The organism is Bacillus cereus group sp. MYBK220-1 (assembly GCF_051916445.1).
Lineage (GTDB): Bacteria > Bacillota > Bacilli > Bacillales > Bacillaceae_G > Bacillus_A > Bacillus_A cereus.
This window is the reverse complement of record NZ_JBQAGQ010000003.1, coordinates 690,640-748,310: the sequence shown is the minus strand read 5'-3', so window position 1 is coordinate 748,310 and position 57,671 is coordinate 690,640. Positions and strand designations below refer to the sequence as shown.

Sequence of the window (57,671 nt, the reverse complement as noted above, 5' to 3'; positions counted from 1 at the left end):
TATTCATTGTTTGTTAATCACAATTACATCTTACCATACCCCCCTAAGGTAATCAATGGTTTTATATCATGATTTTTCAATTATTTTCTAAAAGTTTATTTTACACACACTTTTTCACATCAATACGCCGAGATCTTATTATGAAGGTAAACAAAAAAACAAGCCAGTGACATACTAGCTTGTTTTTACGCTTTTGAAAAACGTTCAAATACAGTCATTAATTCTTCAATTGCTTCGTCACCATTGCCATCTTTAATAGCACCTGAAACACAATGACTTGTATGGTTTTTTAATACACCCATTCCTACTTTTTTCATCGCTGCATTAATCGCTGAAATTTGCACTAAAATATCCACGCAATAACGATCATTTTCAATCATATTTTGAATACCGCGGACCTGTCCTTCAATTCTCTTTAATCTATTTATAATCTGTTCTTTTTCTTTTTCTGATCTATGTGTTACTGCTTCATGCTCTTTATGATCCATATTATCACCTTCTTAAAGTTTCTCTTCATTCAATAAAACAATTGTTTTTTATGAGTATACCAATTATAGCATTAAATATCTACGCATGATACCCCATAAGAGTATATTTACACTTTATGATTATTCTTAACAACTCATTAGCTTCTTAATCTCAATTTTCAGTATACCCTTTCCTTTTTGTCACAAAATCATTATATCTCTCATCAAAATTCAATAAAGTGAAACAAGAATAAGCGGGGATTAACCGCCCCCGCTTATTCTTCGTCTATAATTTTTTAATTTTAATTTTCAGATATTTAACCCTAGAATTTTTCTTTCCATATATAATTATTGCTGATCACATACTTTTGTATCATTCACTACTGAAGTTCCTTCAACGGTTACCGTATGAAAACAATCATTCACTCGAACTGTCACAACATTATCTTGCCGATTAATGATATGATATTCATTAAAATTTTTATTCAGAGCACTGCGAATTTGTTCTCCTTCATAAATTGGGATGCCATGCGATAAAACCCAAATAAGTCCAGCGATAGCAAGAATTGTTTTCATACGATCTACCTCCTTGGGAATATAGTGAACTTTTAATCCATGCTTTTTCAACTCTACGAATCATGATTGAAATAAACCAAGCCTTTTTGGAAATAAGTTCATTTCGTCTATTTTATGTTTATGCTAATTGTGACCGATTTGTGACAACTTTTTGTCTCTTTAGACGAAAAGTTGAAACAAAACTTTCGAAAAGGACAATTCTACATATTAAAAAAGGTTATGGAATGTTTTATCCATAACCTTTTTTCCTATACGTAACTAATAAACCTCAATCCTTTACTTAAAGACGTCGGCACAACAGATGCATGATTCTCCCCTTCAGCTTCATAAAACTTAAATTTAAGTTTATCGTGGTTTACTTGGAGAAGGCGCTCTGATAATTCATTTGCACCTACAACCATATGCTCTCGTTCTAGTGACCCAACTGTAAGGAACACTCCTGTTTCAAACTTAGCATTGTTTAATTCATGTATAAGGTTCTCTTCTTTTTCAAGTACGGATTTATTATTCCACCATATAGATGGACTACTAATAAAATAATTTTGAAAAGCATTTAAGTTTGTAAATAGTATATAAAGAGCAAATAGTCCACCTAAAGAATGTCCAAATAACGTTTGCTTACTTTTATCAATCTCAAAATTCTTTTCAATTTGTGGTTTCAGTTCTTCTTCAATAAAAGTATAGAAATTATGTGCTCCTCCTGTTTTAGGCCACGGTTTACCGTCTGGTTTTAAAGGGGCATCTTTTGAAATTACGCTAGGCGTAAAATCATAGCACCTTTCTTCCCCTGAAAATGCGCCTTCAATTGGATAACCCACTGCTACTATAATAGCTGGTGAAACACCGGTTTTTTCCGCTCTTACTGATTGTATTTTAACTGCTTCATGAAATGTTTGAAAAAAGGCATTGCCATCTAATACGTAAATGACAGGATATCCTGAATCCGGTGCTGGTTGCCTCGGCTTTGAAATATGAATTTGATATTCCTTACCTTCTAATTTTGAATACATTTTCCACTGCTCTGTATTAGATGTTATAATCTGCTGTTTTTCAACTGTAGTATTCACCCTATTCCCCCTCTTTTTTAACTTGTTACATATATTTCGATTTTTTCTTCTTCAGATACAACGCTATCATATCCGAAACAAACAGGAGCCCCGTTATACGGATCAATCATGACACGTGCATCAATATGAAATACTTCTTTTAACACTTCATTTGTAATGATTTCTTCCGGGCTACCAGTTGTAACAATTTCTCCTTCCTTCATTGCAATAATTTCATCTGAAAACCTTGATGCATGGTTAATATCATGTAATACCATAACAACCGTACAATTATGTTCTTTATTTAACTTCTCCACAATTTGTAATACATCTAATTGATGAGACATATCAAGGTATGTAGTTGGCTCATCTAATAGCAACACTTCTGTCTCTTGTGCTAATGCCATCGCTAGCCATACCTTTTGTCTTTGACCACCTGATAAATTTGCAATTTGTCTCGTTCGAAATTCAGAAGTTTTCGTTATATCTAATGCCCAATCAATCATTTCTTTATCTTTTGTCGTTAACTTATTTACGTTATTTCGATGTGGATAGCGTCCATAAGAAATTAATTCTTCCACTTTAAGCTCACCTGGTGCAATTGGAGTTTGCGGGAGTAAAGCTAACTGCTTCGCAATTTCTTTCGTTGGAATTGTATGTAAATCCTGTCCTTGCAAATATACTTTACCGCTTTTTTGTTTTAAAATTCTTCCCATTGTTTTTAACAATGTCGATTTACCGCAACCGTTTGGACCTATAATTGTCGTTACTTTTCCTTCTTGTATTTCCACATTTAAATCGCGAAACACTGTAAGCTTTTCATAACTTGTTTCTAAATTTTTTGCACTTAAAATACTCACTTTTATTCCTCCTCTTACGCTTTCGCCTTATAAAGTAAATATAAGAAATACGGTACACCGACAATAGAAATAACGATTCCAACTGGTAGCTCTACAGGTGTAAAAACTGTTTTCGCAATAAAGTCTGAAGCAATTACAAGAAACATTCCGATTACGCCGCACGTAGGAATTATATACTTATGTTGAATACCGACAAGCCTTTTCGCTATATGCGGTGCCATTAAGCCAATAAAACCGATACTCCCTGAAACAGCAACACATGCGCTCACAAGCCCGATACTACTTAATAGTAAAATCGATTTCTCTCTTTCTACTGAAACACCTAAACTTGTAATACTCGTTTCTTCCAATTGAAATAAATCTAATAAATAAACTTTCTTTTGTATAAGCGGAATTAAGATAATAAGCCATGGTAACATAGCCACAATATACTTCCAGTTTGCACTATATATGCTTCCAGACACCCACACTGCGGCCATTTCAAAATCAGTTGACTTCATTTTGAGTGATAAGTACATAGAAAAGGCTCCAAATCCTGATCCAATTGCAATCCCTGTTAATAAAAGTCGCTGCGAATCTAATTTACCGTTTTTCCAAGAAAACAGATAAATGATGATAGCTGCACCTAATCCGCCTACTAAACCAAACATTGGCATCATCATAATAGAAACCCAGTCTGTGCTTTTTAATTGCCCTTGAAAGAAAAACATAAAAATGACAATCGCTGTTCCTGCTCCGGCATTTACGCCTAAAATACCTGGGTCCGCCAACCCATTTCTCGTAATCCCTTGAATAACGGCACCCGCAACACCAAGGCCTAATCCTACTAATCCAGCAATTACGATGCGCGGAAGGCGAAACTCAAAAATAACTAAATCATGTTCTGGTACTGGATCAATTCTAAAAAGTGTTTTAAATACATCTGTAATCGTAATGTCGAACGTACCATTTGTTAAACTAATATAAATAGCACATAGTATTAAAAATATAATAATCCCCATCGTCATTCCGAAACGTTGACTTGAACTTTTAAGCATGTCTCTCTCCTCCTCTAGTACGGATTAAATAAAGGAAGAAAGGAATTCCAATTAAAGAGGTAACGACTCCAATAGGTGTTTCAAATGGATAGTTTATAAATCTACTCAAAACGTCACATAACGCTAAGAAAACGCCACCAATAACACCTGCACATGGCAAAATCCACTTATAATCTACCCCAATTATAAAGCGCGTAATGTGCGGAATAATTAAACCTACAAAACCAACTTTCCCCACTAAAGCAACTGCTGTTCCTGTTAAGAAAATTACCGATAAAATTGCCATCGCTTTAACTAGTTTTGTACGTTGCCCTAAATTAATAGAAACCTCTTCGCCTAATGAAAGAATGGTAATTGATTTTGATATTAACAATGCTAAAATTATTCCAATTATCCCAAACGGTATCGTGATTTTAATGATATTAGGATCTACTTGATCTAACTTTGCATTAAACCAAAAACTAACATTTTGAGAAATTTGGAAATACGAAGCCATTGCAGCCGATACACTACTTAAAAATGTTCCAATAACTGTTCCTATAATCGCTAACCTAACTGGTGATAAGCCATTTTGAAGGAGCGAACCAAAACCAAATACGATACCGGCTCCTAGTGCAGAACCAATCATTGAACATACAACCATACCAATTGATGACATTCCCGGAAGAAAAATCATGCTAAGTGTAATAACAAAGGCAGCGCCATCCGTCACACCCATAATAGAAGGGGATGCAAGATAGTTTCTTGTCATCCCCTGCATAAGTGCTCCTGATATGGCTAGAAATGCTCCGACTAAAAGAGCTGCAACTACCCTTGGTAAACGTGAAGTAATAATAATATTATGATTTACATCGCTTGAATCAAAATGAAATAATGCGTTCCACACTGTTTCAGCGTCAATACTTTTTGCCCCATACAAAATCGAAAGTATAATTGTAAATAAGATGAGTATGGGTGCTATACATAATATAGTTACTGGTACTGCATTTGTTTTCTGCATATCATTCAACGCACCTTACTTATTGTATTATTTAGATAAATTTTTCACGGCTTCTTTTAAGAATGCTGTTTTACTCCAAGCTGTACCACCTTGTGCCATTGGATCTACAACATTTACAAATACTTTCTTTTCCTTCGCAGCATTCATACTTTGCCAAATTGGATTACTTTCAATTTCTTCTAACATTTTCGGGTTTTTATTTTCACTTGCCTCATATTGTAAGAAAATATAATCTGGGTTAAGTTCAGCAAGTTTTTCAAATGAAATTTTCTCTTGTGCTTTTACAGTTTTCAATTGTTCTGGAGCAGTTAGTCCAAGATCTTTATAAATTACAGGGTTGAAGTATACTCCTTCTGGATATAGGAATAATTCATTTGCTCTTAGTCTTATGACAAGTACTTTTTTATCTTTTAACTTATCTCCTAGTTTTGCTTTTGCTTTTTCAGCGTCCGAATTGTAATCCTTAATAATTTTTTCTGCTTTATCTTTTTTACCAGTTAATTCTCCCATTAACTTTAAGTTATCTTCCCAATTTGTTGAAACGTGTGATACCGGGAATGTAGGAGCTACTTTCGTAAACTTTTCAGCTGTTTCTGCTGGGAATTTCGTACTCGATGTAATAACATCTGGTTTTAATTGTAGTAATGTTTCGAAATTGGGTTGCATTTTCTCACCAACAGATTTAGCACCTTCTAACTCTTTTTCAAGATATTTTGGTAATTTACCACCTACAGTAATGGCACCAACTGGTTTAATTCCAAGTACTGCCGCATCTTCCATTGACTCTAAACTAGCTGTCGCAATTTTATCTACTTTTGCTGGCACTGTATACTCTTTACCTAAATATGTGATTTTTCGTTTTTCATCTTTTTTCGTTTCCGTAGCTTTTGTCTGTTGTTTTTGCTCGCCTGAAGTTTTATCCGCACTATTACATGCCGCTAAACCTACACTTAAAACTGTAACCATCCCTAAAGTAAATAATTTCTTGTTCATCTTTATATGTCTCCTCTCGAATTTTCAAACTATATTCTCAATAAAATTTAACTATATGAACCTTGTCCCATATATATATTTCATTAGATTAACAATTTTATCCAGAACTCATTCCCGTTCACTTCCCCTAGACTATAATTCTTTTACGCCTTCATCACTTGATAATCATTTTCACTGATAATGATTATCGTTACTAAGTATATATTTAATATGAAATTATTTCAAGAATGATTTGAAAAATTTTAACAAACTGAATTAAAAAAAGAAGTATCTCCCTAATATTAGGGAGATACTTCTTTTTTTTAGAAATTTATATTTAATTCAACTGGACAATGGTCTGACCCCATTACTTCACTATTAATTTTCGCTTCTGTTATTTGGTCTTTCATTCGTTCCGAAACAACAAAATAATCTAAACGCCATCCAATATTTTCACCTTTGTAATCTTGCTCTTACATTTATGAATACATACATACGCACTTTATTCAGGTTATACTAATTTCAGAGGTGATGTTCTATGCACAATGAAGGAGTTACATTAACAAATGAGTATTGGCAAGCAATTATTCATAATGATTCTTCCTATGATAGCAAATTCTTTTATGCTGTGAAATCAACTGGAATCTTTTGCAGACCATCATGCAAATCAAGAATACCGAATAGAAACAATGTACGAATTTTTCATCATGCAGAGCAAGCATTAAGTGAAAACTTTCGCCCGTGCAAACGTTGTAAGCCAAATGGAATCACTTTACCTAATGAAGAGTGGGTAAAACAAATTAAAGACTATATCGAAAAGCATTATGACAAATCTTTAACTCTCGACATGCTTGCGGAAATGTGTCACGGTAGCCCTTTTCATTTACAACGTACTTTCAAAAGAATAATAGGGCTAACTCCTATAGAATATATACAACAATTCAGGATTCTTAAAGCAACCGAATACCTTTTACACACAAATCAATCTATTAAAGAAATTAGTACTGCTGTCGGGATAGAAAACCCAGAATATTTCGCAACTTTATTTAAAAAGAAAACCGGATTTACTCCTACTGAATATCGAAAAAAGAACGAAATGAAAGAGGGATACGATAATGAATTCCTACAAAAATAATTATATATATTGGACGCTACTTACACATAAAAATTGGCAATTTCATATTGCTGCAACTGAAAATGGACTATGTTTCATTGGATCACAAGACGAAAACTTTGAAGAATTAAATATATGGGCTAGAAAAAAACTGCCCCAACATATATTGATCCATAGTCCAGATTACTTGCAAATATATACGAAAGAAGTTATCGAGTATTTAGAAAACAAGCGAGAAACTTTTACATTCCCTATCGATGCTTATGGAACTAATTTTCAATTATCTGTTTGGAATACGGTACGTGAAATTCCTTATGGGAAGACATATTCTTATACAGAAATTGCTGAAAGAATTCAAAAACCTAAAGCTGTGCGCGCCGTTGCTTCTGCTATTGCTGCTAATCCTCTTCTTATCACCATTCCTTGTCACCGCGTTATTGGGATGAATGGGAAACTAACCGGATTTAGGGGTGGATTAGAAATGAAGAAAAAATTGCTTACATTAGAAAAGTTGCAGGTGGAATTCATATGACAGCAGAATATAATAGCGTATTATCTATAGCAGTTCCAAAAGAATTTTGTTTCCAAGAAAATTTACGTTATCTATCACGTTCTAACAATGAATGTATGTTCCATATTGAAGATAACAAAATTTATAAAGTTATCCCTGTTCAAGATGTAAATCCTTTAGTTGAAATTAGTGTGAATACAGATGGCAATATTCAAATACATTGTTTAGAAGAATCATATACATCTGAAAAATCGATACGTGAAGCTGTAGCTAACTATGTAAAAGAATGGTTTGATTTAACTACTGATTTAGCTCCCTTTTATACATTAGCTAAACATGATTTACTCCTTCAAGGACCAATTGAACAATATTACGGCCTTCGTACTTTAGGTATTCCAGACTTATTTGAGGCACTTTCCTGGGGAATTATCGGTCAACAAATTAACTTAACATATGCTTATACGCTAAAAAGAAGATTAGTTGAGCAATTTGGAAGTTATGTAGAATGGGACGGTAGAAAGCATTGGATATTCCCATCACCTGAAACAATTGCAAATCTACATGTAGAAGATCTCCAACAATTAAAAATGACGACTAGAAAATGTGAATATTTAATCGGTATTGCGAAGCTTATTACAGAGAGAAAACTATTAAAAGAGGATTTACTGCAAACACAAGATGTAAAGGTTGCTGAGAAACAATTAACCGCTATCCATGGTATAGGACCATGGACTGCCAACTATGTTTTAATGCGTTGTTTAAGATTTCCTTCAGCTTTTCCAATTGATGATGTTGGTCTGCATAATGCAATTAAATTTATAACAGGTTCCGAAAATAAACCGACTAAAAATGAAATAAAAGATTTCGCGGCAAACTGGGCTAATTGGGAGTCTTATGCGACTTTTTATTTGTGGCGAGTACTATATTAAAAGAACCAAGTAGCACATTCGTACTACTTGGTTCTTTTTTAAGCTTGCTCCTCAAAACGTCTTGCAATTTCCACAATAACTTGAACAGCTTTTTCCATAGTATCTACCGAAACATACTCAAATTTACCGTGATAGTTTTCACCACCAGTGAAAATATTCGGCGTCGGTAATCCCATATATGATAATTGTGATCCATCTGTGCCTCCGCGAATCGGATGAATATTTGGTTCAATGTCTAAACTTTTCATTGCTTCATATGCAATATCAACAATTTCTCTTACCGGTTCAATTTTTTCAAGCATGTTATAGTATTGATCATTCATTTCTAAAACGACTGCATCTTCGCCATATTTTTCTTGCATAGTCTTCACAATATTTTTAACGTTATTTTTACGTGCCTCAAAATTTTCACGATCAAAGTCTCGAATAATATAATACGCTTTACTTTGCTCAACATCACCATTTAAAGAAAGTAAATGATAGAATCCCTCATAGCCTTCTGTATATTCTGGCGCCTCTTCTACTGGTAAATACCCGTTAAACTCCATAGCCAGTTTAGTAGCATTGCGCATTTTATTTTTCGCTGTTCCAGGATGTGTATTCGTTCCGTTAAACGTTAACTTAGCACCTGCAGCATTAAAACTTTCATACTCTAAACCACCTAATGGACCTCCATCCATCGTATAAGCGAATGATGCACCAAACGCTTCTACATCAAAATGCGCTGGCCCACGACCAATTTCTTCATCCGGTGTAAATGCTACTCTTATTTTCCCGTGCTTAATTTGCGGATTATGTATTAAATGGTTCATTGCAACCATAATTTCTGTAAGACCAGCTTTATCATCTGCTCCTAGAAGTGTTGTACCATCAGTTGTAATAATGGTATGTCCTTTATATGATGGTAATTCCGGGAACTGCTCTGGTGTTAACACAACATTTAGCTCTTCATTTAACGTAATTGCATTACCATCAAAATTTTCATGAATTTGTGGTTTGACGTTTTTCCCTGTAAAGTCTGTTGCCGTATCTAAATGGGCTAAAAATCCGATTACAGGAACATCCTTGTCCGTATTAGCTGGAAGTGTTGCCATTACATAGCCATTATCATCCATCGTTACTTCTGTTAAACCAATTTCTTTTAGCTCTTCCACTAATAACTTACCAAACTCAATTTGTCCTGGTGTTGTTGGTACTGTATGACTTTCTTCATTTGATTGCGTATCAATTTTTACATATCTCGTAAATCTTTCAATAAGTTCTTGTTTCAAGTTCATTCACTCCCTTTTATGTTCCTCCCTCCATTATAATCCTTAAAACGAAATATTTTAACTTTTTTGACTGTGAAGATGTATATTTCATTTACATTGTTAACACTTTTAAACGAATGATAAAAAGACATAATATTTGTACATTAAAACTGTAACAGGTAACATACATAATTATAAAATATGGGAGGTTGTAAAGATGAGGCTAACTCTCTTTCGCTATTTTCTTTTTTTCTTAGGATTAATTTTCTTTGGCCTTGGAAACGCTCTTGCAGTCAAAGTTAAATTTCTCGGCTTGCACCCTTGGGAAGTTTTAAATATGGCTCTCTACCAAAAGTTTGGATGGACCATCGGTACGTGGAGTGTCATATGTGGGTTATGTCTCGTTCTAATATCTTTACTAGTAGATCGAAAATATATAAATGTGGGGACATTTTTGAATGCACTACTTATCGGTCCCATTATGGACTTTTTCTTACAATCAAACATGCTTCCAGACGCTAGTAATTATTTATGGATAAACTTACTCATTTTATTTTCTGGTATTGCCATTACAGGTATCGGGGGAGGTATGTACGTTGCGGCTGGGATTGGCGCTGGACCCCGTGATGGATTCATGCTTACTATTTCAGACAAAACAGGACTTTCTATTAGCCGTGCTAGAATCATAGTAGAATGTATTGTACTAGTTATTGGATTTATGCTAGGAGGTCCTGTTTTCATCGTAACTTTTCTGTACACCTTTATTCAAAGTCCAATCTTTCAGCAATCATTTAAGATGTTTCAAACACTTTTACATACTTTACATGGCAAAAAGAAAATTAGCGAACATATTTAAAGTACAGCTTAATACAAATAAATCCACCCTATTTACGACTCTCATCGCAAATAGGGTGTTGCTGTTTTTATCTCGCAATTTAAGAATATATACTACTCATTTACAATAAAAGTATATACATCATCATAAATACAGCCATTTACTTTAATCACATACTTCCCAGGTTTATTAAAACTAATTGTGTATTTATTTAACTGAATTGCTTCTTTATCTCCAGAAAGAATATCAATGCTTCTGCCACTTAATACATACAATTCATTTAGATTCATCGTTACATCAATTGTATTGAAATTTTCTACTTTCACTTGCTGTGCTTCCGCAACACTTACACTTGGTTCTAAAAACAGTAGTCCACTTAATCCAATCGTACCTGCTAAAGCAACTCCCGCAAACTTTTTAATCTGTTTCATTACAATGACCTCCTTATAGATTTTACGTAAAGGCAATGTCCTCCCTTACACCACAAAGCCTATATGTAATGAAATGAAAAGTAAACGGGGACTGTAAGACAAAATTCTACATCTTTTTCTCCTATTGAATATAAATCCAACGTTTGGAATTTTGACACATTTAAAATTGTTTCCCTAAACCAATTTCTCCATAATTTATTCAAAGACTGAATAATTACTTATTTATTTAACATTCTAACAATAGTTGATAAAGATGCTTTCTATTCAAAAAAAGACTTTGCTATAAAAGTAACTTTTACAACAAAATCCATGCAACTAATTTTATTCAGCTTTCCATAATCTCTCTACATTCATTAATTGTTCTTCTTTAAATTCCATCTTATATATATCCGGTTTTGACGTATTCATTAAAAATTCAAAACCATATTGTTTATCAAAATAGTTCATCATTAATGTCATGACAAGCCCATGTGTACCAATTACAATTTTGCATCCTCGAAAATCCATTAAGATTTCTTTTAATACTTTCACTACTCTTCTCTGGCAATCTGCATATGACTCTCCTTCCGTTCGTGCAAAGTACGGATTAGAGAACATCTTCTGTACAAGTGGATACACCTCTTTGTCTGATATAACCTGATCCTCACTTGAAAACATACACTCTTTAAGATTTTCATATACTACTATTTCTTTTTCATGGAAATTAGCTGACTCCTCTATCGTTAGCATAGCCCGATTATAAGGACTGGAAATAAAAGTATCAATCCTCTCCGCTTTTAATATGTCAGTTACTCTACGGGCATCCATATGTCCCCTCTCAGTTAATCCACGCATTCTTTCATTTCCTTCTAGTTTTGGTGATTCACCATGTCTAACCATATAAATATATGTGCTCATAATTTCTCCTTAAAATTTTTTATAAAGTGAAACTTTAATCAGCCCTCACTAATCGGGCTGCCCGGCAAATAGCGAGATAAGTTAATAAATCACGTTCATTTATCCCATTTCAATACTTAGGGGTAATACTAAAATACTTTATAAACTGTGCTGATTTGTTCGTCTAATCCATTCTCCTACTAAACTCTCAAATAATTCAGGCTGCTCAATTTGCAAATTATGCCCTGCCATATCTAACACTGCTAATGTTGCCCTTGGATATTCTTCAATAATTTCTATAATATTTTGATAACCTACTGATATATCTTGTCTTCCAGTCAGTAAAAGAACGGGATTTTCATATTTTTCATGCTGAAAATCCATAGTAAGAGAGTAATTCTTTTGCAACCTTTCAATAAATTCATAATTAGCAACATCTAACCCAGGCTTAATTTCTTCTTTAAATCGCTTATATGTATATTCATTTGCTATTACAGCTAACTCACAAAATTCCTCTCTTTCTGTGGAAGTGAGCGTATTTAAAAATTCCTCATCTTGTACAATTACCTGTTTATATGGAAGAATCCTTTTTTCTGGCTCCGCTACAACAACAGGACATACTAATAGTAATCCGCTAACTCTCTCAAACATCTTTGCAAGTATACCTTTGGCTAAATAGCCTCCATATGATTCTCCTACCAATAAAAATTTTTCAGTAGAAATGATTTCCTCAATAAATGTGATAAGCACTTCTACTATACGATCTGAACTATTTATCCAATTTGGAGCATTCGATTTTCCCATTCCAGGTAAATCAATATATATTCGCTTATAACCTTCATATTTCTGAAATACTGATTCCATACATTTCATCATTAACCTATGGTCAGGGGCGCAGCCATGTATGATAATGACCGGTTTACCCTCTCCCACAATTTCATAGTATATTTCTGCATCTTTAATTCGATATATCATAAAAAAGCCTCCCTATTTAGTGGCAATACTATTCCACTCTGTAAGAATACACGTTCTTATTTTATATCTTTTCTCAACATTTTCACAAATATTAATTTTCAGATTAAAAATAAAAAGCTCACCAAAAAAAGATACTCATCATTTTATATGCAATTTTGCATCTCCACTTACAAATCACTAAAAAAACTTTACAATTCAAAGGATGACTAAACATACAATTTCTATTTAAAGTCTTGATACAGTCTGTACTATCAACCGCAATATTTTTCCAACCTTAAGAATACTTACACTCTTTAACACTTTCCTTATAAACATGATTTTTATAAGGAAATCTGATACAATTCTTAAATAATATTATTATGTATAGATATAACGAACATAGTGCATAATTAAAGAAGGTGATTTCATTGAAATTAAATAAAAATTTACAATTATGTATATTAATCGGAACATTAATATGCTATTCAATCTATTTTATGTTTTTCTATCTATTCCCTACTCATTTTTCAAATTCAGATGTACGCTTCGCTTCACTTGTCGTTGAAGCCATTACATTTGTATCACTGATTTACTCTATATATTCTAAAAAAGTCAGTTCAAATCCGTTTTGGATATGTATTACAATAGCAATTGGTAGTTTTTTATTAGGGAAAATAGTATATACATATCAAGATAGCTTCTTCGAAATTCCAATACATCGTTTTACGGTTTCTGATGTATTTTACATGTTTTTTCTATTTTTCTGTCTTATCGCTTTCTGCTATAAAATCTTAAAGGAATGCAATAAATGGGAAAAAGCGTTCTTTATTTGTGATATATGCATAGTGCTTACTTCCATATTTACATTAGAATGGTATTTATTTAATCAACCAAATTTAAATATATTCGCTCTTTCACTAGGAGATGTTTTCCTTTCATTTTTATACCCAATTGCAGATTTATTATTTCTACTGCTAGGTGTTAGTCTCATTTTCCGTCCAATAATTTTTAATTCCAAACGGAAAATTTATATCTTTATTTTTGTATTAATAAGTTCTGCAACTTTTAACTATATTTATTTTTACTTAAATAACCACTTATCAACTGAAACGATAATATTATTACGTCTTTTATATAGAATACCTATATTACTTATTGCAATAGCTGGCTCTATTTCAGAAGATCATAATAGCCATAAAAATTATTTCCTTGTAAACCCTATAATAGGAAAAAAAGCTTTAGTTGTATTTCCCTATCTTGCTGTTGCAATACTAATCGGGTTTACATTAAAAGAACAAACATCATCTTCAACTCTCATTACAGGAAATTGTATTACTTTTATTTTCGTACTCATTCGTCATTCTATCGTACATATGCAAAACAATTCCTTAACAAAACGTTTGCAGGCATTTAATGCCCAACTAGAAGAAAAAGTTACTTTACGGACGTCTGATTTAGTTCATAAATCAGAGGCTCTTTCTCAAAAACAGCAAAAGTTTAAATCATTATATGAATATCATCCTGACCCTATCTTCACCATTGATTTAAATGGAATATTCTTAAATGTAAATAAGGCTGGGAGTGTACTACTTGGGGCACCAACGGATGAGTTACTAGGTGAAACTTGTTTTTCGATCATTTTAGATGAAGATAAGCATAAGCTAGCATTGGCATTAGAAAAAGTGAAACAACAAGAATCGGCATTCTTACAACTTAGTTCTCAATATAAAGATGGCTTTACTTATTTTTTATACGTTACAATCATTCCTATTATAATAGACGGACAAATTTCAGGAAGCTATATTATGGTGAAAGATATTACTGCACTAAAAAAACAGCAAGAAGAAATAAAATATTTAGCATTCCATGACACTGTAACGAAAATTGGTAACCGTGCCTTTTTCCATAAGAAATTAAAGAGAGTTATAAAAAATGCTGAAATAACAGAAAGCGAGTTTGCATTATTATATTTAGATTTAGATCGCTTTAAAGCAATTAACGATACACTTGGACATTCATCAGGAGATTACATATTAGAAGAAGTAGCAAAGCGATTCCAATCATGTCTTCCATCACATACTCATCTTTCAAGAATCGGTGGCGATGAATTTACAATCATAATTGAAAACTATACTGACGAAGATTACTTATTCCAATTATGTAACCAATTATTTAAATGCATGAAAAAGTCATTTATCATACATGAGCATAAATTAACTTTATCACTGAGTATCGGCATCGCTATTTATCCACATTCCGGAATCGATACCGCTACACTTCTGAAAAACGCTAATGTTGCAATGTATGATGCAAAAGCAAAAGAACTTAACTCTGTATCTATTTATGACGATGTAATCGCTAAAAAAATTGAAAGACGATTGCGATTAGAAAAAGATTTACCAAACGCACTACAAAATGAAGAATTGTTCCTTTTGTATCAACCTCAAGTTGATAGTGAATCTAATAAAATTATCGGTGCAGAAGCTTTAATTAGGTGGAATCATCCTGAATTAGGTATTATTTCTCCATACGAGTTTATTCCGATTGCAGAAGAAACACTACAAATTATTTCAATAGGTAAATGGACATTAGAGCAGGCTTGTAAACAAATGAAACGTTGGCACGCACTCGGATATTCACATTTAAAAATAGGTGTAAATTTATCTGCTAAGGAATTTGAACAAGAGGATTTTGTAAAATCTATTTCTTCTACTTTAACAAATACAGGTTTACCAGCAAGCTCTCTTGATCTTGAATTAACAGAGCGAATTGCAATGATGGATGAGCGAGAAACATTGATAAAACTGCGTACACTAAAAAGTTTAGGGATTCACATTTCTATCGACGATTTTGGTACAGGTTATTCTTCGCTAGCCTACTTACCTTTGTATCCAATTGATACGTTAAAAATCCCGAGAGAATTTATTACAATGTCTGAAACATGTGATGATGGAATGGAAATTATTAAAACGATCATCACATTAGCAAATACATTAGGAATGTCTGTCATTGCTGAAGGTGTAGAAACGAAAGAGCACGTAAATTTCCTTCAAAAAAATAAATGTCAGTTTATTCAAGGTTATTATTACAGTAAACCTATTCATATTCATGCATTTACTGAGCTATTAGAAAACGGCATTCACCCATAGTACATAACTAATTAGAACAAATATAGCAAAAAGGAAAGAAGATACCTTCTTTCCTTTTGTTTTTCTATTTACATTTCTATTACTTCACCACTTCATTTATTATATCTATTATTTGATGAATTCCCTCATCATTTGTTTTCTTATATCCATTCATGTTTTGAATATATTTCTCCTTATTTGTATACAACTTATTTACTGCATGTATAAATGTATTCGTACTTACTCTGTCTTGGAGTATAACTTCCGCATATCCTTGCCGTGAAAAATATTCAGCATTTAAAACTTGATCTCCCCTACTGGAACTGTTAGTTAACGGGATAAGCAACATCGGTTTCTTCAAAAATAACAATTCAGAAATAGCAGTAGAACCCGCTCTAGAAACTACAACACTTGCCATATTTAGTATATGCGGCAACTCGTCGCCTATATATTCAAATTGCATATATCCCTCCATGCCAATAGATGGGTCTACCTTCCCTTTACCACATATATGAATAATATTAAAGTTTAATAGTATTGTATCTAAACATTCCCTTACCATATCATTTATCCACTTAGCACCTTGACTCCCACCCATAATTAATAATACTGGTTTATCTTGCTGAAATTCACAATATCTTCTTCCTCGTAATACGTTACCCTTCTCAATTTCTTCCCTTACAATTGGTCCTACATAAACCTTCTTCTCATTACTTACATTTTCTCCTGTCTGAGGAAATGTTGTGCATAGCTTTGTAGCAAAAGGTAATGCTATTTTATTGGCAAGCCCTAATGTGCTATCTGGTTCACGTATAATTATAGGCACACGATTTAACCATGCTCCTATAGCTACAGGAACTGAAACAAATCCTCCTGCTGAAAAGATAACGTCAGGCTTTGTTTTCTTAATTAAATTATAACTTTGTAAACAACCGCGTATAATTTTAAAAGGATCTTTAAAATTCTCCCAATCCCAATATCTCCTAAGCTTTCCCGTTGAAACACTATTGTATTTAACATTTTGCACTAATGATTTTTCAATTCCATTTTTGGATCCAATATACTCGACTCTCCAGCCTTTCTCTATAAATTTAGGAATTAATACAATATTAATCATAACGTGTCCGGCTGTACCGCCCCCAGTAAAAAGAATCGTTTTGCTCATAACTTATACCCACCTTTATTATTAAAAATCTAGCTTTCTCTTTACCTTTTAAATGTAAATAAACTTATTATTTTTTATATAAATCTTTAACTCCACCTCTATATCTTGTAAAAGATCGTTAATGAGTTCATAAAAATCATTTCCATACTCACTACACTCGTATTGAGCAAAGATTTGAATCACATATCTAGTTTCCGTCTCTAATGCTGACTTTATTCGATTAACCCTTTTTTCTTCTACATACGCTTGATATTTATGTATTGCCTCATAAATAAGCAATACATGCGCTTCTTCATCTCTCCAGTCCAGCGTATCAACAATTGAAAGAAATAGCGTATTTTGATTATCTATTACTTCATAACCATTCATATATTTCTTACACCCTTTTTTGTTTTTCATTGCATGCAGATGTCACTACACTTCGCATACTCAAGTACATCTTTTAATGATTGATGAAATTCAATTTCTGGGATCCAACCTAAATTTTTTATTTCCTCTGTTGCTAAACTCTCATTTGAGTCGCTCCCACTTTTCTCTGTTTCCTCTATAAAAAAATTTAGCTGTGTTAATTCTTTATATTGTTCTAGTACATCTAATAAAGATCGTTTTACTCCTGATCCGATATTATATTGTTTTCCATTTATTCCATCTCGTAATAACACATGATACGCTTTGACCGCATCACGTACATCTAGAAAATCTCTACTATCTTTCAAACTGTTTACTTCGATAATAGCCTTACTTCTACCTGATTCTATATCTATTATTTTCTTTGCGAGAATCGAACAAATACCATTCGATACCCCTGGACCAATTAAGTTTGAGGGCTTTGCAATGATAATATTTGAATCCATTAATCCTCCCCAAGCCTCTGCAATAATGACTTGCATCGTTTTACTTAAACTATATGGATTTGAAATTTTCATTTCGTTCATACTATCTGCTTGCAAAGCAGATCCTATAACTAATGTTCTACAATGCGAGGCTTCTTGCTTAATTGCTTCTAATAAATATAACGTTCCTATTACATTAATCTCTATATACTCAAGAGCAGCTGTCCAAGATTCTATAACCGAATTCCTTCCCGCTAAATGCAATACGTAGTCTGGCTTTATTTGTTTCATTACCTTCATTACTTCGCTCTTATTAGTTAAATTACACGTAATACCATTTCTAATTTTTTCTCTATGTGCACGATTTTGAAACATAGGAATTACATGAAAGCCCTGCTCTAAAAAATAGTGGCAAGCATGGCGGCCTGTGAAACCATTTGCACCAGTTATTAAAAGGCTCGCATTTTTTTTCATCGCAAAAACCCTCCTTTTAATAGCATTTGTTTCACCTCATGTTTTGCAAGTAAATCTTGTTGAGAACTAAAACTCTTCACATCCACTAGCGGATAGCTAGAATAATATTCTTGAAGTCCTTCGATAGGAATCGTCGGTAGTACCACAAAATAATTTTGATCAAAACTTATACTTGTTTTACTCTCTACCTCAGATAGAAGCATTTCACTTAATTTTTCACCCGGTCTTATCCCTACCTCTTTCACCTTAATATTTTCTTTTTTTGAATCTTCAATTAATACTTCCGCTAAATCTGTTATTTTACATGCCGGCATTTTCATAACAAAGATTTCCCCGCCTCTACCTTGATATACGGCTTTAAATAACAATCCAACAGCATCTTCAACTGTTAAGAAAAATCTAGTCATATTCGCATCGGTAATCCCTACTTCTGAAGATCTTTTAATTTGTTGTTTAAAAAGCGGTACTACACTTCCACTCGTTCCTAAAACATTTCCACCACGAACACAAATGAATTTTGTTTTCTTCGTTTGTATATTCGCATGAACCATTAATTTTTCACCAATTGCTTTTGTCATCCCATACGTATTTGATGGATCAGCTGCTTTATCCGTTGAAACATATATAACTTTTTCAACTTGCATCTGTGTAGAGGCTTCAATTACATTTTGCGTACCATGTATGTTAGTTTTTATAGCTTCATAAGGATAATACTCACATACTGGAACGTGTTTTAAAGCTGCAAGATGGAATACATAATGTACACCTTGGCATGCATAGACTAGTTGATCTTTATCACGAATATCTCCAATAATAAATTTTAGCCTATCATCATTTATAAACTGTTGCTGCATTTCAAACTGAACCGTTTCATTTCTTGAAAAAACTCTAATTTCTTTCGGTGATTTTTCTAATAGTTGTTTTATAAGTTCATGCCCCCACGAACCTGTACCACCAGTAATTAAAATTATTTTATTTAACATTCCTTTTCCTCCTACGAAACATCTCAATTTAAATAATATTTATTGAATTATTTTCAATTGATTCAAATCATAATCGTCGTTTGTTACATTTAATTGACAAAATAAAAAAACAGAAACTATTAAACTTAGTTTCTGTTTTTCATTTCACCTCACAACAGTAAGATTTTCCATACTGTTTGCATGATAAATAAATTCCTTGTAAAAAAACACCGCTCATTTATTTCTTATACTCGTAATAAAATAAATAGAATGATTCATAGCCAATAATCATGTTTAAATTTATGAAAAAGGGAGGTAACGGAATGGACCGAAACAATTCATATCATACATATAACGGACCTTCCAAAGCACTGCCTCTCTCCCTATTCGATGTAAAAAATGAATTGAAACAAAAAAGCAAACTTATTCCTTCTGATACCATGTATAAATTAACGAAAGAAGAGCAACTCATCATCAACAAAATAAAAATACAAACAGAACAGCTAAATAAAAATAATGTTACAAGAACACGCGCATACTACCAATTTTACATTCAATATCCAGAAATACATTGGGCACTGCTTGGACATATGGTATCACGTAACGGCGGTTGGAATATGACTGATTTAAAGGGGGATTTATATACGAGAATTTTATCAGAGAAAGATCAATTCATATTTTTTTCTTTTTTAGAAAAAGGGAATTGGCTTATTTTCCAAGATGTATACCCTCAATTTTTACTTTACGAACAAAGTGTAAAGAGATCACAAAAGTTATTTCACCTTCTCCCTCACCTAAATGTTTCTACATTTATGGAAACGATGTGGCACCATTTTTGGAAAACAGGTAACAAAAAAACTTTAGCGATTGCCACTATTATTAATGAACAAAACTACTTAGAAAAAAGAGTGATTCAAAATGTACAATTTAAAAAGACTGTACTAAATAGTATTGGATTTAAACTCTTTGATTTCTTTCAGTTTAATCATATTCTTTTCCCATTCTACGAAAATGATAAGAAACAAAAAGTATTACTATTTGGTGATACAATGAAACATTTCACTTCCTTACATGAACGGATATTAATTGGAAAAAGATTGTACTCATTATTATTTCGAGATACACATGTTTTATCTCAAATAATAAGCTGGGCTCAACACCATCCACATACAGGATCAAGGAAAGATTACTGGCCCCATTTATTTTCAAGTGTAAATGAATCTTTTTCCCGTGAGTTTTATAAGCGCCGAATAAAGAAATGCCAGTTACGAAATGGCGCTTATCGCATATACAGCCCTGCACTCATCTATGCATGGCGAGATATGAAGCATGAAGAAGTTGACAGTGAAGATTGGTTTACCGATTGGCAAGTTGTAAATTACTTAGTTGATAAGGAGGAAAATATAAATGGACAAATTACAGAAGACTACTGCAAAACACTCGAAAAAATTGAACTCGCCATTCTCGCAAAGAAAAATGTCCTCCTCCGAGAAGAAGAATGAGTTTCTAGCATTAGTAGTTACAATCTTTCTCTCTTCTATTATTGGAACTTGCTTAGATGCCTTTTTTGTTCATAAACAAATATATTCCTTTCCGGCTAGGCCCTTCTCATCCACATTTTCGGTTAATATAGCTTTTACATTGTTCGTACTGCCGATTTTAACAGTTATCTTTATACACATTTCAAAAAAATTATCTAAAGTTTCTAGAATTTTATTTATTATTTCAATCGGTATTTGTGCTAGCCTTTTTGAACAGATTGCTGAAAGTTTAGGTTTATTTGTACATAACGCGAATTGGAACCATACATATTCTTTATTTGGTTATATGATTTTTCATTCTTTTATTTGGAATGTATATAATTGGATAAAAAAATAAAGAGACCATTATAGGTCCCTTCTTAAGCATACTCTTCCGTTATTGCTAATGGTGCCAATGTTTGAAGGCTTTTAGAGCGTAAACGATAGGCAACGACTTTCTTCTTATATTGCTTAATGACATCAACATGTTCTTCATAGCTATATAGCGAAAATCTAATCTCTTTATTCCCTTTCTTCGTATCAATGACTATGGGTGTCCCTTCTCCGTGCGGCGGGAAATAATGTTTATCTAAAAACAAAGCCTCATTAAATTCATGAATAACTTGTAGTTTCATTTCTCCCTCTATATTTTTTCCATCTATCGATATAGAAGTATTTTCCGCCTCAAGCTTTTGATGCAATTCAAATTTACTAATAATTGATTCCACAACAGAAGTGGGCATGCTAGAAACTAATACTTTAATAGCTCCAAAAACAAATAATGTAACTATAAACCATGTTGTCATTGTTATCATCTCCATTACATTTAAAAAATAAATTTCGTTCCATACGGTATTAGTATACTAATGAGTATTCCAGTTACAATCATCGTTACCGAACCGATTGTCGCCTCTTTCTCGCCTTCCTTCACGAGACGGCTCACACCGATAATATGTGATGCACAGCCCATTCCAACTCCTTTTCCAATCGTACTTGTTATACTGAAAAACTTAAGTACTGTTGGTCCGATAATAGCGCCTGTTATTCCTGCAACAACTACAAAACTAGAAGTCATAGATGGAATACCACCAATTTGATCCGCTAATGATAGGGCAATAGGCATCGTTGCTAACTGTGGTAAAGTAGTTAATATAAGTTCCTTATCTATATTTAAAATTCCGCCAATCACTACATTCATACTCGTTACAGCCACTATACCTATCACTACTCCAATAAGTATCGATAAAAAATTTTTCATAAGTATCTTTCGCTCTTTAAATAGAGGTATGGCTAATGCTACAATTGCAGGGCTCAATAAGCTTGAAAGAATGTCTCCTCCATTTTCCCTATACTCATGATGAGAAATATCAAAAATGAAAAATAAACAAATCATAATTGCCGTAACTGTTAACACCGGTAACGTAAATGCAAACGTAAATTTTTTATATAGCTTTGTCGCCAAGAAATAAATTGCTACAGTAATAATAATTAAGACCATTTGAATCGTGCACCTTGTCGATTTTATTTTTTTGTTGTTATTAATAATTGACTTATATACCCTGAAACAATCAAAGTTACTACAGTACTTGCAACTACTAAAAGGAATATAATACTCTCCTTCCTGAAAAGAAAAGACCCGTATTCCATGAGCCCTGTTGTCGAAGGGATTAAAAATAACGGTAAAAATACGATTAACTTTTCCGCACCTAACTCAAACCATTTTAACGGTAAAACGCGAGTGGAAAGGAGCAGGAACAGTATTAACATCCCTATTAAACTTCCTGGCATTGATAGATGGAATACTCCTTGAATCCACGTACCCACTAGGCTAAATACATATAGCACGCCTACTTGAAGTAAAAGCGTCACGTACTTCATTTCTTTCCCTCATTTCACTATCACACATCCATATTATGAAATCTCATTTAGCGTGTCGGCAAACCGTTTAATTCCAAGTTGAATTTGTTCTATATTCGCTCTACCAAACGTAAATCGTATATATTCATTTTTCGAACCTAAAACACTGCCCGGAACAAATGCGACACCATTCTGTATAGATTCACCTAATAAGTGATATTCATCAAACTTTCCTTTCACTTTACACCATACATGTATTCCACCCTCTGGCACGAAACATTCAACTCGGTCTCCCAATGTTCCTTCAAGCTCTGCAATTAATACATCTCTTCTTTGCTTCAATTTTCCACGAAGTATCGTAATATGTTTATGGAAATCCTTTGATTCTAAAAATTGATTTGCTACCCACTGCGTAAATACACTATGGCCAAAATCAACTTGTTGCTTTGCATCTGCTAAACGCTCAATTACACGTGTAGGACCAATTATCCATCCAATACGTAATCCTGATGCAACAATTTTTGATAATGAACTTATATAAAGAACATTTCCATTTTGGTCCATTGATTTTAATGTCGGGTTCACTTCTCCATTAAAAGAGATTAAACTATACGGATCATCTTCAACAATTGGTATACCGAACTCAGAAGACAGTTCTAAAATTTTTTTACGTCTCGCTAATGAAAGCACAGTCCCCGTCGGATTCTGATAATCTGGATTCAAAAACACCATACGAATGCGATGCTTTTTGTGCAAATCGATTAAGTCATCTGGATTCATTCCATGCTCATCAACAGGTAAATGAAATATGTTTAAACCGGCCGATTTAAACATTGGAAGCGAAAAACAATACGAAGGATCTTCAATCGCGATCGCATCACCAGGTTTTAATAAACATTGAACGATAAGATTAAGCGCCTGTTGTGCTCCTGACGTAATAAGAATAGAGCTTGAATCTGCTTCAATTTGTTTATATTGCTGAACATGTGCTGCAATTGTTTTTCTCAACATCTCATTTCCAAGTGGATGATCATAACCGAGGTTTTCCATAAATGTTTTCTCCGACAAAATTGTTCGAAATCTATCACTTGGAATTAATTCTGGTGACAGTTCACCGCTTGCTAAATTAATTAAATCATCTTTTTGTGTTTCCGTTCGAATTTGTTGAACGAGTGGTACGTTAGGTAAGAACGATCCATCCTCCACGTACCTACCCCAGTTCGGTATTCGTTTATGTGAGACACCCCATATGTCTGTATTGACCCGTGTTCCGCTTCCCTTTTGCCGTTCTACTACTCCAAGTGATTTTAATTCTTCATACGCAGCTACTATTGTACTCCGGTTCACCTGTAATTCCTTTCCTAACATACGCTCAGAAGGTAACTTACTATCAGAAGGAAATTCACCTGAAGAAATGCCTCTTTCAATATAATCCGCAATTTGTTTATATACAGGTGTCTTATCTGCACGATTTGGTTTCCATTCCATCTAGTTTCCTCCTTTCAAAACGAACTATCCTCATTTTTTACTAACAGTATTCACCGTAAAAATAGTATTAATTAGTCACATTTTCTTATCCGTAAATGGATATATCCAAAATGGTTCTCTTTCTGATTACTCAATAGCTTCTGAAATTCCAACTTCATACTCTCATTTCAGTTCTTTTACAAACTATTAAATCATTACCGCGTACCATGTTACCCCGGCCAGTAGAACAAAAAGAAGAAGAATATAGATTGCAGATAAGTTTTTCACATTTCTTTTTGTAGACTTACCGTAATTCTCCTCCACGTTTCTTGCAACTAGTACAGTCCCAAATAGCGATACAATTACAATAATAACGACTAGTGAAATTGCAAAACTCATTGTCTTTTCACCTCTCTAAGACCCATCTATTTTAATTAAAGAACTTACATAAAAACCTTCCTCTTTAAAACGTCGATAACATACTACCTTTCTTCTCTTATCATAATAGATGTTTGCAAAAAGCGGACCAACCACTTTCATGTTTTTTTGCTCATCCACTTAAAAAATAAAAAGCAACTGATCACTTAGGACCAGTTGCTTTTTTCACACGATAATTTTTCATTTAAAATTAATTCGATTTAAAAGTTTCGCCTTTTCATAATGAAACATCGACTGAGATAACTCAAAAATTGTTCCATTTACAAGATACACTGTATTTTCAATAAGAAGCGCCGGATCACCTTCATTTAATTCTAAAAGCTGTGCATTTTCTTTATTTACTTTTTCACAACTAATAACTTTATCAGCAAAACCAATATTTAATCGTAAATCTTCAATGAAATAACTGTATACAGAGCTTAATGCTATTTCTTCGTTCAAATATGGAATAATATCCTTTTTGAAATAACTTACTTCAATAGAGAATGGTTTAGCATCTACAATTCTTAAGCGCTTCAAAAAATACAACCTAGTTCCAGCTTCGCATTGCATCCGCTTTGCTATCTCTTCGTCCGCATCTATTACTTCCAGCTCTAACACTTTCGTTTCAATATTTTGTGAAACAAGATTTTTCGTTAATCCACGTAAACTTCCTAAATTAATGTAATCTGTTACAGAAGTTTCGCGTAAAAACATGCCACTACCTTGCACTTGAAAAATATAACCTCTATTCACAAGCTGACTAATTACTTTACGTATCGTATTACGGCTTACTTCAAATCGATTCATCAACGCTTCTTCTGTAGGTAGTTTTTTCGTTTCATTAAAAAGCCCATCTCGAATGTTTTGCTCTAACACATCTGCAATTTGTTTATACTTTGCACTCATACACTTTCTCCTAAAATACGCTTTTATCTGTTATAACTCTTCCCCTCTCGTTTCGATCACACGTTTATACCAATGAAACGAAAGTTTCTTCTTACGTTTTAAGTTATCATTATGATCGACAAAAATAAAGCCATATTGCTTTTTATATCCATTTAACCAACTTAAAAGATCAATCACTGACCATGCATAATAACCTTTTAAGTTAATTCCCTCTTCAATTGCACGCTTCATTACTTTTAAATGCGCTTCAATAAATTTAATTCTCGGAACATCTACAATTTCTCCGTCAATGATTGGATCTTCATCACCAAGTCCATTTTCCGTTACATACATCTTTATGTCACCGTAACGCGCTTTCAACATATGCAATCCCTCTAAGAAACCTTCGGGAGATATTTCCCATCCCCATTTTGTATATGTTTTATCATCCATTTTAACTGTTCGATAAAAACCATCAAAAGAAGGGTTACCTGGAGCAAGCGTTGAGTTTTCTCGAGAATGTTCCTCACTCTTTATATCCATATCGTATCTTTCTACTCGTATTGGTTGATAATAATTCAAGCCAATAAAATCATTTTCTTCTGCATTTTGTTTAATGATTTCTAATTCTTCAACCGTCCAATTAGGAGTCCATCCTTTTTCCTTTAATTGTTGTACAACATAAGACGGATACTCGCCTTTTAAAATTGGATCATAATACCAATACGTTTCATATTCATTCGCATGATTTGCTGCTTGTATATTTTCTTTTTGATCATCCACACTATAAGCTGGTAAGAAAACATGTGTAATCCCAATCTCACCATATTGTTTCAGCTGCTTGTACACCGCAACTGTTTTCGCGTGTGCATAAAATACATAATGAGTCGCTTGAAAATACTTTGGAACATCATTTTGTATTCCTGGTGGATGTGCACCTTTTAAATAACCTAATCCACAAAACATTACGGTCTCATTAAAAGTAATCCAATGCTTAACTCTGTCACCAAATGCCTTAAAACAAGTTTCTGCATATTTTACGAAAGCCTCTGCTGTTCTTTTATTCGTCCATCCACCATCTTTTTCTAACGGTAATGGTAAATCCCAATGATATAAAGTGACAAACGGCACAATCCCGTATTTTAAACATTCATCAATTAAGTTGTTATAAAATTCAATCCCTTTTTCATTTACCTTTCCATCTCCAGTCGGCAATATTCTCGCCCAAGAAATAGAAAAACGATACGATTCTAATCCCATCTCAGCCATTAAGCGAACATCTTCCTTATATCGATGATAATGATCAACAGCTATATCACCATTTGTTCCATTGTATGTTTTGCCAGGAATTTTTGAAAACTCGTCCCAATTCGTAACACCTTTTCCATCTTCATTCCATGCACCTTCTACTTGATAAGAAGCTGAAGCAGCTCCGAATAAAAAATCATGTGGAAACTTCATAGTATATACCTCCATTTCATTACAACAAATCAAATTCAATCATACATATAAAATTTATAGGTACAAATTTTATATGTATGATTATATCTTATGTTTTTATTTTTTTCTATTATAAAAGTACAATTTATATTGTTGGTTATTGGAAAAGAAATAAGAAGCGATATATTTTATCGCTTCTCACTCTCATCATCTTTATTCTTTTATTAATGACTTATTCGCTCTTATAACTTCTTGATACAATAATGGTGACCACTTTTCATTTATGTAGTCTTGAATTACCCAGCCTACTCTCGCAGGATTCTTTTGTTTTATATGGTTTGCAATTTCAGGATTTATATAAGAGGCATAGTAATATGGACTATTCCATGCTGTACCACCAGAAGACAAGCTTGTAAAATTTATATATAGATGATTTAAATCCTCACTATTGTTCATCGTTTCATTCATTGTATCTTTAATAGATTTTACTTTCTCATCATAACTCACTTTATATTTATCTTGTACTGTTACATTTACATTTTGATTTACAGTTGTGGTAAACGTCTCATTATCCGGCCAATAAAAATTATTATATCCTCCAGATTCATTACTACCACTATATCTTTTTAGTAGTACAATTTTCCCACGAGCATCTCCAAGTTTTATATTTCCTTCTGTTTTTAAAAAGATAGGATCAACAAAATAATTTTTTTCAAACGTACTACTAAATGAATCTTCTGCCCCTTTCATATCCTCATACTCTTTTTTTAAGGACATAATAATCGTTTCACTCGGATTATCTCTTAAAAATTGTTTCGCTTCGTTTATGAATTCATGCAGTGTTACATAAAGATATAATGGCCCATGATGAAGAACTATCGTATTATCATCTGTTAAACGTCCTCTTATATCAAAAATGCGAGCTCCATGGTCCATTTGATAGCGAAAATCATATTCTTGCGTCATTCCCCATACTTGCTTAATCGGATTTTGCAACTTGAACGTCCCACTATCGTGTGTTCCTGGAATTGAAATTCGTGCTAACGGGATATTATCAGGTATAGGTTGCATCCATTTCGACCAATTTTCAAGCTCATTAACAGAGCTAGCTGCAACTACTTGCTTATCATGTAAAGCAAATACAAATGTGATAAATATTGTACTACATATGAATAATTTCAAAATTAACTTCTTATTGCTCATTATTATCCCTCTCTTTTTCTGTTTTTATATCAAACTTATTGAATATAATATAAGCTAGTTCAGAAAAAATAAATAACATTTCATCAATATGAAATATTGCATAGAAGTAAAGTTAAAAAATCATTCACATATACTAAATTAGAAAAATTTAAAGGAACTTCATCTGAAGTTCCTTTTACTTATTTTATGTTCAATACGTATGAACCATCTTTATTCTCATATTTATAGACGTATAAATAATATTTACCTGGCTTTGCATTATAAGTTCCTTTAACTACATTGCCTTCATTTTCACCATATGCTACATAGTTATTTAAATCTGATTCATGATGAAGTACCCATGTCATTCCGATATTTTGTTCATTTAGTAAAGAAATATTAATATTTTCCGGCGAGTCAATTTGGAAAGTAAATACATCTACTCTATCACTATTATGTAGCGTTCCTTTCACCGGTGTATGAAAGTTAACTTTATTTGCCTGTCTAGGCTCATTATTTGGTTCATTTTCTGTTACTTGTAATTCATTCCCACCGTTTGGTTTTCTTTGTTCATAGCCTAAGTTTACTAGTATAGACTTCAAATCTGGTAAAACACCAATTTTATCTGCATATGGATCTTTAGATTTTGTTCCTGTGCTCTGGTTGCTTAATATTGCTCTTAGTTCACTAGGTCTATATGGTTGTCCTAAATTTTCTTTAGCAATGCTTTGTACTAAAGTCGCTGCCCCAGCAATAATTGGCGAAGCACTAGATGTTCCGCTAAAGCTTGAAGTATAAAGATTTACAGCACTTCTACTTTGTTCAGCTGTAGTTGTATCTACATTTTCTCCCCATCCGTACACATCAATACGGCTTCCATAATTCGAAAACCACATACGTTCATGAGGGAAAGATGAAGAGCCAGCGCCTACCATAATTGCACCCGAATCTTTAAAATCTTTACTATTACGATTTAAGACTTGCTTACCTTTTCTATCTTTGAACTGGTCTAAATCATTCCACCCATTTGCTCCAGCCTCTATAATTACAATCCCTTTATCTGTACCAGCACGAATTGCATCAAAGATATCTGGTTGTACTTCAACAGGTAAATATTTATCACCATATCCATCGAAAGATGCTTGCGCCTCTAACAATAAAACATCCCCAGCTTCTAACTGATTTACAGCGCTTAATATTGCATCAGCCGTATTATACTGTCCGTTATCTCTTATTTGAGAGATAACCTTTGCTTTCGCTTTTGGCGCAATCCCGATATTCCCGACTTCATTGTCCTCAGAGGATACAATTCCTAGTACAGACGTCCCATGACCGACATGCTGATCTATATTTCTTCCAGACATTAATTCAATATTTTGATGTAATAAATCCTCATGATTTAATAGCCATCCGTATTCCATATCAACAAAAGTGATACCATTTCCATTACCGCCTTGAATTTCCCAGGCGAAAGGCGCATTAATACCGTATGGGGCCGCTTCAAGATAACCTTGCTTTTTAAATCTAGGATTGTTACTAGGATTAAGAGCTACACTTGATGATTGCACTTCAGGTGGCATTATTTTCTCTTTTCTCTTCATATATGCATCTTCTATTAAAGAAGATGCCTTTAACTTATCTACTATTTCTTCTTCATACCCACTATTTTGATTTTGAAGAATATAGTAGTTTAATAAACTTGTAGATACATGATTAGGTGCTTTCACTTCAAGGTTTTGTATTTGTTCCGGGCTTACAGATGTGAATAAACGAGTAAATGTTACATCTGGATATTCTGTCAAAAGATCTTTTATTACTTTATCATTCGTTTGAGATTGTATTTGTTTTTCAATACCATCTTCATATGGCAAATCCAAATCCGCTTTAAATTTTACAATGATTTGCTTATCTGTTTCTTGTTCTATCCCTGATTTAATCTGCTGTTCTATAGAATCAGCATGTACACTATTGATAGTACCTCCTGTTCCTAAAAGTGCTGTAATGATTACAGTTGACGCACACATTTTTTGAAATATTTTCATTCCATTAATCCTCCTATTAATAATTAATTATTATATTAATCTATAATGATTTTATTTCTATAACGTATTCCCTTTCTACTAAATAGATTATAGTAATCAGAAATATGAACTTCAATGTATTTTCATATGCAATATTTCATATTCGGACTCTACACTACACGAATATGAAACTTATAGTGATTATTTATTTTATATGTGCTAATATACTTACATTAATATATTACGCATATATACATTCCAAACTACATTACTTAATAGTTTCACCTTAATTTTTTCTTAGGAGGATTTACAATGAAATTACTAAAACTAAAACATATAATCCCTTTATCTGCAGCTGCAATTACATTCGTATGTAGTCAAAGCACAGCTGAAGCTTCTACCATTCATACAGTAAAAAAGAACGATACACTTTGGGGCATTAGTAAACAATACGGAGTTTCAATACAATCCATTAAACAGGCTAATAATAAAGGAAACGATCAAACCTTTATTGGCGAACAGTTACATATTCCAGGGTCCGTGAAATCAAATGAAATCACTGTCCCTCAAAACGCCAAGCCAGCGAACATTTCTGGACAAATTATTTATCAAGTACAACCGGGAGATTCATTAGAAACGATAGCAAGGCGTTACAATGTCACTGTCCAATCTATAAAACAAATGAACAATACAGTCGGAAACAAGCTTTATACAGGACAACATTTAAAAATCAACTCAACCATTTCACAAAAAGAAAAAAACTTAATGGCACGCTTAGTTACTGCTGAAGCAGGTGGCGAATCGTATAAAGGAAAAGTAGCAGTAGCGAAAGTTATACTAAATCGTGTAAATGCAAAAGGTTTTCCAAATACAATAACAGGCGTTATTTATGAACCTATTAAATACGGATATGCATTTACTCCTGTTACAGATGGAAGAATTAATCAGCCTGCAAGCGCAGAAGCAAAAATGGCTGTAGAAGAGGCTATCTCCACAAATGGAGTACATTCTGACTGGCTTTATTTCTACAATCCAAAAACATCAACAGACAAGTGGATTACGACACGTCAAACAGTAGCAGTAATTGGTAACCATGTGTTTGCTAAATAAGATTTAAAATCATTAACAGACCTCTTCACTTAAAAGGTCTGTTTTTTTCTATGTAAGATGTTATTAATCATATGACATAGTTATTTTTCAAACTATTTTTTCTTTCAAATAAAAATTTTTGTATTTACTCCACCACTCGTAGAAATTAATAAAGCATCAAGTTCAAAAACTCCCACTTTATTAATAAAAGCTATTTCTTAACTTCATAAAATTGTTATACACTAGAAAAATAAAAAACAAACTATTCGTTAGCAGGTGGAAGAATATGTATGATGTTACGATTATTGGCGCTGGAGTAAGTAGCATTTTTATGGCTTATTCACTAGCTAAAAGTAACAAAAAAGTTTTAATTCTTGATAAAGGTAAAGCGCTAGAAGATCGCCATTGTCCTTTAGACGAAGGAAAAGTGTGTAATTGTACTACATGTGATAAATATTTCGGGTTTGGTGGTTTAGGCAAATCTGAAGGGAAATTTAATTATACAAACGGATTTGGCGGAGAACTTGAGAAAAAAGTCGGTAAAGAGGGTTTTATACAACTCATGGCTGAAGTAGATGAAATTCTATGTCAGTTTGGTGGAAGTTCGGTTTCAAAATATTCTACTGAAAATTCAAGTCTCACTAAGAGAGCTGAAGCGTGTGGTTTACAAATGCTAACAACAGAAGTAAGACATCTTGGTACTACACTTTCCAGTAACATTTTTCAGCAGCTCTATGAATTTTTACTGACGAAAATAAAGATCCAATTTCATATAGATGTACAACATATTCTGAAACAGGAAGATCATTTTACAATAGAGACAAATCAAGGAACAGTTCAAACTAAGCAACTAGTATTAGCAACTGGGCGCTCTGGAGCCGATTGGTTAAAAGAAATGTGCAGTTCCCTAAATATTTCTCAGGAGCAAACACGTGTAGATTTAGGAATTAGAGTAGAAATGAAAGAACATCAATTACGCTCTATATTAAAAGATACTTTTGAAACAAAACTTTCTTATCAAGGTGAGCATTTCATAGCAACTACTTACTGTATGAATCCAAAAGGACGCATCATTCGAAAGTATGAAGAAGGTTTAGTTATGCCTGACGGTCAAAATTTTCGAGAGCAAGGAACTGGCACTTCTAACTTAAATTTCACTTTATTTATTCCTCGCTATTTTCCAACTCTCAAAGAAGCAAATGTATACGCAAGTTCAATTATTCAAGGCATTAACCAAGGACGAGATCGGATTGTTATACAGCGCTTAGAGGACTTACTAAAGAAACAACCTACGGTGGAAAACAGCATGGAACATAATCGTATACAACCTACACTACAGGGAGATTATGGAGATTTGAATCAAGAAATTCCTCAATTATATATTGAAGGGCTAAAAGAATTTTTATTACGTTTAGAACAATTTATACAAGAGCCTATCGATCAACATACTTTACTATATGGAATTGATGGAAAGTTCTATGCTCCTACGATAAAAATTAATAATCATTTTGAAACTAGTGTACATGGGCTATTTTTAATTGGAGATTGTTCAGGCGTTACGCATTCATTATCTCAAGCAGCTGCAAGTGGTCTGTATGTTGGAAAGTACTTATCTGACATTTAATTTTTATCATTAAGATGTCAATCAAATATTTTCAATTTCAAAACACTTTACTTATATAGTAAAAGTATATTAATAAGTCCCCTACCCTTCACGGCTAATGATTAACAGACAAAAGATTTTGATTTTACAAAATACATATGTAATATAACTGTATATTTAAAACGATTGACATTCAATTCTAATAAATTGAATGTCAACCGTTTTAAAAGTCTCTATCCATTTTCACTTTTATTTGTTCGATATTTTGTAACATCATCATAGTGTTTAATATGGTAGGATGTCTATAAGTCAATTTCACTACAACTATGACTTGTTCTGCCCGTTTCTCAAAAAGAGTTATATTTATGCTACTACGCTTTAAAAAACCCCATTATATATATGAATACTTCAAATTATTCCCTTTAGAAAACAAAATCTAAATGGTTCATCACACTCTAATAGTTATAAAAACATAATATATAACTTTAGTTAAATAAATTATATAAAGAAGGTGTAAAAATGAAGAACAAAATAAATTTACAAATACAAAATATAAGTTTTGTTATAATAATGGGTTTAGCAGTATGGTTAAAAACATATCTTATTACGCGATTCAGTTTTGATTTAAAAATCGAGTCTTCGACGCAAGAGCTCATTTTGTTTATTAGCCCTCTAGCCGCATCATTAGCATTTGTTGGATTAGCATTATTTGCAACTGGTGAAAAGCGAAATTATATAGCGCTCTGTATTAATTTCTTATTAACAATCGTGCTTGTTGGAAATGTAATGTTCTATGATTTTTATAATGATTTCGTTACATTACCAGTACTTGGACAAACCTCAAACTTTGGCCAATTAGGCGGCAGTATTATAGAAATATTAAACTACAAAATTATACTCGCATTCGTAGACATTGTTTTCTTCTTTATTTTATTAAAAAAGAAATCATTGGTCTTTAAAACAGAACGTGTAACTCATTCTACGCGCTTGTTATACTTTCTTTTAACGATTGGTGTATTCTTTGCGAATCTACATCTTGCAGAAAAAGAGCGCCCTGAATTATTAACAAGATCATTCGACCGAGTCATGCTTGTCAAAAATTTAGGCTTATATACTCACCAAGTATATGACTTAACACTGCAAGTAAAAGCTGGGTCACAAAAAGCACTTGCTGATAGTAGTAAATTACAAGAAACTGAAAACTACGTAAAAGCAAATCAAAGCGAGCCAAACCCTAATATGTTTGGTGCAGCGAAAGGAAAAAACGTAATTGTCGTCACTCTTGAATCCTTGCAGACCTTCTTAATAGGCGCATCAGTGAACGGGCAAGAAGTTACACCATTCCTAAATGAATTCATAAATGAAAGTTATTACTTTGATAACTTTTTCCATCAAACTGGTCAAGGGAAAACATCTGATTCTGAATTTCTAATCGATACGTCGTTGTATCCATTAAATCGAGGAGCTGTATTCTTTACACACGGTAACAATGATTATACTGCAACTCCAGAAATTTTACGTCAGCAAGGTTATTTCACTTCTGTATTTCATGCGAATAACGCAACATTTTGGAATCGTAACATTATGTACTCCGCTCTTGGTTATGACCGTTACTATAATGAACTTGATTACAAAATCACGCCAGAAACAAATTTAAATTGGGGATTAAAAGATATCGAATACTTTGATCAATCAGTAGATATATTAAAAACTGTTAATCAACCATTCTATGCTCGTTTCCTTACTTTAACAAACCATTATCCATTTACGTATGATGAAGATACAAAATTCATTGAACCATACAACTCTGGTAATGGCGTATTTGATCGTTACATCGTAACAGCACGTTACTTAGACGAATCCATTAAAAAATTTATTGAACGTCTAAAGGCCGAGGGGCTTTACGATAATTCTATTATTGTGTTATACGGTGATCATTATGGCATTTCCGAAAAACATAATCGTGCAATGGCACAGTTTTTAGAAAAAGATCAAATAACAGAATTTGATACTTTAAATTTACAACGTACACCTTTATATATTCATATTCCTGGACAAACAGAAGGTCAAACTATTTCAAAGCCTACGGGACAAATCGATATGAAACCTACTATTCTAAATTTATTAGGTGTTGATTCTACGAATGATATCCGTTTTGGCCATGATATGTTTTCAGATGAATATACTGGCTTTGTTGTTTTACGTGATGGTAGCTTCGTTACAGATAAGTATGCATACAAAAACAACACTTTCTACGACCGTATAACAGGTGAAATTGTAGATTTACCAAAAAAAGAAGCTCAAGCCCTCATTAAACGTGCACAAAATGAATTACGAATGTCTGACAAAATTATTGAAGGCGATTTATTACGTTTCTCAGAAAGTAATAAAATTAAAACTGGCGAAGTACAAACTAAAATTAAAGAAACAGAAAAATAATCTATATGAAAAAGGAGCAACTTATTACAGTTGCTCCTTTTTACTTTCTTATAACACATCAGGTTTTTTATTCTACGCTTGTTTCTAAAACTACATCCGCAAAAGTATTATCATCACCTATATTTAAAATCACTTCACATTGACGCAATCTCAATTCAAAGAGCATGATAGAATCGTGATAGATTTCAGGATTTGATTTCATCTTATGTAATATCTCTTGTTTTTCTTGTATTTCTAAATGCGTGTTTTCTACAGCTTGCTTTAAGGAGTTAAATGGATTCCTAAAGAATATATTAATATCTCGCTCTTGTGTGTTTTCAAACAGCTCAAATTGCAAGAAAAATTTCTTCATAATAGAAGCCGTTACTTCAGTATAATCTTCATTTTCTACATACTGTTTGTATTTGTTATATAGCATAGATTTATTTTTAGGAAGAACTCCAAATAATTTACCAGCACTTTTCAGTAAAAATTGTGCTGGCGTAAATCGACGTAAAATATTTACTTCATCCATTTGTATTCTAGTCGTCATCCTGTCAGTATCTCTGCGCCAGTCATCAAGTACTTTAAAGTCACATTCTAACTGTATTCTATTTTCTCCAAATAGTGAATTAAGCCCTTCACTAAGTTCTTCTAAATACGTTTGACTTTGAAGAAGCTCATTATTAGAAGTTGCAATCCAATTTTGCATAGAAAGAGCCAGATTAGGTAACACAGTTTGTTCTAAATATTTATGCACTCTTTCATTCATTGCTTTATTTAGTTCCGTATCCATGTGCCCGAAATCACTTTCTTCACTAATTAAATTAGAACAGCTCTTTAATATCTTCGGAATATTTTCAGTAAGATCATTTGTAATTTCAGTCTTCATTGAACGATATGATTGTGTAATGAAATGAATTTTTTCCCTCTCAAATGTAGTAAGGTTATTAATGCTACCGTTTAGTTTCACTAGCATATCTTCATTCCAATTAATAGCATCCACCAGATTATTTTCTTTCTCAACACGTTTATCCAAAAGATATGTAATTGTTTTTCGAATGAAAAATAATAACTTTTCAGTACGTTCTGCATCGATATTTTTATGATTAAAGTTAAAATGAATAAACTCAGTTAAATCATTTAATTGTTGACTACTTGTATATAACGAGGAATAAGGGACAATTCTCGCATACGGGAAATATGTGTTTATTCTCGTTGCCGTATCATGTAATACCCTTTTCACTTCTGCTTCACTGTAAATGTTATCGATTTTATTTAATAAGAAATGAATTTGTAAATTTGGCGTATGCTCTTGAATACTTAATAGAATGTCACGTTCTTTATCAGTAAAAGGTGAATCCGCATTCAATACGAACAGTAATTCGTCTACAGAATTTAAATATTCGAATATCTCATCTCTAGTGTCGTTATTCCTATTAAAGCCAGGTGTCACTACAAATGTAAGTTTATTTTCATTTAAAAATCTACATGGTAATTTAAATTCAACACACGCTCTATCTCTATATGTTTGATAGTGCTGAGACATCATATTATGGTAATCAGAGACATCTTCCGTTGTTGTAATTGCTGAGTCTGTTATAGCGTTTATTTCTATATGAGCATCATTTTTTAAAACTACTACATTTGAAATTGATTTTTCTAATATATTTTCTCCTAATATAGAGTTAATAAATGTAGTTTTTCCGCTCCCTGAAGTTCCCGTTACTAAAATACGATTTGTTCTTAAATCTGCGAGCTCGTCAACTAACCATTTAAATCGGTGACCTATTTCTATATTCTGCTTTTGTGCCCACTGTGTAATAGATTCAAAAAGGTGTAAGCTGTACTCTAAGCCATTTACATGATTAATAGAATGTGACAGTAAGTTTTCCGCATGTTCTATATTTGCTGAATCTATTTTGGAAGGGAAAATCTCATCCCATGCCAATACAGCTGCAGATGGAAATACAGCATAAGATGGATTGACTACCTTTAACCAATTTGCTAACAGATTTGGAATGATATCGTTTAATTGTCTAAGCGTATATTGACCTTGAATTAATGCAAAGTACGTTTCTTCGTAAAGAGCAGAAACTTTGTTCCATATATCGGACGAATGTATTTCAATATGTAAGAAAAATTCATTTATTGTGTTAAGCCACAATAAGTAATTTTTTTCATTTTTATAACTGTTCCAGAGTGATGAAACCATTTGCGTAAATTGTACTTGATCTACATTATTTAATGTAGCTAATGCATCATAAAAATAGTCTGGTGAAATATGTTTAGTAAACCCTTTATCGATATATCCTTTTAACACCTCAAACCAAGGATACGATTCTATGCGAATTAACTCATTCACAGCAAGCTCTACTGCACTATCAAAATCTTGCTGTTCCTCATAAAAGGAACGGGCAATTTTTGTGACATTCGGATAATCAGGATTTAAAGAAACTGCTTCTTTAATAACACCGAAAGCTGAGTCAAAATTATTTTGCTCAATGTAAAGAGAAAGTAATTGTAGTCTAATTTCGGTCATCAATATTTTATTATCAGTAGTAATAGAAGTATAAATATTTTCAGCAAATGATAACTGATTCAGTTCGAAATAAGCATCCGCAATATTTTTTTGTGCCCATGGTGCTAATTCATTACTAACCTTCTCCCATTTAAAAATAGCTGCTTCAAAATCTTGATGACGATAATAAAATTCACCTTGTGCAAAACGAATATAAGACCCATCAGAAATCTCATTTTTTTCTTCGTTTACATAAGCTTGTCCAAGTACGTCAAGAGTTGGTTTTGTTTCATTCTCCATTAGGAATGTTTCATAATACATCTTTTTTATTAATTGTTTTTCTAATCTCATCTTTTCCCCCACTATATCTTGAAAATACATTTTTAAGATATGTCAATACTTTTTGTATGTATGCTTTTTATCTTAACAAAGAATATCTTTTGGAAAATTTCATTTTCCTTTCATTTTTCAAGTTAGATTGAATTTTTATGAGAAAAGTTTCAGTTTTTTTTCAATTCCCTTTCAGTTATGAAACAGCATTAAATGTTCCTAATAACCTAATAACACTATAATATTCCACATTATATTATCAGGAAAACCCCATATAAACCATATTATAAAAACAATCTATATTGAATTTATATACATAATTCACTGTGCTGTCAAACAAAAAAACAACAATAGGAGCCAACAGCTATTCATACCATTTCTTTCTCAAATTGTTTTCCTTTAAAATGTTTCAGTAGTTATGTAATTAAATTCCATTAACCTATATAAATAACTAGTCCAAAAAATATCTATATGCATATCATGTTATAGTAAAGAATTTAGGAGATCCTAAAAGGAGGCATTTTCATGTTTGAAGATAAATCTAAAATAAATTACCCATATGAATTTACTGAAACTACAACAGTTCCTCTAAAGAACCCCATTGATAAAAAATTCAAGAACGGCACAGGTACACATAACTTCCCAATTAAGAAGCACTATAAAGAGCAAGTTCTATACACTGAAAAAATTAATAATAATAAAAATAAGTAATTGTATAGACCTTTATAACAATTAGCCAAATAAGAAGCAACATTTGGCCATGCATAGTTATTTAGTTAGTAATGATACAATTCATGCACATTTTAAAAAGTGCTGTATACAGCGCTTTTTTATACATAGATAAATTTAAGCTAACGCAACCAAGAAATAAACTGCAAAATTACTCCACCTTATTCTCGTTTAACTATTAAATCTACATATGAAAAGGGAGCAACAGTAAATGTTGCTCCCTTTTGAAATATAATTTATTCACTCTACATAACCCTCTTAAACATCTTCTCCAACTCATAAGTAGAATGATGCACAAGAATCGGTCTTCCGTGTGGGCATGTGTATGGGTTTGTTGTTGTACGTAATTCTTCCAGTAAGGCAAATATTTGATCGTTCGTTAAATATTGATTCGCTTTAATGGATGCTTTACAGCTCATCATGATGGCTGCTTCTTCACGTAACTTTTTAATATCCACTTTTTTTAGTTTAACAACTTGCTCCATCATTTCATCGATAATTTCTGTTTCTTGTCCTTTCGGGAACCATGTTGGATGCGAGCGGACGATAAAAGATTGATGGCCGAATTGTTCTAAAAATAGCCCGACTTTTTTTAGTTCTTCTAACTGTTCTTCGACACGTAAAAATTCAGTAAGAGATAGATCAATACGGTACGGTACAAGTAACTCTTGTACTTCTTGCGCTACCCTTCCTACTTTATCACGGAAGTATTCATAATTAATACGTTCCTGCGCGGCATGCTGGTCAATCATATATAAGCCTTTATCATTTTGAGCGAAAATATATGTTCCATGCATTTGTCCAATTGGATAAAGTGGTGGTAAGTCATTCCCGTTCATTTCAATCTCTTTTATTTCCCGAACTTCTTCTTCTAATTCCTCTAGTTCAAAATCCTCTTCATTACTGTCCCACGATTTCTCTTCTTGAATTGGTTCTTCGATTATCGGTTTAGTGGATGGTTGCCAACTTTGTTCTTCTCTTATGAGCGACTGTGGTGGTTGCCATTCTTGTTTCGGCGGTTGCCACAGTTGTGGTGGCTGTTTCACAGCCTGCGGTTCTTCTTGTTTTGCATCCATGCCAGTTGGTAAAACAATGTCCGGAATAGATGGTTCTTTCGGCTTCGCATGCTCAAACTGGAACTGTTCTTGCACACTTTCGTCTTTTTCTTTTTTCTTCGTTGTTACGCCTGCATCTGGAATGAGCTGTATTTTTTTAAATGCAGCTTGCAATGTTTCTTCGATCAGCTTTAGCAATTCTTGTTCTTTACTAAAACGAACCTCTAACTTCGCTGGATGTACGTTAACGTCAACTAGCATTGGATCCATTTCAATCGATAAGAAGCCAATTGGATACCGGCCGACTGGCAGTAATGTATGGTATCCTTGCTGAATTGCTTTCATTAGTACAAAGTTTCGAACGTAACGACCATTTACGATCGTTGACATATAATTACGAGATGCTCTCGTTACTTCTGGTAATGTTACATAACCTTTAATTGTAAAGTCTAAAGATTCAGCTTCAATTGGAACAAGCTTCTTCGCAACTTGAATACTGTAAATCGATGCAAGTACTTGTCTTACATCACCGTTACCTGATGTATGAAGCAATTTCTTTTCATTATGAAACAGTTTTAACGATACTTCTGGATGTGACATTGCAATACGATACACGATATCTGTAATATTCCCGAGCTCCGTATGAATGGTTTTCATATATTTAAGACGCGCTGGTGTATTAAAGAATAAGTTTTGTACTGTAATATCTGTTCCTTTTCGGCTCGCAGTCTTCTCTTGCTTTATAATGTCTCCACCTTTAATTATGAGGTGTGTACCAGGCGCATCACCTGTGCTAGTAATTAATTCTAATTCACTAACAGAGGCAATACTCGGCAATGCCTCACCGCGGAAACCGAGTGTTCTTATGCGAAACAGATCGTTTTCATCTTTAATTTTACTCGTCGCATGGCGTTCAAAAGCGACGATACAGTCTTCTTCTGCAATACCATCACCGTTATCAATGATACGAATTTTCGATAACCCAGCTTCTTCTAAGTGGATTTCAATAGATGTACTATTCGCATCGATAGAATTTTCCACAAGTTCTTTTACGACTGAAGCAGGGCGCTCTACTACTTCCCCTGCCGCAATTAAGTTAGAGAGTTGGTCATCGAGTTTGCGAATTTTCCCCATCTACTTACTCATCCTTTCTTTAACTTTTTCTGTAAGCGATACAATTCGTTCATCGCTTCTAAAGGTGTCATATCAAGTAAATCGATTTTTTTAATTTGCGCCAATACTGCTGTTTCTTTTTGATCTAGCAGAGGTTTGTCTTGTTTCTTCGAAGACTGTTCTCCTCCAAAGAAAGATAGTTGCGATTCTTCTTCAGTCTCTACTTTCGTTTCCTGTATTTCTGCTATTTCCTCTTTTACAACTACAGGTTCTGGAGCAGCTTCTTGTACTTTCACTTCTACTCGTTTTGGAATAATAATTTCTTCCTGTCCTTCTAGCTGTGCTAACACTTCTTTCGCGCGGGCGATTAAGCTATCTGGAAGCTCTGCAAGTTGCGCAACGTGAATTCCGTAACTTTTATCTGCTGCCCCGTCTTGAATTTTATGAAGGAATACTACTTTTCCATTCTCTTCAATTGCTGAAACGTGTACATTTTTCAGTTGATCTAAACTCTCTTCTAACACCGTTAATTCGTGATAATGCGTAGAGAATAACGTTTTTGCACCAATTTGGTCATGAATATGTTCAATAATTGCTTGTGCAAGTGCCATACCATCATAGGTAGATGTACCGCGTCCAATTTCATCGAATAAAATTAAACTTCTTTCTGATGCGTTTGCAATTGCATTTTTCGCTTCTAACATTTCGACCATAAATGTACTTTGACCTGATATTAAATCATCCGCTGCACCAATTCTCGTAAAGATTTGATCAAATACAGGTAATACTGCTTCTGTTGCTGGTACGAAACAACCGATTTGCGACATAACCGTTACAAGTGCTAATTGTCTCATATACGTACTTTTACCAGACATGTTCGGCCCTGTAATTAAAAAGACATCCATATTCTCTGGCATAATACAATCATTCGGTACATACAATTTCCCGTTCAATACTTTTTCAACGACAGGATGACGACCATCTTTAATAAAGATTTCGCGCTTCGTTGTCAGTACAGGTTTTACAAACTGTTCTTCTTCACTAACTGTCGCAAAACTTTGCAGTACGTCTAATTCACTAATTACTTTCGCTAAATGTTGTAATTTCGGAATAAATACTTTTACTTCTTCACGAAGTGCTGTAAATAAATCGTATTCTAGCTGTACGATTTTTTCTTCAGCTTCCAAGATTAACGTTTCTTTTTCTTTCAGTTCATCTGTAATGAAACGTTCAGCATTAGCAAGCGTCTGTTTACGTTCATAGCGACCTTCTGGAAGTGCTGCAAGATTCGCTTTCGTTACTTCAATGTAGTAACCGAAAATACGGTTGTATCCGATTTTTAACGATTTAATTCCAGTAATATCACGTTCTCTTTTTTCAAGCTCAGCAATCCACGTTTTCCCGTTTTTACTCACGTAACGATATTGATCAAGCTTGTCATTATAACCATCTTTAATAATATCTCCATCTTTAATTGAAAGCGGTGGGTTTTCTTGAATACTTCTTCCTAGTAATTCTGTTAAGCTTTCACATGGATCTGCACCTTGAATTAATCTCGATGCATAAGCGTTATCTAACAAACTAATTGCTTCTAAAATAGCTGGCACTTGAAGTAATGAACGTCTTAATTGTAATAAGTCTCTTGCATTTACGTTACCAAATGCAACTTTTCCTGCTAAGCGTTCTAAATCATATACTTCTTTTAACTTTTCTTTTAAATCTTCACGTAAGAAGTAATCATTTACAAACGTTTCAACCATTTCTAAACGCTCTTCAATTCTTTCTTTCTGTATAAGTGGACGTTCCATCCACTGTTTTAACATACGACCACCCATAGCTGTTTTCGTCTTGTCCAATAACCATAATAGTGATCCTGTTTTTTCTTTCGTCCGAAGTGTTTCTGTCAGTTCTAAATTTCGCTTTGAATGTACATCAATTTTCATAAATTGATTCGTATAATAAATTTCTACTGGTTGCAAATGATCTAAAGAACGTTTTTGCGTTCTTATTACATAGTTAAATAAACGTCCAACTGCTTTAATTAATTTTGCTTGTGAAACATTTTTCACAAGATGTTCTAATCCTTCCGGAATTGCCGTTGCATCTTCATACGAAATCGTCATTTTCAATGTTTCAGTTAACTTGTTTAGTTCATCTTTAGAAAATGAAGAATCAACAACAATTTCTTTCGAACCAGTTGCATACACTTCTAATAAAATATCTTCTACTGAACCAGTCAGTAACGTTACTGTATTTTGTCCAGTCGTTAAGTCGTTACAAGCTAATGCATATGATCCATCTTCAAAATGTGTTAATGCGGCTAAGAAGTTGTTTTCTTTCTCATCAATTGTACGCCCTTCCATCATCGTTCCTGGCGTAATTAATTGTACTACTTCACGACGTACTACACCTTTAGCTGTTTTCGGATCTTCTACTTGCTCACAAACAGCTACTTTATATCCTTTTTCAACAAGTTGTTCAATATAGTTTTTAGCCGCATGATATGGTACACCGCACATTGGTATACGTTCACTACTACCGCCATCTCGGCTCGTTAATGTAATTTCAAGTTCATGGGCTGCTTTAACAGCATCCTCAAAGAACATTTCATAAAAATCGCCTAAGCGAAAAAATAAAAAGGCATCTTGATAATCTGCCTTAACCTTTAAATATTGCTGTATCATAGGCGTATATTGAGTCATACTTTTCCTCCATAATTCTTACATGATAATCTATTTTCATATATGTCGCATTTCACGGACACTCTTATCTCCTATTTCAGGAGTCTTTCTTCATTATAACATATTTCATAAAGAATCATGTTCATTCAGCGCCACTTATGTAAAGTAAAAAGCTAGGAAGAACTTCTCCCTAGCTTTCTATTACTCTTCTTCTGCATCAACGATAAAGTTCGGATCTAATTCTTCAAATTCATCATCAGCAATTTGGAAATCATCATCTGATTCTACGCAGCCTTCAGGATTTACACTTACACAAATTTTCGTTTCTCCAACTACTTCTGTTACAAATTCACGTTCTACAGTTACAACAATTTTATTACCATTTGGTGATACAAGTGCTTCTAAACAATTTGGCGGCTGAATAACACGAGCAATAATTTCTAAATCGTCACCAGAAAAGTTTTTATCACGATAACCAATACTTACTTCGTCCGTGTAGTTCACACGTTCTGTTACAACTTCAGTCTTTGTATTTCCATCAAATGAATACCAAGTGTTCACATCATAGAAACCTTCAATTTCCACATGTTTTCCATTCTTTCTTGCTTCGTACGAGTGGTTAATTACCCAGCACCCTAAAATACTTGTTGGCTCATTATTCGATTCACATGTATGCGTTGACTTTGTATACTTACGTCCTTTTCCAACCACTGCTTTTGTAATAATCTCTCTAAATTCGGACATTCGTAACCCTCCTCAATCACTATTCACTTAATCATATGCGTGACAATAGCGGAATGTGTCATTCTTTTTTTGAGAAGACCTTACGTTTAATCCACAAAAAAAGAGATGTCAATATGACATCTCTTTAACAACCACAATTTCCTTTTTTACTTTCTACCGCTGCGCCAGTTTCACCCTTTAGTACATCACCACCAGTTGAAATTAATATTTCATCTGTTACGTTGTTAGAAATTGTACTAGCAACTAACTGTAATAAGTCATTTACGTATGTTTGTGAAGATTTAAATTGTTGTACGACTGGAATACTGTCTAACTTATCTTGCAATGCATCAATTTCAGCTTCTACCTTTTTTAAAGCTTCCCATTTCCCGTAATGTTGCAAGTTTACTGCTTGTTTTTGCAGTGCTTTAATTTCATCGATTGCGCGCTTTACATTTTCATTTTTATGAATTTGCGCCTCTGCTTTCTTAAAAAAATCAACTTCTTCTGTTTCAGAAATCATTTTTGCTAATTCTTTCGCTTGTTCAACAATGTCATCTTTCGAATATACTTTCATCTATTATTTCACCTCAATCGGCTCTTCAACTAATTCCCCGTTAAGAGACCAAGTTTTTGCTTCCGTTATTTTTACTTTCACAAGCTGACCAATTAAAGATTTTGAAGCGACGAAGTTTACAAGTTTATTCGTACGAGTATAACCTGCAAGTACTTCCGGATTATTTTTACTTTCCCCATCAACTAACACTTCTACAATTTGACCTTTGTAACGACTATTCTTTTCAATTGCCAACGTATTTACTAGTGTATTTAAGCGTTGAAGACGTTCTTTCTTTACTTCCATCGGTACATTATCTTTCATTTTTGCAGCTGGTGTACCTTCGCGAGGAGAGTAAATGAATGTAAAGGCAGTATCAAACCCTACTTCACGATATAACGACATCGTTTCTTCAAATTGCTCATCTGTTTCATTTGGAAAACCAACGATAATATCTGTTGTTAATACTGCATCTGGAATTGCTTCTTTAATTTTTCTTACAAGTTCTAAATAATGCTCACGCGAATATTTACGTGCCATAATTTTCAACATATCCGTACTTCCAGATTGAACTGGTAAATGGATATGTTCTACTAGGTTGCCACCTTTTCCAAGCACTTCAATTAAGTGATCATCGAAATCACGTGGATGGCTCGTTGTAAAACGAATACGGGCAATATCAACTTTACGAAGTTCGTCCATTAAATCGCCAAGACCGTATTCTATATCTTCAAAGTCTTTACCATATGCATTTACGTTTTGACCAAGTAAAGTAATTTCTTTATAACCATTTGCAGCTAAATGACGAATCTCTTGGATAATATCTTCTGGACGTCTACTTCGCTCTTTTCCGCGTGTATACGGTACAATACAATACGTACAGAATTTATCACAGCCATACATAATATTTACCCAAGCTTTAATATCACCACGACGTACTTTCGGAAGGTTTTCAATTACGTCACCTTCTTTTGACCATACTTCAACTACCGTCTCTTTCGAGAACATCGCATCTTTTAGAATGTACGGTAATCTATGAATATTATGCGTTCCAAATACCATATCTACATGCTGATTTTTTTGCATAATTTTATTTACAACAGATTCCTCTTGAGACATACAACCACATACACCAATTAAAAGGTCTGGATTTCTTCGTTTGAGTGACTTTAAATGGCCTAGCTCACCAAACACCTTATTTTCAGCATTTTCACGAATTGCACAAGTGTTTAATAAAACTACATCTGCATCCTCAGTTGAAAAAGTTGGTTCATATCCAAGTGCGGTGAAAATACCTGCCATTACTTCCGTATCATGCTCATTCATTTGACAACCATATGTACGAATATAGAACTTTCTTCCTGTACCAAAATTGCGAAACTCTTCAGGTAAGCCAAAATCCCGTTCAATTTTAACTTCTTCTTTCCCACGCTTTTTCGCATCCTTTAAGGAAGGTGGTTGATATACATTTTCAAAGTATTTACTATAATCTTTCTCTTCTTTTTTCGTAGAGGAATTTGCTTGTTGACTTGCTAATCGTTGTTGCTCGTTCATCGGTAATCTCCTTTCACCCTTAACTATACATACTCTATAGTCCATTTTAATGCGCCTAGACTCACCTCAAAAATGGTTAGATAGCTTGAGAGATAACTTGTCCTTTGAAACTTGAGTAATCAATCTAATCATTCATAAGAATGAAGTCTTCCCCACGCAAATAGACATTCCCTTTTTATCATTTCTTGTTGTCCTACCAAAAAGCATATTGCTTTATCCCTATAAACATTACCATAGTATGATGTATTTCGCCAATTTTAACAATAAAGAGGCCCTTTATTATCTTACATTTCATAAGCAATGAACTTGCCATTTTCATACAACGATTTATATATTATTTTATCATTCTGAATTTTCTAAGTAAATAAGGCTACCCTATATTTTTGTACATAAAAAAAGGTTACCAAATCGGCAACCTCCTCTTCTTACATTACATAAATTCAGCAACAAGCTCATCAAACATTTTCTGATCCATATTTAAATCAGATTTCACTAAAGGCTCTTCACTATAGCCTTTAACAAGTTCTTGATATGATGGTTGCTTAGTATTTTGATAAATTAACCCTGTTACTAAACCGTTATTTTCCATTAAAGTTTGCATAGCCATCATGCGATTAGATGGATCATATCCCTCTACTGTGCTTAGTTTCGTTAAATTCTCTTTAAACCAATCGTAAGTATTTACTTTATTGTAAGTAACACATGGGCTAAATACGTTAATTAATGAAAATCCTTTATGGTTAATACCAGCTTCAATAATTTGTGTTAATTCTTTTAAATCACTCGAAAAGCTTTGCGCCACAAATGTCGCACCAGCTGTTAAGGCCATTTCCATTACATTTAGTGATGGTTCAATTGAACCTTGTGGTGTGCTTTTCGTTTTAAATCCAGCTTCACTACGTGGTGAAGTTTGCCCTTTTGTTAATCCGTAAATTTGGTTATCCATTACGATGTACGTAATGTCGATATTACGACGAATAGAATGGATTGTATGACCCATACCAATCGCAAACCCATCACCGTCACCACCTGAAGCGATAACTGTTAAATCACGATTTGCCATTTTCACACCTTGCGCAATTGGAAGGGCACGACCATGAATACTATGCACACCATATGAATTAATATAACCTGAAATACGGCCTGAACAGCCGATACCAGAAATAACAGCAAGTTCATCTGGATTTAGGCCAACGTTAGCTGCCGCACGTTGAATTGCAGCTTGCACTGAGAAGTCTCCGCAACCTGGGCACCAGTTTGGCTTTACACTGTTACGAAAGTCCTTAAATGTTGCCATTTAATACAACCCCTTTTTTGCATTCGTTGTAAATCTCTTTCGGCAAGAATGGGTTTCCATCATATTTTAAAAGACTAGAAATTTTCTCACCATTACCAAGATTCATTTTCATAATGTTAGCAAGCTGACCTGTTGCATTGTTTTCTACTACTACAACACGCTTCGCCTTTTTCACAAGTGGATCGATTTCAGCTGTTGGGAACGGGTGAATTAAACGCACATGAGCATGGTTTACTTTCATACCCTCTTGTTCTAAACGCGTCATTGCCTCTTCGATCGCACCACGAGTTGAGTTAAATCCAACAAGCAATACGTCTGCTTCTTCATGCTTAACATTTTTATAAACAGGGGTATTAAACTTCAAGTTCTCCATTTTACGGAAACGTTTGTCCATTTGATCTTTACGGTTTATTGCTGATTCCGATGGTTTTCCAGTTTCATCATGTTCTACACCTGTAACATGGTGAACACCATTTTTCATACCAGGTAAAACACGTGGTGAAACGCCGTCTTCTGTTACTTCATAACGCTTGAAGTATGCTTTATTTTCACGTTCTGGTAATTCTACTTCTAAATCAAGCTTACCACGACGAATTTCCACTTTATCTAATTTAAGTGGTTCTACTGTTTGTTTTCCTAAAGAAAGCTGTAAATCTGTTAAGAAAATAACAGGAACTTGATATTCTTCAGATAAGTTAAATGCTTCTACAATGTCATAGAAAGCTTCTTCAACTGTACTTGGCGCCATTACGATTTTTGGAATTTCACCATGCGTACCGTAAATCATCGCCATTAAGTCAGACTGTTCTTGCTTAGTTGGTAATCCTGTACTTGGGCCGCCACGTTGTGTATCAACAATTACTAATGGAGTTTCTGTAATACCTGCTAAACCGATTGCTTCCATCATTAATGAAAGACCTGGACCAGCAGATGCCGTTAATGTACGAACACCAGCATAGTTTGCACCGATTGCCATTGTACAAGCTGCGATTTCATCCTCAGTTTGGATTACTGTTCCGCCGACTTTCGGTAATTTTTTAATTAAGTATTCCATAATTTCTGATGCAGGTGTGATTGGGTATGCTGACATAAAACGAGCACCACCAGCTACCGCACCAAATGCGATTGCATCGTTTCCAATCATAAACATGCGTTTTTTACCATCAGCTTTTTCAAGCTGCATCATGTTTACTTTCTCACCTAGTAATTCTTTCATATATTGAGAGCCGCGTTTAATTGCGTCCATATTCTTTTGAACGACTTGCTCTCCTTTACGACCAAAGATTTCTTCAACAACATCTAAATAAGCTGTTTCATCTAATCCTAATACTGCACTTGATGCTCCAACAGCAACCATGTTTTTCATTAATGATGTGCCTAATTCTGAAGCAATATCTGTAAACGGTATCACATATAGATTTACATCTGTATTGTCAGGTATTGTTGGATTAAATTTCGCATCCGCAACTACAATTCCACCTGGACGTAGTTCGTGGAAATTAAAATCAATTGTTTCTTGGTCAAAAGCAATTAAAATATCTAAATCATCTGAGATCGCTCGTACTTCTGTTGTACTTACACGAATTTTATTATTTGTATGGCCGCCTTTTATACGTGATGAGAAGTGGCGGTAACCGTATAGGTAATATCCTAATCGGTTTAATGCAATACAGAAGATTTCTCCTGTACTTTCAATTCCTTCACCTTGTTGGCCTCCAACTTTCCATGAAAGTTGACTAATCATCTCCTACACCCCTTTTGGCTGCATTCATTGTAGTGTATTTTTTTACAGTAATAGTTTAGCATTTTTTATGCAAATAAACTACAACGGACGCAAATTATGCCTCTTCTGATTTCCCTGAATCTTTAGTATAAAGCTATTTTGTTTTTCATTCTAGTATTAGGTCTTAAAAAAAGCAATAAAATCAAATGAATTAATTTTAATTTTTCTGAATTTTAAACCAAAACTTAAAAACTCATATGTTCTACAAAATTATCATATAAAAATCGTTCTACAGTAGATGCAGCATAGTGTTTACAAAGCTCATTCATTACATTTTCATAATCTCGATAAACTGATACATTTACAACTGTTTCTAAAATCCCATCAAAATCTGAACCAAATCCTATATTGTACTCTCCACCTAATGAACAAATATATTCGATATGTCTTACTATATCTGTTATATTTGCTTCATTTTCATTCGTTAGAAACTGCGGTACAAAAGTGACACCGATCATGCCATTTTTCTTTATAAGAGCTTTAAGTTGTTCATCGTTTAAATTACGTGGGTGCTCGCAAAGTTTCATACAATTTGAGTGGGAAGCAATAGGATTTTTTGCAATCTCTATAACATCCCAAAAACTTCTTTCATTCAGATGAGACACATCAGTCCATACATGTAGCGCATTCAGTTCTTGTACAACCTGTTTACCAAAATTCGTTAAACCCGCCCCACGTGTCTCTAGCGCACCATCAGCTAAGAGATTGGCATAATTCCATGTTAGTCCAAAAGAACGTACTCCCAGGCGATACAACAACCGTAATTTCATTGCTTCTTTTCCAATTGCTTCGCATCCTTCTAGTGTTAATATCGCTCCAACCTCGTCCTGTTTTAACATGTTAATATCATCTTTTGTCTGAATAAACTTTACACCTGGTAGGGATAAAATTTCATTATAAAAAATATCTACCATTTGTAATGCTGCTTCAAATCGGTTTTCATATGCCACTGTTTCTGGTACATATATAGCAAAACATTGTATACTTCCTTTTCTTCTCTTTAACTGTTCAAATGTAATATGTAATTGTGAATCATCGTTAAAATTCCTTTTCCCTTGTGCACTCCATAACTGAAGAAGCACGTCACAATGAGCATCAAAAATTTTCATTTTCATTCCTCCATTATAAAAACAACCTGTTTGCATACTGCAAACAGGTTGTTTAAAACTTAACGAGGTTCTACAATTAATTTTATTGCTGTACGCTCTTCGCCATCAATCATAATATCTGTAAACGCTGGGATACAAATCAGGTCCAAACCACTAGGCGCTACAAATCCTCTTGCAATTGCTACTGCCTTTACCGCTTGGTTCAATGCACCTGCACCAATAGCTTGAATTTCTGCTGTTCCGCGTTCGCGAATAACACCTGCAAGTGCACCAGCTACAGAATTAGGGACCGACGTTGCTTTAACTTTTAATATTTCCATTCCGCGTTTCCTCCTCGTTTCTTTAAAAAGTATTAGCAATTATTTCACTTTAACTTATATTCACGAGGAATGGCGCGTATTCCTGCTAAATTTTCGTAATTTTTCTAAAAAATTAAAATATAATAACTTATCTAAAATTTAACGAGAATTTACTCAAAAAATGGTTGATCGTCATTAATTAAAATACGTTCAATTTTCTTTGCTTTTCCTGTATTTGGATCCACATCAATTAACACTGCACTTAATTGCGTTCTACCACTTGTTACTTCAAATCGTACTGGTAAGTTTGTTAAAAACTTCTTCAATACTGCTTCTCTGTCCATACCTAATATTCCGTCATATGGCCCTGTCATCCCAACATCTGTAATGTATGCTGTTCCGCTTGGTAAAATACGGTTATCTGCTGTAGGGACATGCGTATGCGTACCTACTACTGCTGTAGCACGCCCATCTACATACCAACCTAGCGCTTGTTTTTCACTTGTAGTCTCCGCATGGAAATCAACAAAGATAATATTCGTACGTTTTTTCGCAATATTAATTAATTCATCCACTTTACGGAATGGACAATCAATCGGAGGAAGGAAAGTACGTCCTTGTAAGTTAATAACTGCAACTTCTGTTCCATTACAGTTCACAAAGATAAGTCCTTTTCCTGGAGTTCCTTCTGGGAAGTTAGCTGGTCTTGCAAGATATTTTGCATCATCGATGAATTCAAATACTTCACGATTATCCCAAGCGTGGTTTCCAAGTGTAACTGCTTGCGCCCCACATTCTAAAAAGTTTCGATATATTTTTTCTGTAATCCCACGGCCACCTGCTGCGTTTTCTCCATTAATGATTGTTACTGTAGGTGTATATTTTTTCTTTAATGCCGGTACGTATTGTTGAATCATACCTCTACCAGGAGATCCTACTACATCCCCAACAAATAATATTCTCATATGTCTTACCCTTTCTATGTACTGCATTTTTTATTGCTATAGCATCAAGTAAATTCCTTATAATATGTTTATTATAAGTTTGTTTCACTTTTATACTATATAACTAACTGTCTTTATTTTATCCAATTCCAACACAAAAAAATAAAGTGGTGTTTCACCACTTTATTTTGCGTATTCCACTGCACGTGTTTCACGAATAACAGTTACTTTAATATGTCCTGGGTAATCCAGTTCATTTTCAATACGTTTTCGGATATCACGAGCTAAGCGATGAGCTTCTAAGTCATCGATTGTATCTGGTTTTACCAAAATACGAACTTCACGTCCTGCTTGAATTGCAAATGACTTTTCAACGCCTTCATAAGACTCTGAAATCTCTTCTAACTTTTCAAGACGACGAATATAGTTTTCAAGTGTTTCACTACGAGCTCCCGGTCTTGCAGCTGATAAAGCATCTGCTGCTGCAACTAAAACTGCAATGATAGAAGTTGGTTCTGTGTCACCATGGTGAGATGCGATACTGTTTATAACTACAGGATGCTCTTTATATTTCGTTGCAAGTTCAACACCAATTTCAACGTGGCTTCCTTCTACTTCATGGTCAATCGCTTTTCCGATATCATGCAATAGACCTGCACGTCTTGCTAGTTTTTCATCCTCGCCAAGCTCTGCCGCCATAAGTCCAGTTAAATATGCAACTTCCATAGAGTGTTTTAAGACGTTTTGACCATAACTTGTACGGTATTTTAAACGACCTAAAATTTTAATTAAATCTGGATGTAATCCGTGAACACCCACTTCAAACGTTGTTTGCTCTCCGACTTCGCGAATATACTCGTCCACTTCACGTCTTGATTTTTCGACCATCTCTTCAATACGCGCTGGGTGAATACGTCCGTCCTGTACTAGTTTATCAAGAGCGATACGAGCTGTTTCACGACGAATTGGGTCGAATCCAGAAAGGATTACCGCCTCTGGTGTATCATCGATAATTAAGTCAATACCCGTTAACGTTTCTAACGTACGAATATTACGACCTTCACGCCCGATAATACGTCCCTTCATTTCGTCATTTGGAAGATTTACAACCGAAACGGTTGTTTCAGCAACATGATCAGCTGCACATCTTTGCATTGCAAGAGATAAAATCTCTTTTGCTTTCTTATCCGCTTCTTCTTTCGCGCGAACTTCACTTTCTTTTACCATAACAGCGATTTCATGAGAAACTTCACTTTCTACTTTACCAAGAATAATTGCTTTCGCTTGTTCGCGTGTCAGATTGGAAATGCGCTCTAATTCTGTTTGTTGCTTTTGAACTAACTCTCCCACTTTGCTTTCCAACTCTTCAATCTGTTGTTGTCTCGCTACAAGAGATTCCTCTTTCTTCTCTAACTGTTGCTCGCGTTTATCGAGCGTTTCGTCTTTACGATCAAGGTTCTCTTCTTTTTGCATTAAACGATTTTCTTGTTTTTGTAATTCGCTTCTACGGTCACGAATTTCTAATTCAGCTTCTGTACGAAGTGTATGAATTTCATCCTTTGCTTCTAAAAGCGCTTCTTTCTTAAGTGCTTCAGCATCACGATTCGCTTCGTCTAAAATACGTCTCGCTTCATTAGCCGCACCATTAATCTTCGCTTCAGCAATAGACTTTCGAACAAAAAAGCCAACAACTGCACCGACTGTTGCAAGCAAAATGGAGATGAGTATCCAAACTGTACTCGTCATGATTTCACCTCCCCTTGCTATGAATGAAAAAAGACTGTCGGCATGTACATTGAATTACAACATACAGCAAAGACCGTCGTCCCGCTTTTTTAAGGGACTTTCTTCATTTCACAATTAAAATGTCATATTATTATTTCGGTAAGATTTAAACCTTACTCCGAATATTACTTCTCTTCTTGAGAAGAGTATATTGTATATAAGAAAAAAATATACATTCTCATTGTATCTATCGTAATTTTCATTGTCAAGCGTTGTCTACTTTTACTTTCTTTGCCTTCAGCCTTGAATGTGACCTAAATTTTAAAAGTAAGGAGCCTACTATACTGGAAAACCTTAGTAATTCCCATTTCTTTTACTTAAAATATTTAAATATCCCTCTTTACACAACGCATTTGAAGTAAAAAAATATTTTTTATCTATAATATTATGCTCCTTAATAGTAGATAAAAAAATAAAAGACACGAGGCCGTGTCTTTTATTTTTTTAATCAAGAAGAGTTGAATCTTCTGCGCCCTCAGCACCAGAATCTTCACTAATTCCGTGATGCTCACGAATAAAGAAGGCAATTTCTTCTCTTAAATCTGTATTTTCTTTTAAGAACTGCTTCGAATTTTCACGACCTTGTCCTAGGCGTTCTTCATTATAAGAATACCAAGCACCGCTCTTTTGAACGATATCAAGCTCAGAAGCCATATCCAAGATTTCACCTTCTCTTGAAATACCTTCTCCGTACATAATATCAACTTCAGCAACACGGAATGGTGGTGCTACTTTATTTTTCACTACTTTTACTTTTGTTTTATTACCAACGATGTCGTTACCTTGCTTTAATTGCTCCGCACGACGCACTTCAAGACGGACAGTTGAATAGAATTTCAACGCACGACCACCTGGAGTTGTTTCTGGGTTTCCGAACATAACCCCAACTTTTTCACGAATTTGGTTAATAAAGATTGCAATTGTTTTTGATTTGTTGATTGCTCCTGAAAGCTTACGAAGTGCTTGTGACATTAAACGTGCTTGTAAACCTACGTGTGAGTCACCCATGTCGCCTTCAATCTCTGCTTTCGGTACAAGAGCTGCTACAGAGTCAATTACGATAATGTCAACCGCACCACTTCGTACAAGTGCTTCCGCGATTTCTAATCCTTGCTCCCCTGTATCAGGCTGTGATAATAGTAATTCATCTATGTTAACGCCTAATTTTTGTGCATATACAGGATCCATTGCGTGCTCCGCATCGATGAATGCTGCTTGTCCACCTTGACGTTGTACTTCTGCAATTGCATGTAATGAAACTGTCGTTTTACCTGAACTTTCAGGTCCGTAAATTTCGATAATACGGCCACGTGGATATCCGCCTACCCCTAGTGCTACATCAAGTGCTAAAGAACCACTAGAAACTGTAGAAACTCTACGCTCCGCTTGTTCTCCTAATTTCATAATTGAACCTTTACCGAATTGCTTCTCTATTTGTTTTAACGCCATATCTAACGCTGCTTGACGATCACTCATTCAAAATTCCTCCTTAACTGAATTGCTAATCTTATTATACCTATTTTCAATTCAATTTGCCAACAAAAATCGAACATTTATTCGATTTTTTTATTTTCTATCAAATAATATCTAAATTTAACCGTAAAAAAACTAGAAGAAACTTATATCTCTTCTAGCTTTTTATATAAATGATAAAATCCATATTTTGCTGTTCGTTCTCTAATTTGTTGACGACTTCCGCTTAAATTAAGAGGAAAGACTACAGTTGGTTCATCCTTAATAGAAAGCCCAACAAATACTGTTCCTGGTTCTTTCTGTTCTGAAGCATCTGGCCCTGCTACACCAGTGAAACTAATTCCGATATCCGCTTTTAGTACATCCTTAACATTTTCAGCAAGATAACGAGCACATTCTTTACTAACTGCACCATCAGTATGCAACACTTCTTCAGGCACACGTAAAACATGTTGCTTCACATCATTATGATAACAAATGACACCGCCTTTAAACACAGAAGAAACACCAGCGTTTTCAGTTACTTGATTTCCAAAAAGACCACCTGTTAAACTTTCTGCACACGCTAAAGTTAACCCTTTTCTCTTCAATAACTCGATTGCCTTATAATGCAAAAATTCTTGGTCATATCCGTAGAAAAATTCTCCTACTCTTTCTAAAATCAAATCTTCCACATATTGAATTAGTTTCTCCGCTTCGCTAACATTTTGATGCTTAGCGGTTAAACGTAATGTCACTTCTCCATCATTTGCTAATGGGGCAATTGTTGGGTTTGTTTGTCCATCAATTAAATCTTGAACTTTCACCTCTAATTGGGACTCCCCAATACCGAAGAAACGAAGCACACGAGAATAAATGTTTTCTCCTGTTGTAAAATTACGTAAAAAAGGCTCTACGTAACTTACATACATTGGTTTCATCTCTTTTGGTGGCCCTGGTAATAAAATATAAACTTTTCCGTTCTTATTTACCCCCATACCCGGCGCCATACCGTGGTCATTTGCAAATACTGTTGCTCCATTTAAAACGAGCGCTTGCTTTTTATTATTCTCCGTAAATTCACGGCCTGTACGCTTAAAGTAATTACTTATTAAGGCTAATGCCTTTTCATCATACACAAGCTCTTCATCTAAACTAGTAGCTATCGTTTCTTTCGTTAAATCATCTTTTGTCGGTCCTAATCCACCTGTGAAAATAAGTATATCAGCACGTTCTTCCGCAGCTTCAATCGCCTTTTGCAATCGCTTATTATTATCACCAACAACAGTATGATAGTACACGTTAATTCCGATTGAAGCTAACTTTTCAGATAAAAACTGGGCATTTGTATTTGCAATTTGTCCAAGTAATAATTCAGTTCCAACCGCAATAATCTCAGCATTCATCCCAATTCCCCCATAAACTTCTATTTTGAGTTTACAAAAGCAGCTCTATTTTTCCAGAAATAATCCCATCCTGAAATAACAGTAAAGATTAATGCAATCCATATGAAGATATCCGCAACTGGAATATGGATTAAATTTAAAGGTACATCGTGTAATAAATATGCTGCAATCGCAATAATTTGTGTCCATGTCTTAATTTTTCCTAGCTGGTTTGCTGCAACTACTTCCCCTGTTCCAGCAAGTACAAGACGTAAACCAGTTACCGCAAACTCACGACTGATAATTACAATAACAATCCAAGCCGGTACATATTGCATCTCTACCAATGTAATAAGTGCTGCCGAAACAAGTAATTTATCAGCTAACGGGTCAAGAAACTTCCCTAAATTCGTTACAAGATTATATTTTCTTGCGTAATGTCCATCAATCCAATCTGTAGCTGAAGCAATGATAAAGATAAGTGCCCCCACTAAATGTTGAATCGGTAAATCAACATCACCAATTTTGTATGAACCCCAATCAAAGGGTGCTAACATAATTACCATAAAAATTGGAATTAAGAAGATTCTAGATATTGTAATTTTATTTGGTAAATTCACAGCTATTCCTCCATCATATCAAAAACATTTGTTCATCGAAAAAAAGTCATCGAAGCGATGACTGTTATTGTGCAGGTTGCTCTATCCCTTGGTTTTTTATCACCAATCTTTGGTGAAGTTCTTTTTCTGGATCCAATGGATAAGCGACCACTTGGCCATTCAGTTTAACTTCAACATTCGTTGCATTTCCAATATTAAGTCGCACTTCTTTTAATGTTGATACATCACGTTTTTCTATTTGGCCCTCTTGTACTGTAGCGTTTAGAATCACATTCCCAGCTTCATCTTTAACATCTACATAACTCGCACCTTTACCCGATAATTCCAGTTCTAATGTTTTATTATTATGAATTTCCAAAGTAGATACCTTTCCAGTTGTTCCAACTACTTTCACTTCTTGCTGTCCAGTTGGT

At 33.9% G+C, this 57,671-nt stretch carries 51 protein-coding genes and 1 pseudogene (1 of these 52 running past the window's edge); 11 read left to right on the top strand and 41 right to left on the bottom strand.

The window, feature by feature from the left end; genetic code table 11:
• Positions 1-185: 185 nt before the first annotated feature.
• The 8 genes and pseudogenes from ACTFRU_RS17575 to ACTFRU_RS17540 all read right to left on the bottom strand — a co-directional run.
• A complete protein-coding gene (locus ACTFRU_RS17575; protein WP_000349636.1) occupies positions 186-488 on the bottom strand; it encodes a metal-sensing transcriptional repressor in 303 nt (100 codons plus the stop codon).
• A 327-nt stretch (positions 489-815) separates the two neighbouring features.
• Complete coding sequence (locus tag ACTFRU_RS17570) at positions 816-1,043, bottom strand: hypothetical protein (RefSeq protein WP_000849104.1); 228 nt, start codon at positions 1,041-1,043, stop codon at positions 816-818.
• Positions 1,044-1,291: 248 nt separating this feature from the next.
• Positions 1,292-2,110 (bottom strand): alpha/beta hydrolase, encoded by an 819-nt coding sequence (locus ACTFRU_RS17565; protein ID WP_006922233.1) that lies wholly within the window; start codon positions 2,108-2,110, stop codon positions 1,292-1,294.
• A gap of 17 nt (positions 2,111-2,127) precedes the next feature.
• A complete protein-coding gene (locus tag ACTFRU_RS17560; RefSeq protein WP_006922230.1) occupies positions 2,128-2,949 on the bottom strand; it encodes an ABC transporter ATP-binding protein in 822 nt (273 codons plus the stop codon).
• 14 nt (positions 2,950-2,963) lie between these two features.
• Entirely contained in the window at positions 2,964-3,986 is a 1,023-nt protein-coding gene (locus ACTFRU_RS17555) for a FecCD family ABC transporter permease (RefSeq protein ID WP_440037729.1), read from the bottom strand.
• Positions 3,979-4,986, bottom strand: a complete 1,008-nt coding sequence (locus ACTFRU_RS17550) for a FecCD family ABC transporter permease (protein ID WP_006922226.1) — start codon at positions 4,984-4,986, stop codon at positions 3,979-3,981. Before ACTFRU_RS17550 ends, ACTFRU_RS17555 begins: the two co-directional genes overlap by 8 nt.
• A 27-nt stretch (positions 4,987-5,013) precedes the next feature.
• Entirely contained in the window at positions 5,014-5,979 is a 966-nt protein-coding gene (locus ACTFRU_RS17545) for an iron-hydroxamate ABC transporter substrate-binding protein (RefSeq protein ID WP_440037728.1), read from the bottom strand.
• 302 nt (positions 5,980-6,281) lie between these two features.
• A pseudogene (locus tag ACTFRU_RS17540) lies at positions 6,282-6,419 on the bottom strand (exodeoxyribonuclease III); the annotation flags it as partial.
• Positions 6,420-6,496: 77 nt separating this feature from the next.
• On the opposite strand from ACTFRU_RS17540, the gene ACTFRU_RS17535 reads away from it, so the two are divergent.
• The 3 genes from ACTFRU_RS17535 to ACTFRU_RS17525 are packed head-to-tail and all read left to right on the top strand — an operon-like array spanning position 6,497 to position 8,512.
• Positions 6,497-7,093: a bifunctional transcriptional activator/DNA repair enzyme AdaA gene (locus ACTFRU_RS17535; protein ID WP_006922223.1), complete on the top strand. Its 597-nt coding sequence runs from the start codon at positions 6,497-6,499 to the stop codon at positions 7,091-7,093.
• Positions 7,074-7,604 (top strand): methylated-DNA--[protein]-cysteine S-methyltransferase, encoded by a 531-nt coding sequence (locus ACTFRU_RS17530; RefSeq protein ID WP_098272678.1) that lies wholly within the window; start codon positions 7,074-7,076, stop codon positions 7,602-7,604. The genes ACTFRU_RS17535 and ACTFRU_RS17530 overlap by 20 nt, the downstream gene beginning before the upstream one ends.
• Positions 7,601-8,512, top strand: a complete 912-nt coding sequence (locus ACTFRU_RS17525) for a DNA-3-methyladenine glycosylase 2 (RefSeq protein ID WP_000123520.1) — start codon at positions 7,601-7,603, stop codon at positions 8,510-8,512. The genes ACTFRU_RS17530 and ACTFRU_RS17525 overlap by 4 nt, the downstream gene beginning before the upstream one ends.
• A 38-nt stretch (positions 8,513-8,550) precedes the next feature.
• On the opposite strand, the gene pepT is transcribed toward ACTFRU_RS17525, so the two are convergent.
• Entirely contained in the window at positions 8,551-9,783 is a 1,233-nt protein-coding gene (pepT, locus tag ACTFRU_RS17520; protein WP_000807014.1) for a peptidase T, read from the bottom strand.
• 196 nt (positions 9,784-9,979) lie between these two features.
• On the opposite strand from pepT, the gene ACTFRU_RS17515 reads away from it, so the two are divergent.
• Positions 9,980-10,618, top strand: a complete 639-nt coding sequence (locus tag ACTFRU_RS17515; protein ID WP_001241256.1) for a YczE/YyaS/YitT family protein — start codon at positions 9,980-9,982, stop codon at positions 10,616-10,618.
• Positions 10,619-10,710: 92 nt separating this feature from the next.
• Here the strand turns inward: ACTFRU_RS17515 and ACTFRU_RS17510 are convergent, their stop codons facing one another.
• The 3 genes from ACTFRU_RS17510 to ACTFRU_RS17500 all read right to left on the bottom strand — a co-directional run bounded on the left by ACTFRU_RS17510 (position 10,711) and on the right by ACTFRU_RS17500 (position 12,879).
• The gene (locus tag ACTFRU_RS17510; RefSeq protein ID WP_000809495.1) at positions 10,711-11,028 is read right to left on the bottom strand and encodes a hypothetical protein; all 318 of its coding nucleotides are present in this window, start codon (positions 11,026-11,028) and stop codon (positions 10,711-10,713) included.
• A gap of 321 nt (positions 11,029-11,349) precedes the next feature.
• Entirely contained in the window at positions 11,350-11,925 is a 576-nt protein-coding gene (locus ACTFRU_RS17505) for a histidine phosphatase family protein (protein ID WP_440037727.1), read from the bottom strand.
• 138 nt (positions 11,926-12,063) lie between these two features.
• Positions 12,064-12,879 (bottom strand): alpha/beta fold hydrolase, encoded by an 816-nt coding sequence (locus ACTFRU_RS17500; protein WP_000640337.1) that lies wholly within the window; start codon positions 12,877-12,879, stop codon positions 12,064-12,066.
• Positions 12,880-13,286: 407 nt separating this feature from the next.
• On the opposite strand from ACTFRU_RS17500, the gene ACTFRU_RS17495 reads away from it, so the two are divergent.
• On the top strand, positions 13,287-16,007 hold the full coding sequence (locus tag ACTFRU_RS17495; protein WP_440037726.1) for a putative bifunctional diguanylate cyclase/phosphodiesterase: 2,721 nt from the start codon (positions 13,287-13,289) through the stop codon (positions 16,005-16,007).
• Between the two features lie 79 nt (positions 16,008-16,086).
• Here ACTFRU_RS17495 and ACTFRU_RS17490 read toward each other — a convergent pair whose 3' ends face one another.
• Genes ACTFRU_RS17490 through ACTFRU_RS17475 form a run of 4 tightly spaced genes read right to left on the bottom strand, consistent with a single transcriptional unit; the run spans position 16,087 to position 19,441 of the window.
• On the bottom strand, positions 16,087-17,151 hold the full coding sequence (locus tag ACTFRU_RS17490; RefSeq protein WP_000047562.1) for an undecaprenyldiphospho-muramoylpentapeptide beta-N-acetylglucosaminyltransferase: 1,065 nt from the start codon (positions 17,149-17,151) through the stop codon (positions 16,087-16,089).
• 48 nt (positions 17,152-17,199) lie between these two features.
• Positions 17,200-17,550 (bottom strand): DUF6572 domain-containing protein, encoded by a 351-nt coding sequence (locus ACTFRU_RS17485; RefSeq protein ID WP_002164458.1) that lies wholly within the window; start codon positions 17,548-17,550, stop codon positions 17,200-17,202.
• Positions 17,547-18,458 carry an NAD-dependent epimerase/dehydratase family protein gene (locus ACTFRU_RS17480; RefSeq protein ID WP_000739077.1) on the bottom strand — a complete coding sequence of 304 codons (912 nt, stop codon included), beginning with the start codon at positions 18,456-18,458 and terminating at the stop codon, positions 17,547-17,549. Before ACTFRU_RS17480 ends, ACTFRU_RS17485 begins: the two co-directional genes overlap by 4 nt.
• Entirely contained in the window at positions 18,455-19,441 is a 987-nt protein-coding gene (locus tag ACTFRU_RS17475; RefSeq protein ID WP_440037725.1) for a UDP-N-acetylglucosamine 4,6-dehydratase family protein, read from the bottom strand. Before ACTFRU_RS17475 ends, ACTFRU_RS17480 begins: the two co-directional genes overlap by 4 nt.
• A 302-nt stretch (positions 19,442-19,743) precedes the next feature.
• On the opposite strand from ACTFRU_RS17475, the gene ACTFRU_RS17470 reads away from it, so the two are divergent.
• Together ACTFRU_RS17470 and ACTFRU_RS17465 are read left to right on the top strand one after the other, a co-directional pair.
• The gene (locus tag ACTFRU_RS17470) at positions 19,744-20,922 is read left to right on the top strand and encodes a DUF2515 domain-containing protein (protein ID WP_000375773.1); all 1,179 of its coding nucleotides are present in this window, start codon (positions 19,744-19,746) and stop codon (positions 20,920-20,922) included.
• On the top strand, positions 20,897-21,298 hold the full coding sequence (locus ACTFRU_RS17465; protein ID WP_033687074.1) for a CBO0543 family protein: 402 nt from the start codon (positions 20,897-20,899) through the stop codon (positions 21,296-21,298). The genes ACTFRU_RS17470 and ACTFRU_RS17465 overlap by 26 nt, the downstream gene beginning before the upstream one ends.
• Positions 21,299-21,320: 22 nt before the next feature.
• Here the strand turns inward: ACTFRU_RS17465 and ACTFRU_RS17460 are convergent, their stop codons facing one another.
• From ACTFRU_RS17460 to ACTFRU_RS17420, 9 genes are all read right to left on the bottom strand, one after another.
• Positions 21,321-21,746, bottom strand: coding sequence for a YfmQ family protein (locus ACTFRU_RS17460; RefSeq protein WP_000214634.1), 426 nt, complete (start codon positions 21,744-21,746; stop codon positions 21,321-21,323).
• Positions 21,747-21,766: 20 nt separating this feature from the next.
• Positions 21,767-22,438: an LrgB family protein gene (locus ACTFRU_RS17455; RefSeq protein ID WP_440037724.1), complete on the bottom strand. Its 672-nt coding sequence runs from the start codon at positions 22,436-22,438 to the stop codon at positions 21,767-21,769.
• Between the two features lie 23 nt (positions 22,439-22,461).
• Positions 22,462-22,818, bottom strand: a complete 357-nt coding sequence (locus ACTFRU_RS17450) for a CidA/LrgA family holin-like protein (protein WP_440037723.1) — start codon at positions 22,816-22,818, stop codon at positions 22,462-22,464.
• Between the two features lie 33 nt (positions 22,819-22,851).
• Positions 22,852-24,285, bottom strand: a complete 1,434-nt coding sequence (gene pdxR / locus ACTFRU_RS17445; protein WP_440037722.1) for a MocR-like pyridoxine biosynthesis transcription factor PdxR — start codon at positions 24,283-24,285, stop codon at positions 22,852-22,854.
• Between the two features lie 186 nt (positions 24,286-24,471).
• Positions 24,472-24,663: a hypothetical protein gene (locus ACTFRU_RS17440; RefSeq protein ID WP_000006458.1), complete on the bottom strand. Its 192-nt coding sequence runs from the start codon at positions 24,661-24,663 to the stop codon at positions 24,472-24,474.
• A gap of 219 nt (positions 24,664-24,882) precedes the next feature.
• Positions 24,883-25,590, bottom strand: coding sequence for a GntR family transcriptional regulator (locus ACTFRU_RS17435; protein WP_001274912.1), 708 nt, complete (start codon positions 25,588-25,590; stop codon positions 24,883-24,885).
• Between the two features lie 30 nt (positions 25,591-25,620).
• Positions 25,621-27,030 carry a glycoside hydrolase family 1 protein gene (locus ACTFRU_RS17430; RefSeq protein WP_000671620.1) on the bottom strand — a complete coding sequence of 470 codons (1,410 nt, stop codon included), beginning with the start codon at positions 27,028-27,030 and terminating at the stop codon, positions 25,621-25,623.
• Between the two features lie 192 nt (positions 27,031-27,222).
• Entirely contained in the window at positions 27,223-28,212 is a 990-nt protein-coding gene (gene plcA, locus ACTFRU_RS17425; protein ID WP_000066288.1) for a phosphatidylinositol diacylglycerol-lyase, read from the bottom strand.
• 179 nt (positions 28,213-28,391) lie between these two features.
• The gene (locus ACTFRU_RS17420) at positions 28,392-30,233 is read right to left on the bottom strand and encodes a S8 family peptidase (protein WP_016123270.1); all 1,842 of its coding nucleotides are present in this window, start codon (positions 30,231-30,233) and stop codon (positions 28,392-28,394) included.
• A gap of 291 nt (positions 30,234-30,524) precedes the next feature.
• Between ACTFRU_RS17420 and ACTFRU_RS17415 the strand changes: the two genes are divergently transcribed.
• The 3 genes from ACTFRU_RS17415 to ACTFRU_RS17405 all read left to right on the top strand — a co-directional run bounded on the left by ACTFRU_RS17415 (position 30,525) and on the right by ACTFRU_RS17405 (position 35,343).
• Positions 30,525-31,322, top strand: a complete 798-nt coding sequence (locus tag ACTFRU_RS17415; protein WP_016123271.1) for a cell wall hydrolase — start codon at positions 30,525-30,527, stop codon at positions 31,320-31,322.
• Between the two features lie 265 nt (positions 31,323-31,587).
• Complete coding sequence (locus tag ACTFRU_RS17410; RefSeq protein ID WP_000272403.1) at positions 31,588-32,925, top strand: NAD(P)/FAD-dependent oxidoreductase; 1,338 nt, start codon at positions 31,588-31,590, stop codon at positions 32,923-32,925.
• 498 nt (positions 32,926-33,423) lie between these two features.
• The gene (locus ACTFRU_RS17405; RefSeq protein ID WP_000791014.1) at positions 33,424-35,343 is read left to right on the top strand and encodes an LTA synthase family protein; all 1,920 of its coding nucleotides are present in this window, start codon (positions 33,424-33,426) and stop codon (positions 35,341-35,343) included.
• A gap of 67 nt (positions 35,344-35,410) precedes the next feature.
• On the opposite strand, the gene ACTFRU_RS17400 is transcribed toward ACTFRU_RS17405, so the two are convergent.
• Positions 35,411-38,194 (bottom strand): dynamin family protein, encoded by a 2,784-nt coding sequence (locus ACTFRU_RS17400; RefSeq protein WP_001235312.1) that lies wholly within the window; start codon positions 38,192-38,194, stop codon positions 35,411-35,413.
• A gap of 504 nt (positions 38,195-38,698) precedes the next feature.
• Between ACTFRU_RS17400 and ACTFRU_RS17395 the strand changes: the two genes are divergently transcribed.
• Complete coding sequence (locus ACTFRU_RS17395) at positions 38,699-38,884, top strand: hypothetical protein (protein WP_000461138.1); 186 nt, start codon at positions 38,699-38,701, stop codon at positions 38,882-38,884.
• A 263-nt stretch (positions 38,885-39,147) separates the two neighbouring features.
• Here the strand turns inward: ACTFRU_RS17395 and mutL are convergent, their stop codons facing one another.
• The 15 genes from mutL to ACTFRU_RS17320 form a co-directional block, all read right to left on the bottom strand.
• Positions 39,148-41,091 (bottom strand): DNA mismatch repair endonuclease MutL, encoded by a 1,944-nt coding sequence (gene mutL, locus ACTFRU_RS17390; protein WP_000516455.1) that lies wholly within the window; start codon positions 41,089-41,091, stop codon positions 39,148-39,150.
• Positions 41,092-41,099: 8 nt separating this feature from the next.
• Positions 41,100-43,772, bottom strand: coding sequence for a DNA mismatch repair protein MutS (mutS, locus tag ACTFRU_RS17385; protein ID WP_000196026.1), 2,673 nt, complete (start codon positions 43,770-43,772; stop codon positions 41,100-41,102).
• A gap of 180 nt (positions 43,773-43,952) precedes the next feature.
• On the bottom strand, positions 43,953-44,495 hold the full coding sequence (gene cotE, locus ACTFRU_RS17380) for an outer spore coat protein CotE (RefSeq protein WP_001288799.1): 543 nt from the start codon (positions 44,493-44,495) through the stop codon (positions 43,953-43,955).
• Positions 44,496-44,619: 124 nt separating this feature from the next.
• Positions 44,620-45,051, bottom strand: coding sequence for a RicAFT regulatory complex protein RicA family protein (locus ACTFRU_RS17375; protein ID WP_000870461.1), 432 nt, complete (start codon positions 45,049-45,051; stop codon positions 44,620-44,622).
• A 3-nt stretch (positions 45,052-45,054) separates the two neighbouring features.
• A complete protein-coding gene (gene miaB / locus ACTFRU_RS17370; RefSeq protein ID WP_001005378.1) occupies positions 45,055-46,584 on the bottom strand; it encodes a tRNA (N6-isopentenyl adenosine(37)-C2)-methylthiotransferase MiaB in 1,530 nt (509 codons plus the stop codon).
• Between the two features lie 430 nt (positions 46,585-47,014).
• The gene (locus tag ACTFRU_RS17365; protein ID WP_000190155.1) at positions 47,015-47,881 is read right to left on the bottom strand and encodes a 2-oxoacid:ferredoxin oxidoreductase subunit beta; all 867 of its coding nucleotides are present in this window, start codon (positions 47,879-47,881) and stop codon (positions 47,015-47,017) included.
• The gene (locus ACTFRU_RS17360; protein ID WP_000625418.1) at positions 47,868-49,625 is read right to left on the bottom strand and encodes a 2-oxoacid:acceptor oxidoreductase subunit alpha; all 1,758 of its coding nucleotides are present in this window, start codon (positions 49,623-49,625) and stop codon (positions 47,868-47,870) included. Before ACTFRU_RS17360 ends, ACTFRU_RS17365 begins: the two co-directional genes overlap by 14 nt.
• Positions 49,626-49,849: 224 nt before the next feature.
• Positions 49,850-50,773: a dipeptidase gene (locus tag ACTFRU_RS17355; RefSeq protein ID WP_000688045.1), complete on the bottom strand. Its 924-nt coding sequence runs from the start codon at positions 50,771-50,773 to the stop codon at positions 49,850-49,852.
• A 59-nt stretch (positions 50,774-50,832) separates the two neighbouring features.
• Positions 50,833-51,093 (bottom strand): stage V sporulation protein SpoVS, encoded by a 261-nt coding sequence (gene spoVS / locus ACTFRU_RS17350; RefSeq protein WP_000404341.1) that lies wholly within the window; start codon positions 51,091-51,093, stop codon positions 50,833-50,835.
• A 149-nt stretch (positions 51,094-51,242) separates the two neighbouring features.
• Positions 51,243-52,037, bottom strand: a complete 795-nt coding sequence (locus tag ACTFRU_RS17345; RefSeq protein ID WP_001221097.1) for a TIGR00282 family metallophosphoesterase — start codon at positions 52,035-52,037, stop codon at positions 51,243-51,245.
• A 162-nt stretch (positions 52,038-52,199) separates the two neighbouring features.
• Complete coding sequence (gene rny / locus ACTFRU_RS17340) at positions 52,200-53,762, bottom strand: ribonuclease Y (RefSeq protein ID WP_000204911.1); 1,563 nt, start codon at positions 53,760-53,762, stop codon at positions 52,200-52,202.
• A gap of 483 nt (positions 53,763-54,245) precedes the next feature.
• The gene (gene recA / locus ACTFRU_RS17335) at positions 54,246-55,277 is read right to left on the bottom strand and encodes a recombinase RecA (protein ID WP_001283860.1); all 1,032 of its coding nucleotides are present in this window, start codon (positions 55,275-55,277) and stop codon (positions 54,246-54,248) included.
• 143 nt (positions 55,278-55,420) lie between these two features.
• Complete coding sequence (cinA, locus tag ACTFRU_RS17330; protein WP_006928395.1) at positions 55,421-56,659, bottom strand: competence/damage-inducible protein CinA; 1,239 nt, start codon at positions 56,657-56,659, stop codon at positions 55,421-55,423.
• A gap of 20 nt (positions 56,660-56,679) precedes the next feature.
• The gene (gene pgsA, locus ACTFRU_RS17325; RefSeq protein WP_001052967.1) at positions 56,680-57,258 is read right to left on the bottom strand and encodes a CDP-diacylglycerol--glycerol-3-phosphate 3-phosphatidyltransferase; all 579 of its coding nucleotides are present in this window, start codon (positions 57,256-57,258) and stop codon (positions 56,680-56,682) included.
• Positions 57,259-57,322: 64 nt separating this feature from the next.
• Positions 57,323-57,671: the final stretch of a helix-turn-helix domain-containing protein gene (locus tag ACTFRU_RS17320; RefSeq protein WP_006928386.1), read on the bottom strand. The gene runs 578 nt beyond the window's last position; only the last 349 of its 927 coding nucleotides appear in the window; its start codon lies beyond the right edge, outside the window — the gene reads right to left on this strand; it ends in the stop codon at positions 57,323-57,325.

Bases quoted from the DNA above. Each gene is read 5' to 3' on its own strand.
- rny (WP_000204911.1), bottom strand. From the start codon at position 53,762: ATGACGAGTACAGTTTGGATACTCATCTCCATTTTGCTTGCAACAGTC.
- mutL (WP_000516455.1), bottom strand. From the start codon at position 41,091: ATGGGGAAAATTCGCAAACTCGATGACCAACTCTCTAACTTAATTGCG.
- cotE (WP_001288799.1), bottom strand. From the start codon at position 44,495: ATGTCCGAATTTAGAGAGATTATTACAAAAGCAGTGGTTGGAAAAGGA.
- ACTFRU_RS17550 (WP_006922226.1), bottom strand. From the start codon at position 4,986: ATGCAGAAAACAAATGCAGTACCAGTAACTATATTATGTATAGCACCC.
- ACTFRU_RS17345 (WP_001221097.1), bottom strand. From the start codon at position 52,037: ATGAGAATATTATTTGTTGGGGATGTAGTAGGATCTCCTGGTAGAGGT.
- ACTFRU_RS17485 (WP_002164458.1), bottom strand. From the start codon at position 17,550: ATGAAAAACAAAAAAGGGTGTAAGAAATATATGAATGGTTATGAAGTA.
- ACTFRU_RS17490 (WP_000047562.1), bottom strand. From the start codon at position 17,151: ATGAGCAAAACGATTCTTTTTACTGGGGGCGGTACAGCCGGACACGTT.
- ACTFRU_RS17365 (WP_000190155.1), bottom strand. From the start codon at position 47,881: ATGGCAACATTTAAGGACTTTCGTAACAGTGTAAAGCCAAACTGGTGC.
- ACTFRU_RS17475 (WP_440037725.1), bottom strand. From the start codon at position 19,441: ATGTTAAATAAAATAATTTTAATTACTGGTGGTACAGGTTCGTGGGGG.
- cinA (WP_006928395.1), bottom strand. From the start codon at position 56,659: ATGAATGCTGAGATTATTGCGGTTGGAACTGAATTATTACTTGGACAA.
- miaB (WP_001005378.1), bottom strand. From the start codon at position 46,584: ATGAACGAGCAACAACGATTAGCAAGTCAACAAGCAAATTCCTCTACG.
- ACTFRU_RS17570 (WP_000849104.1), bottom strand. From the start codon at position 1,043: ATGAAAACAATTCTTGCTATCGCTGGACTTATTTGGGTTTTATCGCAT.
- ACTFRU_RS17545 (WP_440037728.1), bottom strand. From the start codon at position 5,979: ATGAACAAGAAATTATTTACTTTAGGGATGGTTACAGTTTTAAGTGTA.
- ACTFRU_RS17480 (WP_000739077.1), bottom strand. From the start codon at position 18,458: ATGAAAAAAAATGCGAGCCTTTTAATAACTGGTGCAAATGGTTTCACA.
- plcA (WP_000066288.1), bottom strand. From the start codon at position 28,212: ATGAGCAATAAGAAGTTAATTTTGAAATTATTCATATGTAGTACAATA.
- ACTFRU_RS17555 (WP_440037729.1), bottom strand. From the start codon at position 3,986: ATGCTTAAAAGTTCAAGTCAACGTTTCGGAATGACGATGGGGATTATT.
- ACTFRU_RS17440 (WP_000006458.1), bottom strand. From the start codon at position 24,663: ATGAGTTTTGCAATTTCACTAGTCGTTATTATTGTAATTGTATCGCTA.
- ACTFRU_RS17405 (WP_000791014.1), top strand. From the start codon at position 33,424: ATGAAGAACAAAATAAATTTACAAATACAAAATATAAGTTTTGTTATA.
- ACTFRU_RS17430 (WP_000671620.1), bottom strand. From the start codon at position 27,030: ATGAAGTTTCCACATGATTTTTTATTCGGAGCTGCTTCAGCTTCTTAT.
- ACTFRU_RS17420 (WP_016123270.1), bottom strand. From the start codon at position 30,233: ATGAAAATATTTCAAAAAATGTGTGCGTCAACTGTAATCATTACAGCA.
- ACTFRU_RS17435 (WP_001274912.1), bottom strand. From the start codon at position 25,590: ATGAGTGCAAAGTATAAACAAATTGCAGATGTGTTAGAGCAAAACATT.
- spoVS (WP_000404341.1), bottom strand. From the start codon at position 51,093: ATGGAAATATTAAAAGTTAAAGCAACGTCGGTCCCTAATTCTGTAGCT.
- ACTFRU_RS17530 (WP_098272678.1), top strand. From the start codon at position 7,074: ATGAATTCCTACAAAAATAATTATATATATTGGACGCTACTTACACAT.
- ACTFRU_RS17465 (WP_033687074.1), top strand. From the start codon at position 20,897: ATGTCCTCCTCCGAGAAGAAGAATGAGTTTCTAGCATTAGTAGTTACA.
- ACTFRU_RS17415 (WP_016123271.1), top strand. From the start codon at position 30,525: ATGAAATTACTAAAACTAAAACATATAATCCCTTTATCTGCAGCTGCA.
- recA (WP_001283860.1), bottom strand. From the start codon at position 55,277: ATGAGTGATCGTCAAGCAGCGTTAGATATGGCGTTAAAACAAATAGAG.
- ACTFRU_RS17535 (WP_006922223.1), top strand. From the start codon at position 6,497: ATGCACAATGAAGGAGTTACATTAACAAATGAGTATTGGCAAGCAATT.
- mutS (WP_000196026.1), bottom strand. From the start codon at position 43,772: ATGACTCAATATACGCCTATGATACAGCAATATTTAAAGGTTAAGGCA.
- ACTFRU_RS17450 (WP_440037723.1), bottom strand. From the start codon at position 22,818: ATGAAGTACGTGACGCTTTTACTTCAAGTAGGCGTGCTATATGTATTT.
- ACTFRU_RS17410 (WP_000272403.1), top strand. From the start codon at position 31,588: ATGTATGATGTTACGATTATTGGCGCTGGAGTAAGTAGCATTTTTATG.
- ACTFRU_RS17455 (WP_440037724.1), bottom strand. From the start codon at position 22,438: ATGGTCTTAATTATTATTACTGTAGCAATTTATTTCTTGGCGACAAAG.
- ACTFRU_RS17525 (WP_000123520.1), top strand. From the start codon at position 7,601: ATGACAGCAGAATATAATAGCGTATTATCTATAGCAGTTCCAAAAGAA.
- ACTFRU_RS17510 (WP_000809495.1), bottom strand. From the start codon at position 11,028: ATGAAACAGATTAAAAAGTTTGCGGGAGTTGCTTTAGCAGGTACGATT.
- ACTFRU_RS17500 (WP_000640337.1), bottom strand. From the start codon at position 12,879: ATGATATATCGAATTAAAGATGCAGAAATATACTATGAAATTGTGGGA.
- ACTFRU_RS17400 (WP_001235312.1), bottom strand. From the start codon at position 38,194: ATGAGATTAGAAAAACAATTAATAAAAAAGATGTATTATGAAACATTC.
- ACTFRU_RS17375 (WP_000870461.1), bottom strand. From the start codon at position 45,051: ATGAAAGTATATTCGAAAGATGACATTGTTGAACAAGCGAAAGAATTA.
- ACTFRU_RS17470 (WP_000375773.1), top strand. From the start codon at position 19,744: ATGGACCGAAACAATTCATATCATACATATAACGGACCTTCCAAAGCA.
- ACTFRU_RS17395 (WP_000461138.1), top strand. From the start codon at position 38,699: ATGTTTGAAGATAAATCTAAAATAAATTACCCATATGAATTTACTGAA.
- ACTFRU_RS17515 (WP_001241256.1), top strand. From the start codon at position 9,980: ATGAGGCTAACTCTCTTTCGCTATTTTCTTTTTTTCTTAGGATTAATT.
- pdxR (WP_440037722.1), bottom strand. From the start codon at position 24,285: ATGGAATGGAAACCAAATCGTGCAGATAAGACACCTGTATATAAACAA.
- ACTFRU_RS17460 (WP_000214634.1), bottom strand. From the start codon at position 21,746: ATGACAACATGGTTTATAGTTACATTATTTGTTTTTGGAGCTATTAAA.
- ACTFRU_RS17505 (WP_440037727.1), bottom strand. From the start codon at position 11,925: ATGAGCACATATATTTATATGGTTAGACATGGTGAATCACCAAAACTA.
- ACTFRU_RS17575 (WP_000349636.1), bottom strand. From the start codon at position 488: ATGGATCATAAAGAGCATGAAGCAGTAACACATAGATCAGAAAAAGAA.
- ACTFRU_RS17360 (WP_000625418.1), bottom strand. From the start codon at position 49,625: ATGATTAGTCAACTTTCATGGAAAGTTGGAGGCCAACAAGGTGAAGGA.
- ACTFRU_RS17355 (WP_000688045.1), bottom strand. From the start codon at position 50,773: ATGAAAATTTTTGATGCTCATTGTGACGTGCTTCTTCAGTTATGGAGT.